Raw genomic sequence first — 57,671 nt, 5'->3', positions numbered from 1 at the left:
GTGTTGATGTGGCGGTGATGGATCGCAATATCTTCAACTGGCTGCGCAGTCAGTTACCGCCACGTTTTCAAAAAGAAGTCATTATGCATGACCTGTTTGAGCGCAATGAATACCGGGCCGCCATTTTAAATACGGAGCTTCGTCAGCAGTTTAATACTCAGCTGCAACGGATGAAGCAGGATGGCAGTTATGACAAGCTGATTAAAAAATACCGGCTTTCATACAGCAATCCACCTACCGGTGAATCCTGACATCTTATCGCATCTGCTGGGATTTTAATCAGCTTCGTGCTGTACTGGTGCTTCTTGTTTTATTACCAAGGATGCCCGGATGCACCGTCTTCAACTTTTTCCTGTTGCGGTTGTACTGTTGTTACAGGCCTGCAGCAATACTTTGTCGTCATCTTCTTCCACTGCTGCATCTGATACCAAGGCCGTGGCGTCGGCTCCACAGAGTCAGGTTGAGCGTTTGCTGGATGCTCCGGCCTATATGCAGCGCCAGGCCATAATGGACAAAAAAATCAGTGTGGAAGCGTTGACGCAGGCCTATATTGAGCGCATCAGGCGCCTGGATGCACGTACCCAGAGTGTGATTGCTATTAATCCGGAAGCCATTACCCAGGCGCAGGCCAAAGATGCGGAGCTGGCCCGGGGGCAGGGGCAGCCAGGTGCCTTGTTCGGCTTACCGGTGTTATTAAAAGATAATATTGAAACGCAACAGCTACCTACCACCGCAGGGTCAATGGCGCTGGCCAACAATGATACTCGTCGCGATGCGCCATTGGTGCATAATCTACGGCAGGCCGGCGCGATTATTTTAGGCAAAACCAACTTATCTGAATGGGCCAATTTTCGCTCAGAAGCCTCGGTAAGCGGCTGGAGCGCGATTGGCGGCCTGACTCGCAATCCTTACAACCTGTCACGAAGCGCCTGTGGTTCCTCCTCTGGTTCAGGCGCGGCGATGGCTGCCGACTTTGCGGCCCTGGCGGTAGGCACCGAAACCAATGGCTCAATTATCTGCCCGGCCTCATTTAATGGCATTGTAGGTTACAAGCCCACGGTGGGGCTGATCTCCCGGCGCTATGTGGTGCCTATTTCCCACAGTCAGGATACAGCCGGCCCCATGGTGAAATCGGTAACCGATGCTATTTTGATGGCCAAAGCCATGGCCGGGGAAGATCCCCGGGATACCGCCACCGTTACTAACGAGCGGGTGGTACTCAAGGCCCCCGAACAGTTGAGCAATGGCCTGAAGGGCGTCAAAGTCGGCGTGGTGCGGTTTGCTCAGGGTGATGATGAACGGGTTCTGCAACAATACAATCAGGCGTTAACAACGCTGGAACAACAAGGGGCGAAGCTGGTTGAGATCACTGCGCACCAGATGCCCGAGGCCTTTTGGGAAAATGCCTATCATGTGCTGCTGGCAGAGTTTAAAACCGGCATCAATGAGTATCTGGCCGAGGTTCCCAACCCATTACCTGCCACTACGTTGAGCGGCCTTATTGCTTACAATGAACAGTCGAGCCGTGAACTGGGGCTGTTTAACCAGGATATTTTTGAGCAGGCCCAGGCCACCGAAGGCGCCCAAGGTACACGTTATCAGCAAGCCAGTAATATGGTAATAACCGCCACCACTGAAAATGGTATAGATAAATTACTGGAACAGCATCAGGTCGATTTGCTGGTGGCACCGTCCAATGCCCCGGCGTTTTTAATTGATACCCTGTACGGCGATCACGCGCCCGGTGGCTTTATTGGTATAGGTTATATGGCGGCTATCGCGGGGTACCCCCATGTAAGTGTGCCGGCGGGGCTGGTTAATGGGATGCCAGTGGGGCTGAGTTTTATTGGCGCCAAATGGCAGGATAATCAGGTACTGGCGGCAGGCCTGGCGTTTGAAAAAGGGCATGCACCCATACCAGCGCCACAATTTTTACACAGCGATGCCGAGCTGGAACAGCACCAACAACTGCTTAAACCCGTCCAGCCATAGCCCTGGCAAGCAACAGCGAGATGTAGGCAGGCGCCAGCTTACCTGGCGCGCGCCAACCCGAACTCGCTTACAGCAGCATTAGCAAAGTGGGCCGCTGTCCGCTTAACCGGGACGTTTAACCCAGGCACTGCACCAGCCTTCTACATCCACCAGCTTACCCGGGAAAATAGCACAGGGTCGCTGCTGTTTACCATCGCTGCCCTGAATGTACATGCAGTTGCCACATTTGGCATCAGGTTTTGTGGAGTTGGCCGTATAGTTTAATGCTTTGGCAGTCGGATCATCGGCACTTAATACCTCCTGAGCATTGGCTCGTAAGGCCACGCCACCCAGGGTCATGCCGATAAGGGTAGTACCAGTCATACGCAAAAAGTCGCGACGATTAACAGAACTCATAGCTTGCTCCCGTTTTGGTAAACGATAATGATTTTCTTTTCTATCGGCCTTAAAACACAAAAACCTGCCTTCTGTGGCAGGTTTATTATCAGCGATTAAGGCTGGCTAATACTTATAGTTTACCCCCAAATAGCGGCTTGTGCAGCGTTTTTAGGTAGGCAGCCGGCAGCAACCCGGGCCGCGCGGGCGCTATTGCGGTTTGGCATAGGCAAAACGCGCGATACGTCGTGGCTGATGATATGTATCCAGCCCACTGATACACGCCACATCCAGCTCGCTTAAATCTATTCGCCCTTGGGTATCAAGCCGGGTTTTATCCAACCAGACCTGTTCAATTCGGCCCACTACAAATTCGGTGTGGTTCACCTCAATGGGGATAATGCTTTCTAGCTTCATCGCCAGTTTTAACGGACTTTGAGCCACAAACGGCGCCTCAATGGTGTTGGCATACCAGGGAGTTAACCCGGTTTCTGAAAATTCACTCACCTGAGACGGGTAACGGGCAGAAGTCTGATGCGCCTGTTCCACCCAGTCACATTGCACCTGATTAAGCGTATACACGCCATTGGCTTTAATATTGCGCAGCGTATCGCGCACCACGGTGTGGGGGCGCATAACCATACCCAGCAGCGGCGGGTTGGCGCCCACATGCACGACTGAACTCACGAGGGCCAGATTTTCCTGATTTTCACGCGCATGGCAGGTACCTACCAGACAGGCCGCCTTAAATCCGGACAGGCAATTTACAAAATTAGCCCGATAGCGGTCCTCCATAGCTTCTATGTCAGCGCCGCTTATACAATGGTCAGTCATTTTCGCACTGAACATCCACCCGCATGTCTTCACCGCGACCCGATACCGTCATCTCTATGGGCTGACAGCACACCTGACAATCCAGCACCTGGGTATGCCCGGTATCGTTTATTTCATCAATTTCGACTTCGTTAGGTTCCATGCAATACGGACAACTGAAGGTTGCCGGGGTCGCCAGACTCATAATTCACCTTTGCTGGATTAAAAAAGTTTACATCGATGGTTACGAACCGACCATGGGGTTGGATTGGTACAAAAAGCATCAAACATTGAGCAGGTGAGGACATGAGTAAAAAACTGGCGGCTGGCATTTGTCCGTTGTGTCATCGTTACACACGACTGACCTTTCATCATCTGATCCCTAAAAAGATGCATCGGCGATCGTTTTTTCGTAAACATTTTAATCGGGAGCAATTAAACGAAGGTATTGCGATTTGCCGGCAATGTCATAATGGTATTCATCGGTTTTATACCGAAATGGAACTGGCTAAGCAGTACCGGACAATAGAAAAACTTCAGCAGGATGAAAAGCTTAATAAATACTTTTCGTGGGTTGGGAAACAGGCAATTCGTCTTTAAGGCAACCTCAACATGGGTTATACCTCAGCAATCACGTGGCATACGGCGCGCATTAGCACAGAGAAATGATAAGCTAAGGGATTGCGATTTAACTGTATAAGTATACACTATGCGCTATGTAGTTATGGGTAGGTATTGATGCGAAAAGAGCTTCCTGAACGATATTATCTTGATCACTTTCACGAATTCTTAAGTTTTTTTGATGCGCAAAGCCAGGCTCTGCTGGATCAGGAAACGCAGCGGTTCATTGATGACTTTCGGGCCCTGGCGATGCCCCAGCAATGCATCGTGGCGCGGGCGGCCAACCGCAAGTATGCCATTATCAACCGCAGTCATTTTGATTATCCTGAAATTCCCGAGCCTCAGCAGCAGCTTGATACCCTGATTGCGCAGGGGTGGTTTGGCCCGGTTACCGGGGTGGATCTGCAGGATTTTGCCGGTACCGTCACCAAAAACGATTTACTGGCGTATCTGGCTGAATATCCCATTACACAAAAGTACACAACCCTCAAAAAGACTGAGTTGGTGAACTTGCTGTTTGCGCAGATTGAAGATTATGGCTGGCCACAAAACCTGCCGCAAACTAATTATTTACTGAAAACTTTCGAGCCTGCGCTTCGGTACCTGTTATTTTTATATTTTGGCCACTCCAAAGGGCGGCTTAATCAGTTTTCTATGCGTGATTTAGGCATCATGCGTACGCGTACTGACGCCACTGTGGTCCAGGCTCGTTTCAGCGATATTGAGCAGGCACGCCTTGGGTTTGAGTACGCGGTGGCACTGGAAAAACTGCCCTATACCACCCAGGCCCAACGATTAAATGCGGCTTCCGCCTCAATCCCCGAACTCTACGATCCGGTCGCCCTGGATTATGCCCAGCGCTATTTACACAAACTGGGAGTGCGGCTGCTGGAAACCGATCGGGCGGCCGGGCTCAGTGTACTGGCGCAGGCGCCGGGCGATGAATCCAAAGAAAAGTGGCTGCGGGAGTGCTACAAGGACGGCGATAAAGAAGCGGTAAAAACCGGGCTGGAACAGATTATCGATAACCCGCCCTCAGATTCACTGCTGGCCTTTGCTGAAGATTTTTATGCGCGCAAATACCATAAAAAACGCACCAGTGAAGTCACGGATATGCTGCGTAATGCCAGTACCACGCTGCAGTTGGACATCAGTCAAAACCAAAGCGTTGAGCAAGGGGTGGTGGCCTGGTACAAACGTCACGACCAATTGGCGTGGCGTACCGAGAACCGGACCTGGCGAACCCTGTTCGGACTTACCTTCTGGCCGGTGTTATTTGAAATGGACACCCTGGTCACCGAATTTGACCGGCGTCCGCAAGCATTAAAATTCAATACATTCTATCAAACCTTTGGGCCGCAGATAGATGCCATACTGGCCCGTTTTGAGTCGCCGCAAGCCTGGATACTGCATCTGACTAAAATGGCCAGCGCCCATTATGGCAAGGTGAACAGTGTGTTTATGTGGCGGCGAAATCAGCTTGATACCGTGCAGGTGCTGCTTGAGCATGCGCCGCTGGAGAGTATTAAGGACATGCTACTGATGATGTGTAAAGATTTTGCCAGCCTCAAAGATGGCTTTCCTGACATCATGGTGTATGACGGTGAGACTCTGCGCTTTGAAGAAATCAAAGCCCCGGGGGATGTGCTGAGGCGCAACCAGCTGATTGCCATCAAACGCTTGCAGGAAGCGGGTTTTACAGTACAAATCACCCAGGTGGAATGGTTTCACGACCCTATGCAGCCGTATGTGGTGGTGGATATAGAAACCACCGGCGGCAATAATGGCTATCATCGCATCACCGAGGTCGGGATGGTTAAGATGGTCGCGGGCGAAATCATTGATACCTGGCAGTCGTTATTTAACCCGCGGCGGCATATCCCCTCCAACATTACCCGGTTAACCGGCATCAGCAACGAGATGGTGGCCGATGCCCCGTTGTTTGGTGAGCGCGCTCAGGAGATTGCCGAGTTCACCGAAGACTGTGTATTTGTGGCCCATAATGTCAATTTTGATTATGGTTTTATCCGTCAGGAATTTGCGCGTTTAGAGCAGTCTTTCCGTCGGCCCAAATTGTGTACTGTGGTACAGATGCGCCGCGCCTGTCCGGGCTTGCGGTCTTATTCGCTGGCAGCGCTTACTGACCACTTCGGCATTGCAATGGAACAGCATCACCGGGCCTTGTCTGATGCCCGCGCCGCTGCTCAATTGTTAACGATTATTCACGAAAAAACCTCGTCAGTCGCGGTAAATTAACCGTTCTTGGATGGTGCTGGAGAAAATATGCAAACTGAGTTGTCGCAAGCAGCCGTGTCGCGGGTAATTGAGATGGCCTGGGAAGATCGTACACCGTTTGAAGCAATTGAACATTTGTACGGTCTGCCCGAAAAGCAGGTGGTGGGACTGATGCGCCGCCAGCTTAAACGACGCGCATTTAATAATTGGCGAGCACGGGTCAGCGGACGTCACACCAAGCATCTTAAATTACGCCCCGCGGGCATTGAGCGGGGCTATTGTCCGTCGCAATACAAACCGCAGGGGCGAATAAACGCTAATTTGATTAAACAAACGTAACTTTGCGCTGCTGAACCGGCGTTGAAGCCTCTGCGTAAAAAGTGTGCACTGTGAAAGTGTGTACGCGTTCTTGCTATTGGCCCACCATTGGTGGGTCTTTTTTATGGGTTGGAAAAAAGTCGGTGAGGTAAAAGTCGCGCATAAAACTGCCGGTAATAATATTACCGGCAACAGGGTTCATACATTACCCAAAAACGGGTACAACAAGGTCGCATCGAAGGGAGAAGTGATTTGACTTGGGTTCCAGCATAGCGGCAAAGGCGGGCCCGGCAAACAAACAAAAAGCGATGAATTCAATCAGCTTTTCTGATGTAGCTGACGGGGATACTAATAGTCGTGATTAGGCGTGGTGCCGTGGCGATGTGAACGTGATAAAAGCCTGAACAATCAATTCCGGCTCAGCTATTTAAGAGGAGCCACCGGCATAAAAAAAGCGTCCGAAGGGACGCTTTTTTGGTGGGTTCAGCAACTAGCTCATGCCGAGTTTCTTTTCAAGATAGTGGATATTGGTGCCACCGGCAGAAAAGTTCTCATCTGCCATAATCATGCGCTGCAACGGCACATTGGTTTTAATGCCATCAATAACCAGCTCATCTAACGCATGCCGCATCCGGGCAATCGCTTCATCCCGGCTTTCGCCATAAGTGATGAGTTTGCCAATCATCGAGTCATAATAGGGTGGTACCGAGTACCCGGCATAAATGTGCGAGTCCCAGCGAACCCCCAGGCCACCCGGAGAATGGAACATATTGATAACGCCGGGGCTAGGGATAAAGGTTTGGGGATCTTCAGCATTAATCCGGCATTCGATAGCATGACCACGAATCTGGATTTGCGACTGGTCGATAGACAACGGCTGCCCACCGGCAATGCGCAACTGTTCTTTAATCAGATCCACGCCGGTAATCATTTCAGATACCGGGTGCTCTACCTGAATCCGGGTGTTCATTTCAATGAAATAAAACTCGCCGTTTTCGTACAAGAACTCAAAGGTACCGGCACCGCGATAGCCAATTTCAACACAGGCCCGGCGACAGCGATCACCAATTTTGTTACGCATCTGTTCTGAGATGCCCGGCGCCGGCGCTTCTTCCACCACCTTTTGATGGCGGCGCTGCATTGAGCAGTCCCGTTCACCAAGATGAATCGCATTACCCTGACCATCAGCCAGCACCTGAATTTCCACATGGCGTGGATTTTCCAGGAACTTTTCCATATACACGGTGGAATTACCAAACGCTGCGCCCGCTTCGCCCTGGGTGGCCTCAATGGCCGATACCAGCTCTGCTTCGCTGCGAACCACGCGCATACCACGACCACCACCGCCACCGGCGGCTTTTACAATGATGGGATAGCCAATACGTTTGGCGATGCTTTTATTTTTTTCTGCATCGTCGGTCAGGGGCCGTCTGAGCCTGGTACGCATGGCACACCGGCTTTTTTCATCGAGTTGATGGCAGACACCTTATCGCCCATCAGGCTGATGGTCTCAGGTTTAGGACCCACAAAAATAAAGCCGCTTTGCTCTACCGCTTCGGCAAACTCAGCATTTTCTGCCAAAAAGCCATACCCTGGATGAATGGCAATGGAGTTGGTAACCTCAGCCGCGGCAATAATCCGTGGAATATTCAGGTAGCTTTCCGTGGCCGATGCCTTGCCGATACAAATAGACTCATCTGCCAACAGAACATGTTTAAGATTTTTATCGGCGGTAGAATGCACCGCTACCGTTTTAATTCCCAGCTCTTTACAAGCACGCAATATACGCAGGGCGATTTCGCCCCGGTTTGCGATAAGTACTTTATCTAGCATAAGCCTCAGCCTGATTATTCGATGATGAATAGCGGTTGGTCGAACTCAACCGGTTCCTGGTTTTCCACTAAGATGGCTTTTACCACGCCGGCTTTGTCAGATTCAATCTGGTTCATCATTTTCATGGCTTCAACGATGCACAGGGTGTCACCCACATTAACCGACTGGCCCACTTCAACAAAAGACTTGGCGGTAGGCGAAGAGGCACGATAAAAGGTGCCAACCATGGGCGACTTGACCTGGTGACCCGTAGGTCCCTGTGCTTCGGGTGGTTCTGCCGGTGCTGCTGGTGCTGCAGGGGCCGCCGGAGCAGGGGCCGCCTGGGCCGGGATATGATAGTTCATCGGTGCCGCATTGGCGCTGGGGCCACGGTGAATGCGTACTGATTCTTCACCTTCTGTAATTTCCAGCTCAGCAACGCCGGATTCTTCTACCAGTTCGATGAGTTTTTTGATTTTTCTGATATCCATTATTCTGTCTCTGCTTGTTGGGTCAAAGGATTGGACGAAATTAACTTTGTAGCTGCGGTCAGGGCCAGCTCATAGCCGGTAGCGCCTAACCCCAAAATAACACCCGCGGCCACATCGCTCAGATAGGAGTGATGCCGAAAAGGCTCGCGTGCATGAATGTTTGACAGATGCACTTCGATAAACGGAATATTCACACTCAGCAAGGCATCCCGCAGGGCGATGCTGGTATGGGTAAAGGCCCCCGGATTAATAATGATGGCATCGATGGTGCCCAGCGCCTGATGAATACGATCGATCAGTGCGTGTTCAGCATTAGACTGAAAATGCTGCAAACGTACCCCGGTTGCATCGGCCAGCGTCGTTAAATCACTGACAATATCGTCCAGCGTCTGATGACCGTAGGTCTCGGGTTCCCGTTTGCCTAACATGTTCAGGTTAGGACCGTTGAGTAATAAAATATCCATTATGTGCTGCTATCTTGCTGACATCTGACGGTTTGAGATCAATCTAAGCAAATTTTGCTTCGGGTTGCACGAAAAAACGTCAGTTTTATTCAGTATGAGTAATCTAACCCGTGATTATAGCTATTCGAGTTTATTTAGCAGCAAAATACTGGTCTAATCACATCATATCGACACAAGTTTCAGTTTGTGAGAGGGGCTTCGGTAAAGCGAATGGGGACGGATTCATAGCCGCCGTCGGGCAGGGCGCGATATACCGCAAAGTGTAAATGGGGCACCGACGAAAAACCGGTATTGCCTGTAAAACCAATATGTTGGCGGGCGCTGACAGACTGGCCAATGGCTACCACCACGCCGTCGGGTTTTAGGTGGTAGTACTCACCCGTGGTGCCATCGGCATGCAGAATGCTGATATAATTGGCGTAGCGAGCCAGGCTGGGATCGGGCCCGCCACGGGTAAAATCTTGTTTAAGATTAAGCACCGTACCGGCACGGGCGGCATACACCAACGTGCCCACCGGCGCCGCAAAATCATAGGCATACCGGGAGGCCCCCTGATGCGAATAACGACCATTCACCCCCTGCACCAGCGGGTATTTTTTGGCCGGTTGCAACGGTATCTGGTAGCTAACATTATCATTGTGGCTGGCATCTAAACGGCCGCCGGTCCAGGTGGTTCGCATGGAGGACCAGAACCGCTGCGCATGGCTGAGCCGGCCCAGGTAATGGGAACGGGTCCCCTCAAGCTGCACGGTTACCGGCGAAGCCTTTAGCTCGTCACTGTGTAAGGTTACCACTACCGGATCAGGTCGCTTTGCTTGCAGGTGAAGCGCACCGCGCGCATCCACCTTAAAGCAAAACCAGTTGTCAAAACAGCCGGTTCTGGCCAGCGCTGGCTGACTGTTTAGCAGCAGTACCGCCAGCCACCAGCCGCACCGCATGACTTAACGCACCAGATGCTGACGCACATGGTCAGCAAACGGTGCGGCGTGTAAAAAGCCGGTGACCCGGGCCCGGGGATCTCCTCACCCTTGGCATTAAAAAATAAAATCGTGGGCAGGCCCAGGACCTCGAAGTGTTCCTGAAAGGCCTGGTCAGACGCCGTATTATCGGTCAAATCAATTTGTATCCAGACCGTATCAGATAAGACCTGAATAACCTGCGGGTCGGTGAAGGTGTACTTCTCAAACTCTTTACAGGCCACACACCAGTCGGCGTACAAGTCCAGCATCACCGTTTTGTTCTGGGCGCTGGCTTTACGTAACTCGACTTGCAGCTGCTGCAGATTATTTACCTGCACAAAAGGTGGGTGCTGTGCCTGAGAGGAACTGGTCGCAGACGTGGGGGCCAGCGTCTGGTAGGCCAACATGGCGCTGACAAACAGGCCGGCAAAAATCGCCACGGTACGCACGCCTTTGGCAAAGCTGGCAGCGGTGTTTTGATTGAGCACACTGAAGTAGCCAAAAACACTTAAGCCCAGGCCGGCCCATAACAAGTTGGTGAAAGGATGTGTATACAAGCGCTCAACAAACACAATGGCCACACTGAGCATCATAAATCCGAAGGTCACCTTAATCACGTTCATCCACGGCCCGGCTTTAGGTAACAGTTTGCCCCCGGTCATCCCAAATAAAATCAGTGGGATGCCCATCCCCAGACTCAATACATACAATGAAATAAAGCCGGTAAACAAATCGCCGCTTTGGGCAATAAACAATAAAATTCCGGTGAGTGGGGCGGTGGTACAGGGGGAGGCGATAAGCCCTGATAACGCACCCATCACGAATACCCCGGCCACGGAACCGGCTTGTTGCCTATTGCTCAACTGACTTAAGCGGTTCTGCCAGGCAGAAGGCAGCTGTAATTCATACGCGCCAAACATCGCCAGGGCCAGCAGCACAAACAGGCCAATAAAGGTAATCAGAATGGTCGGATGCTGCAGTGCTGCCTGAAATTGCATGCCTGCCGAGGCCACCACCAGCCCCAGCAGGGAATAAGTCAGGGCCATGCCCTGGACATAAATAAGACTTAACCAGAATGCCCGCGATACGCTGCTGCGCTGACCCTGTCCCAGCACAATACCCGACAGGATGGGGTACATGGGAAACACACACGGGGTGAAAGCCAGACCAATACCCAGGGCTAAAAACAACAACAGCGTTAGCCACAGGCTTTGTTCTGATAACAAGGTGTCGGCCAGGGCAAACTGGTTGTCAGGACTCTGAGTTGCGGCTGCAGACTCTGCTGCGCTGAGGGTTGCCGCCGAAGCTGTCGCGCTGCTTCCTACCGCTTCCAGATACAGTTTTTTAATTTTGGGCGGGTAACACAAGCCGGCATCAGCGCATCCCTGATACCGCAATTTTATAACCGCATCCTGGGGGCGGTTTCGACCGGCAGCGTCAGGGAAACGCTATCGTAATAAACCTCAGCCAGACCAAAAAATTCATCTTCTTTTGGCTCTCCGTCAGGCAGTTGCAGCGTGCCGGTCACTGCCTGCCTGGCGGCCACTTCAAATTGCTTTTTATACAAATAGTAGCCGTCGGCAATATCAAATGTCAGGGTGAGGGTGTCGCCATGCTGCTGATAATCAAATACAAAAGCTTGTTCAACCGGTAAAAACTCGGACTCCTGGGCAAACGGCTCCTGCCCGAAATCATTATTAAACTCTGGTGTTGAGACCTGCGCGGCGGCAAGTTGTACCCATATCCCCCACAGCATCAGCACGGTAATAATAGGGCGAACGACTACCTGCATTTCACTTTTTCTCCTGCTCTAAGGTGTAAGCGTTTCTTCCAAAATCCACTTTTTATAATTGTCACTGGCCGATACCGGCTCTATCACCATCCATTCGGGAACCTCATAAGGATGCAGGGCGCAGACGGTCTTGTACGCGCTGGCCACATGTTCACGGGCGGTTTTGATCAGCATTTGCGATTCGGTGTCAGATTCTACCGTATCCTGCCAGCGGTAAACCGACATGACCTTTGGGATAATTTTGACACACGCGGCCTGCCGCTTATCGATCAGAGCCCGGGCAATTTGAGCCGCACTATCTTCATCTGGTGTAGTAGTAAGTATAAGGCTTAGTGACATGTTATCTCCTTAGACCTGGTGCAAGGTCTTATTCTTTCAATTTATCGCTGTGTTAGGTTAACAAATGATGACCGGGTTCAGGGAGTTATTCGTATTGATTACTATAAAAGATTGAGATAAACGGGTTTGCCCCAACCTAGAACCAGAGAAGTTCAGAATATTTTGAGGAATGCGATTTGCGTATTTTGTTTTTACTTTTTGCCATCTTACCCATCATTGAAATTGCCCTGCTGGTAAAAGTTGGCGGTATTATCGGTGGCTGGAACACCATCGCGATTGTTATTTTAACCGCGTTCTTGGGCTCGTACCTGGTGCGTCGTGAGGGGCTACAAACCCTACAGACTGCTCAGGACAAGATGCAGCGCAATGAGTTGCCCGGCAATGAAATCGTGCAGGGGCTGATGCTGGTGGTGGCCGGGGTCCTGTTGGTAACACCCGGATTTATGACCGATATCCTGGGGTTATTATTTGTATTTCCCGGTAGTCGTCATGTGATTGCCTCGCACTTAACCAAGCATATGAAAGCGCGGGTGGTCACCAGCGCCGGTTTTGGAGGACAAAGTCCTTTTGACCAGCCACAGAGCCCGTTTACCCAGCAGCCACGGGATGAAAATGGTGATGTGTACGAAGGCCAGTATACGAATAAAACCGACAATGATGAGAACAACCGTCTTCGCTAAGCTTTGAAAAATCAATAGATTTTTATGGATAGTGACTGCCTGAGCAGTCGAATGGAAAAAAATTGTAATTTTTTCAACCAATACCCCTTGAGTTTGTTTCGCGCCTCCCCCATTTATCCTCGCAGTATGGAGTTTGAGGCGGGTCCAACACCCATCTCTTTTAGTAAAAGGCGTACATATTCGATGTACGTCTGAATTAGCTAACATTTATTCGTTGGAATTTTCAGGAGACTTGAAAATGGCAATTCGTCCTTTACACGACCGCGTGATTATTAAGCGCGCAGAACAAGAATCAAAATCGTCAGGCGGAATCGTGCTGACTGGTTCTGCAGCAGAAAAATCGACCCGTGGTGAAGTGATTGCAGTAGGTAACGGTCGCATCCTTGAGAACGGAGACATCAAAGCTCTGGATGTAAAAGTGGGTGACACCGTTATTTTCAACGACGGTTACGGCGTTAAAACAGAAAAGCTGGATGATGAGGAAGTACTTATCCTAAGCGAAAGCGACATCCTGGCAATCGTCGAGTAATTAACCGTTAACCGTATTTAGAGGAATTTAAACATGGCAGCTAAAGAAGTACGTTTTGGAGATGACGCCCGCACAAAAATGCTGAAGGGCGTGAACATCCTGGCAAATGCAGTAAAAGTTACCCTGGGTCCAAAAGGCCGCAACGTGGTACTGGACAAATCATTCGGTGCCCCAACCATCACTAAAGATGGTGTATCTGTAGCCAAAGAAATCGAGCTGGAAGACAAGTTCGAAAATATGGGCGCACAGATGGTCAAAGAAGTTGCGTCTAAAGCCAATGACGAAGCCGGTGACGGTACTACTACCGCCACGGTACTGGCCCAGGCGATTGTAACTGAAGGCCTGAAAGCCGTTGCTGCGGGCATGAACCCAATGGACGTTAAGCGCGGTATCGACAAAGCAGTTATCGCCGCGGTTGAAGAATTGAAAGCCCTGTCTACTGACTGTGCTGATAGCAAGTCTATTGCTCAGGTAGGTACGATTTCTGCGAACGCAGATGAAGTGGTTGGCCAAATCATTGCCGAAGCAATGGAAAAAGTTGGCAAAGAAGGTGTTATCACTGTTGAAGAAGGTCAGGCTCTGCAAAACGAGCTGGAAGTGGTTGAAGGTATGCAGTTTGACCGCGGTTACCTGTCTCCTTACTTCATCAACAACCAGGAAAATGGCACGGTTGAACTAGACAACCCGTTCATCCTGTTGGTAGACAAAAAGATCTCTAACATCCGTGAACTGCTGCCAACCCTTGAAGGCGTGGCCAAAGCAGGTAAGCCACTGCTGATCATCGCTGAAGATGTTGAAGGCGAAGCACTGGCGACACTGGTTGTGAACAACATGCGTGGCATCGTGAAAGTTGCTGCGGTGAAAGCACCGGGCTTTGGCGACCGTCGTAAAGCGATGTTGCAGGATATTGCGATTCTGACTGGCGGCACCGTGATCTCTGAAGAGATCGGTCTGGAGCTGGAAAAAGTACAGCTGGAAGACCTGGGTACCGCCAAGCGTGTGGTTATCAACAAAGACGAAACCACCGTTGTGGATGGCGCCGGCGACGAAACCGCAATTGAAGGTCGTTGCACTCAGATTCGTGGTCAGATTGAAGAGTCTTCTTCAGACTACGACAAAGAAAAACTTCAGGAGCGTTTGGCTAAACTTTCTGGCGGTGTTGCCGTGATCAAAGTTGGCGCCGCCACTGAAATGGAAATGAAAGAGAAGAAAGACCGCGTTGAAGATGCTCTGCACGCCACTCGTGCTGCAGTAGAAGAAGGCGTGGTACCTGGTGGTGGTGTGGCACTGGTACGTGCGGCTGCAAAAGTAGCTTCACTGCAGGGTGACAACGAAGACCAGACCCATGGTATTAACCTGGCTCTGCGTGCGATGGAAGCGCCTCTGCGTCAAATCGCAACTAACGCCGGCGCTGAGTCTTCAGTTGTGGTTAACGCGATTAAAGGCGGCGAAGGTAACTTCGGTTACAACGCAGGTAATGACACTTACGGCGACATGCTGGAAATGGGTATCCTTGATCCAACTAAGGTAACTCGTTCAGCCCTGCAGTTTGCCGCGTCTGTTGCCAGCCTGATGATCACCACCGAAGCCATGGTAGCTGACGTACCACAGGACGACGCACCAGCAGCCCCGGATATGGGCGGCATGGGTGGAATGGGCGGCATGGGCGGCATGATGTAAGCCACCCTAAGCTCACTGCTTGATTTAAAAGGCGCTCCTCGGAGCGCCTTTTTTTGTTTCTATTTATATACTTAAAAGATTTCAAAATTTTCAGAAAAGATCATAATTGTTTGTATTTTTTTTTAGTTGGTATAACAATACGTGTAAATGGACTTTAAAAGAATTGCTATTCGATACAACCAAGTTTGTTCATTTTGAGCGGTTTAGTGTAATTAAGGGAAAAACGTGAAATTTAATATAAGTAGAAAAATAGCAGGTGCAACTGCTTCTTTAATAGTAATTACAGGCATGAACGGATGTGCGACAACTACCTCTAAGGCTGTTGAAACACCAACTGTAAACAGTTATCAAACCCAATTTACCGGTGAAAAACAAAAGTTGGTAGTTGGAAATTTTGTTAATCGGTCGAGCTTTCAAAATGGGATTTTTTCATCTGGAAATGATCGCCTTGGTAACCAGGCCAAAACCACTTTGATGAGTCACCTTCAGCAAACTAATCGATTTCGTGTTTTAGATCGTGACAATATGGAGTTGTTGGCCAGTGAGGCTAATCGTTCCGGTACCACCCAAAGCGTTACTGGCGCTAAGTTTGTTGTTACAGGAGACGTTACCGAATTTGGCCGAAAGGCCGTAGGTGACAGACAACTTTTTGGTTTGCTAGGTAAAGGAAAATCACAAATTGCCTATGCGAAAGTGACTCTGAACGTAGTTGACATTACTTCTTCAGAGATAGTGTATTCGGTGGCAGGAGCTGGTGAATATAGCTTGTCAGAACGTGAAGTTATAGGGTTTGGTAGCACCGCTGGATACGATGCTACTTTAAATGGAAAAGTATTGGACTTAGCGGTACGCGAAGTAGTTAACAAGTTAGTGAGCGGCATCGAATCTGGTGCATGGACAATCTAAATAAATGGATTTTGGTATGAGACTTATTTTAATAGCAGTTTTTTCCCTAACGCTTTGGGGCTGTAAAACAACAGAGCCACTTTATCATTACGGTGAATACAATAATGCGGTATATAGCTACTTCAAAGGTGAAGAGGTCACATTAGAAGAGCAAATTTCAGTGCTTAATCAGGCTATTGAAACTGCTGCGGCCGAAGGTAAAAATATAGCTCCGGGTGTTCACGCACATTTAGGCATGCTTTATTTTGAGGCTGGTAACCCAGAGATGGGAGCTCAACAATTTGCTCAGGAAAAAGCTTTGTTTCCAGAGTCAGAGCAATACATTGATTTCTTATTGAAATCAGCAAAGGGAGCCTAAGATGAAATGTTTCAAGTTACTGTTCCTTCTCACGATTAGTGTTCTTCTAGTGGCCTGTACCAGTATGCCGCCTGCATACGACTACTCCGCTTTTAAAGCCGCAAACCCAAAATCGGTTGTTGTATTGCCCCCTATCAATAATACTCCCGAAGTTATTGCCCCATATAGCATAATGGCCCAAGTTGCCCCCCCAATAGCAGAGTCTGGTTTTTATGTTTTTCCGGTGGCAGTGGTAGATCAAACCTTTAAAAACAATGGTCTTACAGTCGCTCAAGATATACATGCTGTCGAATTCAAGAAGTTGTCTGAAATATTTGGTGCCGATGCTGCGTTGTACATCAACATTGAAGAATATGGCACGAGTTATGTGGTGATTTCTAGTGAAACTCGGGTAACTGTTGCTGCCTCGCTAGTAGACTTAAGCAGCGGCAACTTGCTGTGGAAAAGTACGGCAACGGCCTCCTCTGCTGAAAACCAAAACGCAAATAGTGGTGGCCTGATTGGGATTTTAGTACAGGCAGCGGTCAGTCAGATTTTCGAAACAATAACGGACAGGGGGTTTGATATAGCAGCAATAACCTCCTCTCGCTTGCTTTCAGCCGAAAGCTATAATGGTCTATTATACGGGCCTCGATCTCCCAAATTTGGTCATCCCGTGCCGAGTGAAAAAGCCAACTAGACACTACACTTAATAGAAAAGGCGCTCCTCGGAGCGCCTTTTTTGTGTTTATTGGTCAGCTGTAGTGTTTGGGCCCAAAAACAGCTCCAGAAACTTTCCTACCACCGGATTTTTGTGAACCTCGGCGGTGGTCAGGGTATTGATGTCGGTTCGCAGCCCATCGGTGTTTCCCAGTATCACTAAGGTTAATCCGACCTCAGGTATTTTGACCAGAAAACCGGCATAGGCATCGGGCCACCAGCCGCTGTGCCATACCACTTTATAGCCCTGCCAGTTTTGCACAAACCAGCCATAGGCATAGGGGGCGGGCTCACCGTTTGCCTCGGTAGGGGGCGTCCACATTTTTTGGCGTTGCTCAGAAGATAAAATTAACCCCTGGTCGAGAGCAATGGAATAACGGGCCAGCGATTTTACACTGGCGATGATACCGGAACTGGCATTAAGTTCAGGATTGGGTAAAACAGAAGGGGCGAGGTTATCAGATTGTTCAGGCGCATGACGAAAGGGTGGGGCTAAGTGGGTCAGTGCCACAGACCCTTTTTCATCGCGCCAGCCTGCCGCAATGTTTTCGAGCTTTGCCGGGCCAAGCACATACAGGTGCATCCATTCACGCCAGGATTTATCCGTATTTTCTTCTACCCAATTGGATAACCTGCCAAAAACCACAGGATTATAGAAAAACCCAGAACCTGGGGTACCCTGTACGCGATGCTGAAGCACCTGACGAAGAGTAATAGAAGCATTACAATCCACCGGCGGAATTTGCTGGCCATTATCCAGCGTGCCACCACCAAAAATAATGCCGCTGCTACCCAGCCATTTACAGCGTTTTTGCCAGTCACTTAAGGTGGTGAAAGGGGCATCAAGATCAATTTTGCCATCAGCCTCCATCGCCAGAAGGGTGGCGCCGGTAAAGGTTTTGGTGATGGAGTCGGCCAGATAAGTGGTATCGGCGGTCGTGCGTTCTTCGGCGTCATGATCCTGCCAGCCAAAGCCTTTGGCATAAACAATTTTATCGTCTTTTACGATTGCCACGGACAGGCTCAGCACCGAGTTTTGTTGTCGATACTGTGTCAAATACTGCTCATATTGGTCGAGTGTTGCGCCATCAATTGACGTAGCGCTGATTGATGGCGCAGATAAGGTCAGAAACGCAGCCACCACAGCCTGTCTTTTCATAGTCGTGTCCATTTGCAAGTGGCCGAGGATAAAAGCCCGGTTATCCAGTAAAAGAATAAAATTTAAACAGTATTACCATAACGGGATTGCCGACAAGTGTGTATAAAAAATGTACTTTTGCATGGGGTGAGCTTGAGACATGGCAGCAAAGAAAGGGTGGGGTCGAGAATATGGGAAAAAAGACCCAAAGGTACTCAGCAGTAACGTTACTCTGCAGCCCTTTGGGTTTTATGGCCGCCGCATGGGGCGGCCGGGCTAGGCAATGCGTTTGTTAGTGCTTTTCGCCGCGGCTTTGGAATTTACGTTCTTCGGTATTGATTTTTATCCATTCGCCGGTGCTGATGTATTCTGGTACCTGTACCACCAAGCCGGTCGATAAGGTGGCAGGCTTGGTTCTTGAGGTGGCCGAGGCACCTTTAATAGAAGGGTCGGTTTCAACCACTTCCAGTTCCACACTCATCGGCAGGTCCAGCGCCACCGGCGCATCATCAACGATTAACACCTGGATCCCGTCGGTTTTCTCATTAATAAACAGAGCTTCATCAGCAATGCTTTCCTGATTCATGTGATAAGGGGTGTAGTCTTCTTTATCCATAAAGACAAACTCTTCCCCGTCCATATACGAAAACATCGCCGGACGACGAACCAGATCAGCCATTTCCAGCATATCCGAGTCTTTAAAGGTTTCATCGAATTTGGCGCCGGTGACCACATCGTACATACGCATACGATAAATACTGCCACCAGCCCGCCCTTGCGGTACCGAGCGGTCAATATCTCTGACAATACAGGTTTTCCCATTATAAACGATGGTGTTGTTTTTCTTGATGTCACTTGCCTTTGGCATGGTGTGTCCTTGTTATTAATGACCAGCCACGCTGGCATGGTGCTTCAAATACAAGCCACTATTCTGCGCTATTTAGGTCCAATGCGGAAGCCCGAAACACAATGGTGCTGACGATTTTGTAAAAGCCAGCCTCCCTACGATGGAGCTTTTTATTGAGACGGTAGCCGAACGATTTTTTGCTTCATACCCAACAAGATAAGGTGAACTATTCCTGATCAGGCCAAGTAAAAAAATAGGCTGTAGCCTCCCAGGCGGGCATCGGGCTTATCTGCTAACAAAAGGATCTGATATGAAAGAAAAGGCGCATCGGTCAACCATTCTTCTTCCGGTTTTTGTTCCCGCCGTGGTGATCATCTTGTTGCTGGTAATCGGCACCATTAGTGCGCCGGAGCTCGCGGGTCAGGCATTTGAAGGTATGCTGGCATGGATCACCCAGACCTTTGGCTGGTTCTACATGCTATGTGTTGCGTTATTTTTAATGTTTATTGTGGCGGTGGCCGCTTCTGACTGGGGGCATATAAAGCTGGGACCGGATCACGCCGAGCCGCAGTACAGTTTTCCGGAATGGTTTGCGATGCTTTTTTCTGCCGGCTACGGTGTCGCCTTATTGTATTTTGGTGTAGCAGAGCCGGTTTTACATTATGCCTCGCCCCCCGCCGGCGCTCCCGAAACGGTGGATGCCGCCAAACAAGCCATGCAAATTGCTTTCTTTCACTGGGGTTTCCATATCTGGGCGATTTATGGACTGGTTGGCCTGGTGCTCGCGTATTTTGCGTTTCGACAAGGTCTGCCACTATCTATTCGCTCTGCCCTGTACCCCCTAATCGGTGACAAAATTCACGGTCCAATTGGGCATGCGGTCGATGTCTTTGCCATATTGGGGACCATGTTTGGTATCGCGACCACCCTTGGTCTGTCTGTCACTCAAATCAATGCAGGGCTACACTACTTGTCGGCAGACATTCCTATTAATATTACTGTGCAAATCAGCACCATCGCTATCGTGACCATCGCCGCTACGGTGTCGGTGCTAGCAGGTATGGATAAAGGCATCAAGCGCTTATCGATACTTAATATGGGGCTGGCGGTTGCATTGATGAGTACCGTGTTTGTATTTGGGGAGACGGTGCGCATTCTGGAGTCTTTTTTACAAAACACCGGTAGTTACCTAAGCGGAATTGTTGAACGTACCTTTAATCTGCAAGCCTACAGTCGCAGTGACTGGATAGGCAACTGGACGCTGTTTATCTTTGGCTGGACCATTGCCTGGGCCCCTTTTGTGGGCATGTTCATCGCCAAAATCAGTCGTGGCAGGACTATTCGCCAGTTTGTGTTCGGGGTCATGCTGGTGCCTACCCTGTTTACCTTTTTATGGTTTTCGGTATTTGGGGATACCGCACTCAACGCCATCATGAATCAGGGCGCGGCCAGTTTAATCTCCGATGTTCAGGAAAATGAAGCCATTGCCTTGTTTAAACTTTATGACTTGTTGCCCTGGTCGTCACTGATGTCGGGCTTAACCGTGCTGCTGATCATCACCTTTTTTGTGACCTCTTCTGACTCCGGGTCATTAGTCATTGACTCACTGTCGTCCGGGGCCATGAAAACAGCCCGGTGTGGCAGCGTGTATTCTGGGCGATTCTTGAAGGCACGGTCGCCTCGGTGTTACTGCTGGCTGGTGGTTTAAACGCATTGCAAACGATGACCATCACCAGTGCCTTGCCGTTTGCCGTGATAATGCTGATGGCTGCCGCCGGGCTTTGGCGTGCGTTAATCATTGAAGGCTATCGAAACAATAGCCTGCAGGCTGAGACGCTGAATAAAAACAACCACGGCGAGGACTGGCAAAGCCGATTAGATGCGATGACAAATTATCCTGGCAAAGACAGTGTGCATGACTTTATTGAGCAGACCGTGGCACCTGCGCTGGAAGATGTGCAGTCAGAACTCCAGTCGCGGGAGTGGCAGGCTCAGGTAGAGTTTGATGCAGATCTGAGCCGAGCGTTTTTAATGGTGAAACGTCATGAACATACCGACTTTATCTATGATATCCGCATGACAGAACATCATGTTCCCGGCTACAGTTATGCTGAGCGTCGCACCGACGACGATGAAGCCGAAATGTATTATCGGGCAGAAGTCTTTTTGCGGCGTGGTGGGCAAACCTATGATATCTATGGTTTTGATAAGAAAGCCATTGTGAAGGATATCCTGGATCAGTTTGAACAGTATTTGCACTACCTGGATAACAGCCCGGGCCAGTTGCCGTGGCAGATGGACGATCATGACGAGATGCTGAATAAGCCAAAGACATGAATCAGACACTCTGATGCAGCAAGACGCCGGGGGCCTGAATCGATGGCAGCATTGAAAAAAGTCTGGTCGAGTCATCACGTGGCTGTTTCGATTATGCTGTACAGGGCTCTATACAAGCGCTCTACCACAGCTGCAGATACACCTGGAACCGTGGCGTTTTAAAATCAAAGTAACCTGGTGTGCAACCGATTTAACCCTTCACACCAGCCCGACAGGGTCAGACGCCACGCTTCATCCTAATGGGCGCCAGTTAATCTTTAACGATCCTAACCCCGGGGGTGGGCCGTTTAAAAACCATCTGTTTTCATATCTGGTTATCTTATGCCTTTAGCAAAAACACCATTTCATGCCGCCCGCCTGCTGTTGTTCACATTTCTTTCCTGGGGCTTGTTAGCCGGGTGCTCCTCGAATAAGCCCGATGTGAGTGTTAACGAACAGACCAACTTTGCCGGCATTGACTCCTTTTATGTGCAGCCGCCGTTGAATTCGGTTAACGCCAATCTTGAAAACCATATTGTAACGGCCATTACCTCGGTACTTCAGAGTAAGGGAATTGTCCCTGCCGATAAAAATAGCGCCGATGTTAGAGTGGGTTTTTTCCCGGCCACCAATCGCGATAGCAGCGGTAAGTCCGTGAGTTTTGGTCTGGGGACCAGTGTGTTTGGCAGCGCTACCGGCCTGTCACTAGGAAGCATTTTTAGTGTCCCGCTTGGCGAGCAATCCACTCAGTATCAAACCCTGCAGATTGATGTGGTACAAAATGGCGAGTTTGTTTACAGTGCAAGTGGTCGCACACAGCTGGAGGCGCAGGATAGTATTGCCGTACAACGAGAGCTTACCGAGCTGGTGCGTAAGCTACTGGCGTCCTATCCGGCGAAAAATGCCGGTGCGGTCAATGCTGAATAGGTTTCAGACAGGCGCCCCGGGCGGCTTGTCAGAACCTGCGTCACCAGCCATTCAGTAGAGCTTTCAGCCCGCTAACAGCCCACTAAGGTTTCGCCATACAAGCTGCTATAGGCCATACCCACCTCATGCAATACCCTGAGCCAGGCGGGCCGGGGTCTTGCTACCTTATAATTTACAATGAATAGCCAGACTACTATTGCCGTTTCTGACTATGTCAGCATGCATCAATCCGGATCAGGGCGGCCCGATACGGTATAATCTGGGTATTACAGATTAAGTAGGATAACTTACAAGCCATGAAAGCATCTGCTTTGCATATTCTGGTAAAAACTGAAAAAGAAGCGCTGGCGGTTCTTGCTCAGCTGAAAAAAGGAAAAGACTTTGGAATGCTGGCGAAAAAGCATTCTACCTGTCCGTCGGGCAAGCGTGGCGGCGACCTGGGTGAGTTTCGCCGAGGGCAAATGGTAAAACCATTTGACGATGTGGTATTTAAAAAAGAGCTGCTAAAGGTACATGGGCCGGTTAAAACCCGTTTTGGCTTTCATTTAATCAAGCCGTTATATCGTAGCTAACTCAGCCATTTTTTTCAGTCGGACAACAGCGTACCCGGCACCAGAACATCGGTGCCGGGTGCGCCTTATTACATTTGTATCGGGGTGTTTGTCTCGGAGCGGGTGCCGGGCAGGGCGCCCGGCACAGATGGTCTAAAGCTGGGCCATCACCTTATCCGGGGTGATAGGAAAGGCGCGAATCCGGGCGCCTACCGCATCATAAACCGCATTGGCGATGGCGGCGCCGGAGCCGGTAATGCCAAGTTCACCAATGCCTTTACTGCCAAGTTTGCAGGCTTTGTAGTCAGGCTCTTCAATGATATGCAGCGATACCTCGCCAATATCACGATTGACCGCAAAGTGATATTCAGCAAAATCGCAGTTCACAAAGCTGCCGTCTCTTGAGTCCTGCTGTAGCTCTTCAAACAAGGCATAGCTGGCGCCCCAGACCATACCGCCTTTTAATTGCGAGCCCGCAGTTTTGTGATTAAGAATGCGGCCGGCCGAAAACGCTCCGTGCTGGCGCAGGATTCTGACCTCGCCGGTTACGGTATCAACTTCCACTTCGGCAAAATGCGCCGCACAGCTGTACTGGGCATAGTTGTCGTTGCCTTCATCGGGGGCCACCGAGCCGGTCGCGGTTAATGCATTGTCCGATGCCTTTGCAAACAATGACTCAAGATTATGTTGCTGCTGGGTCTCGCCTTTGCCAAATACTACCTCGTTATCCTGTAGTTTCACCAGTTCATTGCCTTTGGCCAATCCGGCCAGTTCACTGAGTTTCAACGACAACGCTTCGCAGGCATTAAGCACCGCAGTCCCACTGCTGGAGGCCCCAAAGGAGCCGCCGGACCCTGAAGAAGCCGGCGAGTCACTGTTGCCCAGGTCGATGGTGATTCGCTGGGCGTCGACATTGAAGTGCTCGGCCACAATCTGAGTCAGAATGGTGTAGGTACCGGTGCCAATATCGGTCATGTCGGTGCGCACCACCAGCTGCCCATCACGCTGCAAGGTAATACTGGCCGCACTGGGCACAATCATATTCATACGCATTCCCAGCGCCACGCCAAAGCCATTCTTTTTGGTGCCTTTGGTGGTGTACTGGCGCTCCTTCCAGCCAAATTTTTCAGCGCCTTCAATCAGACATTTATCCAGGTTATTTGTAGAAAAGTCGGCGCCGGTAATGGGATGGACCGGCGCGATGTTGTTGCGCCGGAACTCCACCGGATCAATCTTCAGCGCCCGCGCCACTTCATCGACCGCAGCCTCAAACGCCAGCGAACCGATAGCATCGCCAGGGGCGCGCACCGAATCAATCATAGGTGAGTCCACCACTTTTACCCGATGCTTGCTGTCGATGGCCTCGGCCTGGTAATTCACCCGGGCCGCCACGCCGGTGCCTTCAGCAAAGGCATAGTCTTTGGCCATGGGCATGGCACTATGATGCTGAACCCCACCTAGTTTGCCATTGGCATCGGCGCTGAACGCCATTTGCTGAATACTCATGCCGCGATGGGGAGCATTATGGAACACCTGTCTGCGGGTCATCGCCACCTTAACCGGTCGTTGTAAATGCAGTGCGCCAATACTGGCCAGTATCGCATCATTATGCAGACCCAGCTTCGACCCGAAACCGCCACCTACATACGGGCTTTTTACCTGGATATTTTCTTTTGCCAGTTTAAAGGTGGAAGCCAGACAATCCACCGCGCTGGCCAGGATCTGTACGCTGGTATGCACCACCAGGTTGGTGCCATCGAAGGCGGCAATACTGGTGTGTGGCTCCATGGCCGCCGATACCTGATTAGGAGTGGTATAGGTCATATCAAAACGCTGACTGCTGTTGAGCGCGGTGTCAATATTACCCGTCCCGGCATCAGGCTCGTAACCCCCATCCACACTTTCAGGCGTCACCTGAGCTTCGCTGTGTTCGGTTAACAGGCTAATTGGGCCAGGCTCAATCACAAAATCGATAAGCTGACCGGCGTAGCGAGCCTGCTCCAGGGTATCGGCTACCACCAGAGCCACCGGAAAACCGGCGTAGCGAATTTTGTCTTCGTTTAACATGGCCCGGCTCTGACCAAAGCGCTGCGTCTCTTCAGGCTGGCCGAAGGGTCTTTGCTCAACAGAATTTTTATAGGTGATAACCGCGTGTACCCCTTCCTGGGCCTCGGCTGTTTCAGTATTGATCTGCTTTAAGGTACCACTGGCAATATCAGCGCCCACAATCCAGCCAATCAACGGGGCTTTATCAAACAGGTTCTCCCCGGCATAGGTGGCTTTGCCCTGAACTTTCAGCCGGCCATCTACCCGATTTGCCGCAGCACCAATTCCGTAAGGGTTAGACGTTGTATTAGCGGGCATAGATTGCTCCTTCGTGCTCGGGATGTTGTTGCTGCTGCTCGGTAGCCTGAGTTAAAACATGTACCAGCGTGCGTTTTAGCATGGGTATTTTGAAGTCATTGTAGCCCGAGCCTTTGGCGGGGCTTAGCTCCACATCAGCCGCCTGTTTAAACAGCTCGGTTGTGGCAGATTTACCCCGCAGATACTCTTCGGCAGCCTGCGCATGCCAGGGTTTAGGGCCCACGCCACCACAGGCCAGATTAATATCACTGATGATGCCATCTTTAACCTGCAGCGTGCAGGCTACTGACACCAGCGCAAAGGCATAGGAAGAGCGGTCCCGCACTTTTTGGTAGATGTGGGTGCCCCGAGGGGTTTTATCGATACTTACCGCCGTAATGAGCTCATCAGCGGCTAACTGGGTTTCAATATGCGGGGTGTCGCCGGGCAGCTGATACAGTTCGCGGACCGGAATCTGCCGGGTTTCGCCGCTGGCATTCTGGGTATGAACAGTGGCATTTAACGCGGTCATCGCGGTGGCCATATCGGAGGGGTGCGAGGCAATACAATGTTCTGAGGTGCCTAGCACCGCATGAATCCGGTTAAAGCCATTTATGGCCCCACAACCAGAGCCCGGCTGCCGCTTATTACAGGGTTTGGTGGTATCGTAAAAATAATAGCAGCGGGTACGTTGCAACAGATTACCGCCGGTGGTGGCCCGATTACGCAGCTGTACCGTGGCCCCGGCCAGTAACGCTTGAGCTAATAATGATAAGCCCGGCTGCTGGTAGGCAAAGTCAGCCAGCTCGGTATTCGACACCATGGCGCCAATCGTTACCCGATTGTCGTTTTCATTGATTTGGTAGGCCTGCTCAAAGCCGGATAAATCGATGATCTGCTCCGGACTTTCAATCTGGTGCTTCATTAAATCCACCAGATTGGTGCCCCCGGCTAAAAACCGGCTGTGCTCAAATGACTCAACCCGGGCCAGATCCTGTTGTTGATGTAAGGGAAAAACAGCAAAAGGTTTCATCCAACCTCCTTAGCATCATCAGTTTTACTGACCGCATCGATAATATGAGGGTAAGCACCACACCGGCACAAATTGCCGCTAAGACGTTCTTTTAAGTCTTCGGTGTTAGTGTGATGCGGGTCAAACCAGAGGGTTGATGGCCGGTTTTGTTTTATTTCCTGCTGAGCGGCTATACCAGAACAAATCTGACCGCTGGTGCAAAAACCACACTGAAAGGCGTCGTTGTCGATAAACGCCTGTTGCAACGGGTGCAGTTCATCGCCATTGGCTAAGCCTTCGATGGTAACCACCGATTTTCCTGCCAGCTGAAAGGTGAGCAGCAGGCAGGCATTCATACGTTCGCCGTCAATGAGCACCGTACAGGCGCCACACTGACCATGGTCGCAGCCTTTTTTAGCGCCAAATAGTTGTAAATGCTGATGCATAAAGTCGAGCAGGGTCGTGCGCGGGTCCTGGGGGAGCGCATGAGACTGACCGTTAATGGTAATGCTGGACATGCCGGTTTCCTTTTTTAGATCAAGCCGGACGCTGTCTGGTGGTGCCTAAAAATACAGGCAGACAGCGCCAAATGGTTACAGCCATCAGAATGTAAACAGGAGGACTGCATTGCTCTTCTGTAAAGACACGGGCGTTTTTGAAAAACGCTAAGGGACAATGATGATGTTTTTGCTCATACGCACGAGCGGATGATTAGATTACTTGCTGTCCAGCATTAATAAGAATGTTACAACAGCTACCGGCATAGATTAATTTTGTGACAGGCGGTTTTCTTCTGCCAGGGGCCTAGGTAAGCTTGCTTCACAACAGCGATGTGATTTTGTTCGGATTACCGGGCCCGGTAACAACAAAAGCATAGCGTCATGGATGCGCATCGCTATAATACGCGCAATATCATTATCTCATTGGTCGGGTTGTATCAAACCGCCCGCCTTAACCTATTGGAGTGGCAACATTGTCTGAGTGGAGCATCGAAGAAGCTGAGAAGCTATATGGCGTATCTCGCTGGGGTGGTGGCTATTTTGAAATTGGCGAAAATGGCAATGTACAGGTTACCCCGGTACCCGCTGACAAAAGCATTCGCATTGATTTTAAAGCCTTAATTGACGAAATCCGCGAAGAAGGAGTGCAGTTTCCGGTGGTGGTGCGCTTTCATGATGTCCTGCGCTCGCAGGTCGCCAGCCTCAATACCAGTTTTCGCGATACGATTGCCGAAGCCGGCTATCAGGGCGAGTATCAGGGCGTGTATCCGATTAAAGTCAATCAGATGCGCGAGGTTGTTGAAGAAATCGTGGATGCCGGCGAACCGTTTAATTATGGTCTGGAAGCCGGCTCTAAAGCAGAGCTGGTCACGGCGCTGGCACTGAATATCAACGAAAACTCGCTGACCATTCTTAATGGTTACAAAGACGATGAGTTTATGCGTCTGGCGCTGTTAGGCAGAAAGCTGGGCCGCAAAATGGTGGTGGTGGTGGAAAAATACACCGAGCTGTTATTGCTGGTTAAAATTGCCAAAGAGCTGAACATCGATCCCATTGTCGGCGTGCGCGCCAAAATGACCGTGAAAGGCCGCGGAAAATGGGAAGGCTCCGGGGGCGAAAAGGCCAAGTTCGGCCTGACCATTGCCGAAACCATCAAGACCGCCCGCTATCTGCAAGAAAATGGCATGGGTCATTGTCTTAAACTGCTGCATTTTCATATCGGCAGTCAGTTAACCGATATTCGCGCGGTTAAAGAAGCCATCAGTGAAGGCGGCCGTATCTATGCCGATCTATACAAAATGGGCTTTGAGCTGGACTATGTCGATGTTGGCGGGGGCCTGGGGATTGATTACGATGGCAGCGCCTCTACCAACGACTCATCGCGCAATTACAATATGCAGGAATACGTAGCCGATGTGGTCTATGGCATGAAAGAAGTCTGTGACTTAGAAGGGGTGCCACATCCCACTCTGGTCAGCGAAAGTGGCCGGGCGATTACCGCGCATCATAGCTGCGTGGTCACCGAAATTGTAGGCGAAATTCGTTCTAACAGTGCTGAAATTGATACGGCGGCGGCCAGTCAAGAGCATGTGTTTGTAAAAAACATTCGTGAGCTGGAAGATGATTTTGAACAGCAAACCAACATGCAGGAAGTGTTCAACGATGCTTCTCAATACAAGGAACAGGCGCTGGATGCGTTTAAACTAAGAGTATTGAGCTTAGAAGAGCTGGCCAAAATTGAAACCATTTACTGGCGTATTATGGTGCGTCTGAAACAGTGGTGTGCCACCCAGGATTATGTTCCCGAAGAATTGCAGGAGCTGGATCACAGTCTGGCCTCGCAATATCTGTGTAATTTTTCAGTGTTTCAGTCCGCCGCCGATACCTGGGCCATTGATCAGCTGTTGCCGGTGGTGCCGTTAACCCGCATGAATGAAAAACCCGAGGTTAACTGTACCCTGGTGGACATTACCTGTGACAGTGACGGCAAAATTGACCAGTTTGCCGTAGGCCGCGAAATTACCGATGTGTTACCGATGCACAAGCTCAATGCCGGTGAACACTATCATGTCGGCTTGTTTTTGACCGGGGCTTATCAGGATGTAATGGGCGATATGCATAATTTGTTCGGACGCCTGAATGAGGTGCATATCTACAGTCACGATGATGACCCCCAGGACTTTTATATTGAAGAAGTAGTCAAAGGTTCGTCAGTGCAGGATGTGCTTAATATTATGCAGTACAACCCCCGGGCGATGGCTTATGATGTGAAAAAACTGATAGATAAACAGATATCGGCAGGCAATATCATGCCCCGGGAAGGCGTGCGCTGGACCGACTTTTATGAAGATTGCTTAAGCGGCTATACCTATTTAAAAACCAGTTAGACCGTGCTTGTGCGAGGCGGAGGCTAACCCCCTCCGGCTTGCGCGTAATAACGCTTCCAGAATTCTGCGGTGGCAGAATTGATCATATTTGACTCAGCATTCATCAGCATCACATAGCCGGCTTTGGCTTTGGGATCAAATGATACATCGGCCCGGTAGCCTTTTACCCATCCGCCATGATAATTCAGGGTGTGGCCATTAAAATCATACACCCGCCAGCCCAAACCATAATGAGCATTGTTTAAATAACGCCGCCAGCCCCGACGATAAATTTCGCGGGTGGTGCGTACCCTGGGTTCAGTAATATGCGCGACCAGCTCCGGTGGCACCACCGTGGGAAACTCACCCAGCAATGCCTGCAGATAAATGGTCATATCAGCAATACTGGCATTGACGCCGGCCGCCGGGGTAAACCGGTAATAATTGCTTTCTACCATGCTTTGGCGCCATTTGTTACGGGCGATGGCAATATGCGGTTTGGCCCAGCTGGAAGAGGCCATCAGACCACCTTTACCCGCGCTGGCGGTGGTCATGCCCAGCGGGGTAAACAGCTGTTCCTGCAACTGTCGATGATACGAGGTATTCTGACTCACCAAAAAATATTCAATGGCCCCAAACAAGGCATTTTGGTAGGTATAACATTGTCCTGGCGCACAAATTGGCTCCAGCTCGGCCAGCTGCTCCAGCACCCGATCAAGAGGATAATCAGCTTCAATCAGATTGTCGTAGGCATTGGGCATAAACCCGCTCGACTGACCACTGATATGCTGCAATTGCAGCTGATCCATACCCACGCCTTTAAACGGAATTCTGGGTACCAGTTCATTGATATTCATATCCCAGCGCATCACATCACGCTCTACCAGCTTGGCCAGCAATAAGGCAGTGAAGGTCTTAGACACCGAAGCCAGCCGAAAAACAGTATTGCTGGTGACCCGTTCGCCTGAACCGGCAGTACGACCATGCACAAAAACTTTGGGGTCTCACCTTGCTGATAATAAACAAAGGCATAACCGGGAACATTGTATTTATTGGCTTGTTTCTTTACATAACGAGCATAGTCGTCAACCCATTGCTGTGTTTTGGCTTGTGCTGATCCCACACACAAAATAAAACCAAACAACAACAAAAGCCAGCAAAGAGGGCGATTACGCATTTTCAGCAAATGGGCTCCAAAGAGGTTAGATATACCACGATGCAGGCAGTATATGGTCATTTTGTGCAAAGTATTATGCGTATGGGCCGAGGTTTAATCAACCGCTCGCGCTACAGTCAGTTCCGATTTCGTCGCATCCTGGCCGGTAAACTGGTTTACACTGGGGCAGATTTATCGTTACAGGAGCGATAATATGAGCCCACAACAGTTTGCTGGCCACTCGCCACAGCAACTGGCCAGTTTTCGACAGGCCCGCCTAAGCCGTGATCCACGCTTTGACGGCACCTTTTTTGTGGCAGTTACCACCACCGGCATCTTTTGCCGGCCGGTGTGCCCGGCGCGATTACCAGCCGAGCACAATGTTTTGTATTATGCCCATGCACTGCAGGCAATGGCAGCAGGTTTTCGGCCCTGCCTGCGGTGTCGGCCCGACAGTGCGCCGCAATCCAGTGCCTGGCAGGGGATCGATACCACCATTAAACGTGCACAGCAGTTGTTGAGCCGGTTGCCCGCCCAAAATGTTGGTCAGATTGCAACGCGTCTGGGTATAAGCTCACGTTATCTGCATCAGCTAACCACCCGGCATTTAGGTCTGACCCCAAAACAAATACAGATCTACCAACAGCTCTTATTTGCCAAACAACTGTTACAACAATCCGCATTGACGGTGACAGAGGTGGCGCTTGCCTGTGGTTTTCAGTCAAGCCGGCGGTTACAGATCGCGATGCAAAAGCACTGGGGACTGACACCCCGCAATTTAAGGAGAACCACATCAGTGTCCACCGACACCCCTGTAACCCATTTATTTTTAGCATGTCGTACGCCCTATAACTGGGCGCAGGTCCAGGAATTTCTGGCGGTCCATGCCCTGCCGCTGGTCGAGCAGGTAAGCGCCAATAGTTACCAATTAGTCTTTAACTGGGATCAGCATGCCGGCCGTTTGAAGGCCACGTACAATGCCTCAAAAAATGGTTTTGACGTCGAGCTGGAGCTTGCCGACATACGATGTATCCAGCCGGTAATGCAAAATCTGGCACGGGTACTGGACGTGAATGCCGATCCGCAGCTTATAAAAACCGCCTTGCTAAACGCCGGCATCGCCTCCGGGCAACTGGTGGAAGGATTGAGGTTGCCGGGCACCTGGTCCTATTTTGAGGCCGGCTGTCGGGCGGTGCTGGGACAGCAGATCTCCGTCAAAGCGGCCACCAATTATGCCAATCAGCTGGTCGCAAAAGCTGGCCAGAAAAATCAGTTTGGCTGGGTATTTCCTGGCCCTGAAGCGGTGGCCAACATGCCGTTAACGGCGTTACGCTTACCTGCTTCGCGACAAACCACCTTGCACACGCTGGCCTGTGCCTTTGTGCAACACCAGGAGCCTCCCGGCCGGGACCAATTGCTGGCATTAAAGGGTATCGGCCCTGGACCTGCGATTATATGGAAATACGCGGGGCTGCCCACAGTGATATTTATCTGGATAATGATCTGGTGGTAAAAAAAGCAGCCCGGGAACAAACCCTGACGCCGGCTGCGGCAGCGCCCTGGCGAACCTACTTAACCCTGCAATTATGGGATATTGCAGTCAATCAAATATAGGTGATGTATGTTTAGTCAAACTTTGTCTACCCCCTGTGGCTTGTTGGTGGTAAATGCTACCGATGCGGGTTTGTATCAGATTGATTTTACTGATACGCCGGCAGCCGGACAGCCTAACGCCCATACCCAGGCCGCGGTGGCCCAATTAACCGAATATTTTGCCGGTGAACGCCAGCATTTCAGTCTGCCCCTGACCGCCACCGGTACCACGTTTCAACATCAGGTATGGCAGGCGCTGCAGGATATCGCCTATGGTCAGACCGTAAGCTATGGTGATATTGCCCGGCGTATTAACAATCCCAAAGCGGTACGGGCAGTGGGAATGGCGAATGGCCGCAATCCACTGGCGATTGTGGTGCCATGCCACCGGGTAATTGGTAGCAACAAAACCCTCACTGGCTACGCCGGTGGCCTGGAACGTAAAGCCTTTTTACTCAACCATGAAGGAGCGGTGTGGTAATGCCTGCCAAAGAAGTTGCAGCTCTAATTGCCCTGGCGGCTATCTGGGGTGGCTCGTTTATGTTTATGCGGGTGGCCACCCCCGAGTTTGGCATTTTTGCGCTGGTAGAAGTGCGCACAGTGCTGGCCACCCTGGTCTTATTGCCGGTGCTGTGGTGGCGTCGTCAGGCCGCGGATATCCGCCGGTTTTTCTGGCCTATTGTAGCTATCGGCGCAATCAACACCGCAATCCCCTTTGCGCTGTTTAACTTTGCCAGCCTGCATCTTGAAGCCGGGGTGAATGCCATTTTGAATGCCACTGCGCCTATGTTCGGTGCGTTGGTTGCCTATATCTGGCTACAGGAGAAGCTATCCAGAGTGGCGGTATTGGGGCTGGTGCTCGGGTTTGTGGGCGTGGCTATTATCAGCGAGCAAAAGCTGCAGGGGGGCGAGTTGTCAGCGTTGCCGATTCTGGCTGCCTGCGCGGCCACCGCCTGTTACGGCTGGGCGGCCTGCATCATGAAACGTTTTTTACATGGCGTAAAACCGCTGGCGGTCGCCGCCGGGTCCCAGGCTGTGGCCTCGGTTTTACTGTTACCGCTGGCCGTGGCCACCTGGCCCCAGGTCAGCCCTTCTGGCTATGCCTGGTTAAATGCCATCGGGCTGGCGGTTGGGGGAACCGGTATTGCCTATTTGCTGTATTTTCATTTAATTGGCGCAGTAGGGCCTTCCAAGGCCATTACAGTAGCCTATCTGGTGCCTTTATTTGGTTTGTTCTGGGGACTGGTGCTGCTAAACGAAAGTGTGTCGGCCCAGGCGCTGGTTGGCGGCTTATGTATTTTGACCGGAGTGGCTATGACCACCGGGCTTACCCGCCTGTTTGCCAGGCGGGGTTTTGCGCCGGGCAAATAATTCAGCTGATCAGCTGCAACCGCACCAGATTGCGACCATCACGCTGGGCCTGATATAACGCATCCTCTGCATAACTGGCCACTTCGCTCATGGGCCGGCGGGTGGCCGTATACGAAATCCCAAATGACGCCGAAAGTTTTAGTTGCAGGGCTTTATTGATCGGCGGTAGATTCAAAATGCCTTCGCGCAGTTCCTCCGCCTTTTTGCGGGCTTCATGGGGACCCAGTTCAGGCAGTAAGATAATAAACTCTTCGCTGCTCCATAATCCCAGCACCGACTTGGTACCCAGCTGTGATTGCAGATAATGCACAATATGCTGATGGACCTCATCGCCGGTCGAGCGGCCGTAGGTGTCGTTGATGATCGCGAAATTATCAATGTTCACCAGCACAATGCTTAAATACTGATACGCATTTAACAGGCGGTTGTAATCATCTTCAATCGTCATGCGATCGGGCAGGCGGGCCGGCGGTGGAATGACAATGTCGCGATGAATATCACGGCGAAAATACGATAATACATGGTAAACCAGCACAAACAGTGAAAACACCACTATCAGCAAGGCAACCACGGTTAAGATAAATCCCTGTGAAATCTCAGCCTGACGTTTTTCCAGGGGGCTGAGCAAAAAAACCGTCCAGTCAAACTGGTTCAGGCCAACCTCAGCAATCAGGTATTCCTGTTCATCAATGGTAACCAGCCGGTTGTTCAGCGCTCGCTTTTGCCGCACTTCAGCAGGCAGCTGAGCAAACCAGTCAAGCTGCGACAAATTGGTGAATTCTGAATATTCGGCAATCAGGCTGGCATCCGAGGACAACATAATATCGCTGTTTTCATCCACAAAAATAAAATCATAGCCATATTCATTTTTGTATTCGTCAAATAATGTCAGAAAACTCGATAAACTCTGACCTACACCAAAGAAGCCTAAAAATTCGCCTTCTTTATCGAAGATTTTTATGTCGATGTAAAAATGGGTGTCCTCCCATTTTCCAATATCCGCCACGGCGGTTTCTGGCCGGTCTTTATATTTGAAGTACCAGCTCACCTGGCCTTCAATCAGGGGGATAACCATGCCATCAGACATGTACTGCATACGCTCTTTTTCGCTGGCCAGAAAAAACACCAGGTCAAATTGCTGTTCCATGCGCTTAAGCACCCGAAGCACTTCATTGCCATCGAGCTTGTCCTGGTCCAGCAACTGTACCAGCTCCGGTGAATGTCCCAGCGCTTCGGCGGTATGCAGGGGTTTAAGCAACTCATTGACAATCAGATTAATGGCCGGGGAAAGGGATTTTTGCTGGGCACGGCTTTGTTCGGCCACAATTTTGGAAATACTAAAATGCACCAGCGTTACAATGGCCAGCACCACCACAAAAAACAGCAGCAGAATACTGCGATGAAGGGTTCTGAAGGCGGTCATCAATGCATGCTCCTTTGCGTGGGGTTAAGGTCTGGTAGATCCTTGGGCAATATAGCTGATTCAGCCACTAACCACTAGCAACGCCGACAAAATTAAACAAAATCAGAAAATGGTCGTATCTATCGCTGACTCTGACTCCTGGCTTAGATACACTAAGTCTAATATCAATTTATTACTAACAGAAGTTAAGGAATGTGCATGTCGTTTTCTGTTGTTGTGCTGGCGGCGGGTAAAGGGACCCGCATGAAATCTGCCTTACCCAAAGTGCTGCATAAAGTGGGTGGTGTACCCATGGTGCAGCGAATTATCCATACGGTGGAGCAAATGCAGGCCAGCGCAGTTCATCTGGTGTATGGTCACGGTGGTGAATTGCTACAACAGCAGGTTCACGGCGATAATCTTAACTGGTGTTTACAGGCTGAGCAACTGGGCACCGGTCATGCGGTGCAACAGGCCGCGGATGCCATTACCGATGACGAAGACGTGTTGATTCTGGTTGGGGATGCGCCCCTTATTCGCCAACAAACCCTGGAGCGCCTGGTCGCGGTAAAACAGCACTGTGACCTGGCGTTACTGACGGTCAATCTGGACGACCCTACCGGTATGGGCCGGATTGTGCGTGCGCAGGACAATAACATCACCGCCATTGTCGAACATAAAGATGCCACAGAAGCGCAACGGGAAATTACCGAAATCAATACCGGTATGATGATGATGAACGGTGCGGATTTAAAACGCTGGCTGGAAGCACTGAGCAATGACAATGCTCAGGGAGAATATTACCTGACCGATGTTATCGCCATGGCCGCGGCGGAAGGTAAAGTCATTCAGGCGGCTCATCCTGATGAAGTCGTAGAGACCGAGGGCGTCAACAACCGCATTCATCTGGCCAAACTGGAACGGGCGTTACAGCGCTGGAATGCTGAAGAACTGATGACAGCCGGGGCCACTCTGGCGGATCCGGCGCGAATTGATGTTCGCGGCAAGGTGACCACCGGCAATGATGTGTTTATCGATATCAATTGTGTTTTAGAAGGCGAGGTCATCCTGGGCGACAATGTATCTATCGGACCCAACTGTGTGCTTAAAGATTGTCGTATTGGCGATAATACTGTGATTGAAGCCCACACCCTGATTGAGCAGGCGCAAGTCGCGGAATCCTGCTCTATCGGCCCCTTTGCCAGATTACGTCCGGACTCGGTGATGCAAAAAGGCTCGAAAGTCGGCAATTTTGTTGAAATGAAAAAAACCACCCTGGGCGAAGGTGCCAAAGCTAATCACCTGACTTACCTGGGCGATGCCGAGGTTGGCGCCCGGGCCAACATCGGCGCCGGTACCATCACCTGTAACTATGACGGGGTGAATAAATCCAAAACCTTGATTGGCGAGAATGCGTTTATTGGCTCTAACACCGCCTTAGTCGCGCCGGTGGAAATTGGTCAGGGCGCGACGGTGGGGGCCGGCTCGGTGGTCACCAATAAGGTTGAAGACAGCGCCTTAGCCATTGCGCGCGCCAAACAGCGCAATATTGATAACTGGAAGCGTCCCACCAAGAAAAGCTAAACAGCAGGCTTTGCCTTGTTGAGATTCGGCCCGGCTGAAGTATTCAGACCGGGCTTTTTATTTTCACACACAACCATGTCAGCGAATGAAGACGAGGATTGCTGGCTGTTTTTCTAAGCTAAATGACGGCTAACCAACCCTTACTGAATAATGAGGAACATTATGATTAAAACCCTGCTGGTGGGCTTTGGATTTTCCGGCCAGACATTTCATCTGCCCTTTTTGACCCAGTTGTCGGGCTACCACCTTTGCGGGGTGGTCTCGTCAAAGCCGGAGGCAGTCCATGCCGTGTTACCCGACGTGCCGGTCTTTGCCAGTCTGGACGACGCACTGGCCCAGGCTCAGCCCGAGTTAAGCATTATTACCACGCCCAATGATCTGCATTATGCTCAGGCCAGTCAGTGTCTGGCCAGCGATAGCCATGTGCTGGTGGAAAAGCCATTTACCCTTTCCCATGCCGATGCTACGGCCTTGTGTGAACAAGCCGAACGCCAGCAAAAAACACTGCATGTCTTTCATAACCGACGTTTTGACGGGGATTTTCTAACCCTGAAAAAGCTGATGGCAGAGCATCGTTTTGGTGACGTAAAACGCATGATTAGTCGCTTCGACCGGTTTCGGCCGGTACCCAAAAATCGCTGGCGTGAAAATGCCGGGCCTGGTGCCGGTATTTTCTGGGATTTAGGGCCGCATTTGTTGGACCAGTGTGTGCAGTTGTTTGGGCTGCCTGAAGCACTCCAGGCTAATGTGCAAATATTGCGGGACCAGGGCCAGAGTGATGACTTATTTGATGTAACCTTATTCTATACCGACAAAGTGGTGCAGGTGGGCAGTTCGCCGTTTCAAGGCGGTACCACCTTGCGTTTCGATGTACAGGGTACCTCAGGCAATTATCGAAAATATGGCCTGGATCCTCAGGAAAATCAGCTTAAAGCCGGCATGCCGCTAACCGCAAAGGAATTTGGCTATGAAAGTAAAAAATCTTTCGGTAAGTTTTGTTTTGAAACCGGTTGTGATCTTATCGAAACAGAAAAAGGTAACTATAGTCAGTTTTATCAGCAACTGGCAGACAGCATTGAACATCAGCAGCCCTCGCCAGCCGCAGCCGAGAGTGTGGTGCCGGTAATACAACTGATTGAGCTGGCTTTGCAAAGTAGTGCTCAGGGCAAACGGTTGGCAGTGAAATTACCGGCACACAAACATTGCTAAACGTAACTTTTTATAGTTAAATAACTTTCATTGTGAAAATATAAGTTTCGAAATGCAAAAGCGAAATACCCAACAGCGTCGTGAAGCTATTGTAGAGTGGGTGAACCACCGGGGCCATGCACAGGTAGATGTGCTGGCCGGTGAGTTTGGCACCTCAGAGGTGACCATCCGCAAGGATCTGAGCATTTTGGCGCAGCAAGGCGTGCTGGTACGTCAGTTTGGTGGGGCTGCACCCGTTCCAGCCGCCGTTGCGGCTGCTCCGTTATTGCGGCCCGTGTCGGCGCAAAAACAAGCTATTGGCGCGCGCGCAGCCAGTTTACTGCATGACAACGCCCGTATTCTTATCGACAGCGGCAGTACCACCGAAACCATGTTGCCGCATTTGCATGCCTTTTCACGGCTGGTGGTGATGACCAACTCGCTGAAAGCCGCCAGCTATCTGACTGAACAGGATAATGAGCCAACCGTGCTGATGACCGGCGGCACCTGGGATCCTCAGTCGCAATCGTTTCAGGGCCACATGGCAGAAAAAGTGACTCAGGCTTACAGCTTTGACTATGCTTTTATAGGTGCGTCAGGCATCGATGTTGAGCGGGGGACGACCACCTTTAATGAATTAACCGGACTTACAGAAACCATGGCCAGTGCGGCCAGAGAGGTAGCCATTGTGGCCGAGTCGAGCAAATTTGACCACCGCATGCCCAACCTTGAATTACCCTGGAAGTCTATCGCTTACCTGATCACCGACAGCAATATCAGCCCGGCGGTGAAACAGGCAATTACAGATCATGGCGTAGCGGTATTGATAGCCACGCCCAATGGAGTATGAAGTATGTGTGGAATAGTAGGAGCCGTTGCCGAGCGTAACGTTGTAGAGATTCTGTTGGAAGGCCTGAAACGCCTTGAATACCGTGGCTACGATTCTGCCGGGGTCGCCCTGTTGCAAAAAGACGGTACCTTAAACCGGGTTCGTCGTACCGGTAAAGTGCAGGCGCTGGTCGATGCTATCGACGGCGACAATGGCCTGGGAACCACCGGGATCGCGCATACACGCTGGGCCACCCATGGCGGCGTTACCGAAGCCAATGCTCATCCGCATTTTTCAAATGAGCGCATCGCGGTAGTCCATAACGGCATTATCGAAAACTACATGGATTTACGTGAAGCGCTGCAGGGCAAAGGCTATACCTTTACCAGCGATACCGATACTGAAACTATTGCTCATACCGTTAATGAGCAACTCAACGCTGGCTGCGATCTGCTAAAAGCGGTCCAACAGTCAGTCACGCAATTTCATGGTGCCTACGGTACGGTTATCATGGATAAGGAAGACCCCGCCAAAGTGGTGGTGGCCCGTTCAGGCAGTCCATTGGTTATCGGGCTGGGCCTCGGCGAAAACTTTATTGCCTCTGATCAGATGGCCCTGTTGCCGGTTACCCGCAAGTTTATTTTCTTAGAAGAAGGTGATGTGGCCGAGGTAACCCGTCGCGAAGTCAATATCTTTGACAAAGACGGCCAGCCGGTAGAGCGCGAAATCATTGAGTCTAATGTTGAACATGATGCCGGCGACAAAGCGGGATACCGCCACTATATGCTCAAAGAAATTCACGAGCAGCCCACGGTGGTTCGCAATACCTTAAAAGATCGCCTTGGCGATACCGGTTTGGCGGCCAATATCTTTGGCGAAGGTGCTGACGAGATATTATCGCGGGTCAAGCATGTCCAGATTATTGCCTGTGGTACCAGTTATCATGCCGGTATGACCGCCCGTTACTGGCTTGAGCAATACGCAAATGTATCATGCGGTATCGAAATCGCCTCTGAGTTTCGTTACCGCAAGTCGGTGGTTCACGAAAACAGCCTGCTGGTCACGATTTCTCAATCCGGTGAAACCGCCGATACCCTGGCGGCATTACGCCTGGCCAAGGATTTAGGCTACATGTCGAGCCTGACCATCTGTAATGTACCGGGCTCGTCATTGGTGCGTGAATCAGATCTGGCCTTTATGACCAAAGCCGGCGCGGAAATCGGTGTTGCCTCGACCAAAGCCTTTACCACCCAGCTCACCGCCTTTTTGATGCTGACACTGGCCATAGGCAAACATCATGGTTTAACCGAGGCTGACAGCCAAAGCATCGTCAAGGCGCTGCATAGCCTGCCGGCCAAGCTAGAAGAAACCCTGACCATCAGCGAAGGGATTGAAGATCTGGCTGAAGAATTTGCCGATAAAAACCATAGTCTGTTTTTAGGTCGTGGCGATCAGTACCCCATCGCTATGGAAGGGGCGTTAAAGCTTAAGGAAATCTCGTACATTCATGCTGAAGCGTATGCCTCCGGCGAGCTGAAGCACGGCCCACTGGCGCTGATTGATGAGGAAATGCCGGTTATTGTGGTCGCGCCTAACAATCAGTTGCTTGAAAAACTGAAGTCGAATGTAGAAGAGGTTCGCGCCCGCGGCGGCATCATGTATGTGTTTGCTGATAAAAACGCCAAGTTTGTGTCTGATGAGACTATGCGGGTTATCAATGTACCGCATTGTGAACCGGTGATTGCGCCCATTATCTACACCCTGCCATTACAGCTGTTGTCTTACTATGTTGCGCTAATTAAAGGCACTGATGTAGACCAGCCACGAAATCTGGCGAAGTCGGTGACCGTGGAATAATCGAGCGGGTTTTGAATACAAAAAAAGCTGGCTCTGCCCAGCTTTTTTTATGCATAAAGTAATCCGAACAGGTTATGTAGCCCTATATAAAGGTATAAATTTGTAGTGATATATTTATAAGTATTATTTCACTTCGCTGTTTTTATACTCTGTATCTAATAGGCCTATGTCTGAACCCTTACAATTAACCTCCGATCTACTGCTTTCCAGTGGCTCTAACCGTGCGTGTTATTATCACCCTTACGATGCCAACCTGTGTGTAAAGGTGCTGCATAAAGACAGCCCGAGAAAAACGCAGACTCGTGAAATCAACTATTTTCGCTTCTTAAAACGGCGTAATATTGCCTCTCCTATGGTAGCTAACCTAATGGATGTAGTGCCCACCAGTCGTGGCACCGGGGTGGTGTTTGAGCTGGTGCGTGACGCTGATGGGCAGGTCGCTAAAACGGTGGGACACTATTTAAGACAGGATGATCCAGATTTTAATCGCATGGTGGTCGATAAGCTCGATGAGCTGATTAAACATCTGGTTCAACAAAATATTATCTTTCGGGATTTGATTACCGAAAACGTCATGCTACGGCGTACCGGCAATAACGAATACCTACCTGTAGTGGTGGATGGAATCGGTCATAATGACTTTTTGCCATTATGCGATTATTTCAAAGTATTGGGCCGTCGTAAAAATCTGCGCAAGTGGAACCGCGAAAAGTACAACTGGTTCAATGAATTTGCAGTGCGGGAGGAAATCGTAAAAATTCCTAAAATGTAGACCCCGCCTAACTCCCACGTCAGCTTCATAGCAATTACGTAAGTTACTGCTTCTTACATCAAAGCAGACTAGTACATATTTAGCCATATGTGTTTCAGAAGGTTCGCATCACGGTCATACATGGATTACTGGTGAGCAGACCTTTTGCCACCTGAAACGAGATGGCGGTGTAGGCACCGCAGATGCTGCTATTCACCCCCGGTACACCATGATTACTCACTCACATACTCACTTTTCCCCGCCGCTGCATCCACATGAGAAAAAGCGGCCCAACCCCTGACCCTGAACAATGGACCTGAGGTTTATAAAAAGAGTCAGTGGAAGAAGCAGGCTTTGAAATTGTGCCTGATAGGTCACAGGGGCCTGGTAAGTTAGTCAGAACCATCAGCCCACGACGCGTAAGGGTGGTGGGATGCGCTGATATAATCAGAAAACTCTGAGCAGGGCTTGGTAACCGCTTCGGTAAATGCGTGAAACACGGCGGTTCCCCCCGACAGATTAGTCGTCGCGCGTAAGTACCTCGAGTAACTCAACATCGAACAACAGATTGCTGTGGGGTGGAATTTTGTCGCCAATTCGGCGTTCGCCGTACGCCAGTTCGGCGGGGACCCATATTTTTCGCCTGCCTCCCACCTGCATGCCCTGCATACCTAAAAACCAGCCCTGGATAAGTTTATTTTTGGACAGCACGGTTTTAAAGGGCTGGCCTTTGGCAAAGGAAGAATCAAATTCGGTACCATTATCCAGAAAACCGCGGTAATGCACGGTGATAAGTGCGCCTTTAACAGCGGTTTTGCCCTGACCTTCGATAAGATCTTCGATACGGATTTCATTACTCATTGGGGGCCTCATTTCGATAAATACATTTTTTGTAGACAAAAGCCATAGTGTAATCTGCGTATTTGGGTTGTCACTAGCGCTTCGTAATAAGTATTAACGTTTCTGCTTTTTCTTAGTTTAATTATTAATCTGTGTGGCCTTTCCATAGGAAAAGTCGAATCATTCCGGGGTGGGCGGAGAACCAGGATCATTTGCAAAGAAGCAGCACAGGAACAAGTTGCTATTAATCTTATTATCCCTTACTTCCGGTAACGCCCTGGCACGTGCGCGGGGCTATGTGCAGCAAAGCCATATACAAGCTGATGAAAAGAGTCCTCAATTGGCATTGAGCACAAACCTTCCATGCGGTTTTATCAAAGGCATTAACCGACCAGTCTCTGGTGGCGGGCCGATATGTTCACTCGCAAAAATCACTTCAGTGGTGCTGATTTCAAAGTCGACCAGATAACCGCGGGAAGGGGTTACACTGATAGTCTGTTCAGCAATACTGATAGCTTTGGGGTGATAAGCTACGAATTGCCATAGACGCATGTACAGATTGGCGACTTCAGCGCCAGTGTCGAAGAAAAAGGCCGGAATTAATGGCCTGCCACCGGCGCCGGGCGGTGGCTTTTATATCTGGCTGACCCCCTGATGCCAGTGCCCCGTCAGCTGTAGCGAGTCATCCAGACAGACAAAATTGGCATAGCTGCTTTCTCCCAACCGACCAATATTGTTCAGGCCCAGGAATTGCGCCGGGGTGCGGGTGGCCATCATCAGCGCCTGTGCTAATGAGACGCCTTCCAAAGAAGCGGCATTTTTTACTGCCATATCCATGGTCAAGATGGATCCGGCTAACGTGCCATCATCCAGGCGCAGGGTACCGTGCTGTTTCATGACTTTTTTGTCCTGATACACAAAGTGGTCGGTGTCGCTGGCCGCCGGGCCCATTGCATCGGTCACCAGCATGATACGCTGGGCTCCTTTCTGCGCAATGGCCAACGCCGCGCTAATTTTGTGAACATGGGCCAAATCCAGAATCAGACCACAGTATACGTCCGGATGATATAAAGCGGCACCTACCACACCGGGTTCGCGACTGGTGAATGCCGACATGGCATTGAACAGGTGGGTGGCTCCGGTAGCTCCGGCAGCAAAGGCCTCGGCGCACTGTTCAAAGCTGGCATTCGTGTGTCCCACACTGACAATCACTTTGTGGGCTACCAGGGTTCGAATTTGATCCGGGGTGACGGTTTCAGGCGCCACCGTCAACATAACCTGGCCTAAATCCTGTCGGCAAAAAATCGCCATCTCCTCATCACCCAGAATGCGCAGATGCCTGGCACTGTGCATGCCTTTTTTGGCTTCACTTAAGTGCGGACCTTCAAAATGAATTCCCACAAAACGGGAGGGGGCGTGGTGATAAGCTTTGGCCTGCGCATTGGCCGCCTCTTGCATGGTTTCGATATCGTCAGTGATGACCGTGGGTAACAGGCTACTGGTGCCATGCCGGGCATGAGCGGTGGCCATTTGCTGCAGGCAGCCAAAAGTAGGTTGGTCGTTAAACTGTACCCCGCCACCGCCATTTACCTGGGTATCAATAAAGCCCGGACATACCAGACCGGTAAGCACACAAGCGTCACCGGCCGCGCTGTCAGGAGTAAACGCAGCGATCCGGCCTTCATCTACCGTAAAGCGAACATCGCGGTGCAATGTTTGGCCATCGAACAGCGAGGGACAAAAAAAGTCAGTCATAAGGCTCCATTTGATTAGAGTAATAGAACGTTCAGCGTGCAGCTAACCATAAGGCACCGTCTATTGGTTCTTGCAGGGCCGGGGTCAGCAGGTTTACTACGTCGGGGTTGAGCCAGGGGATCCAGCTGGCCGCCAGGCCGCCAATAATCGCGCACCGAGACGGGGCATAGCTGTTTAGTCGATGCACCAGTGAGGCAAGATAGTCCGCTCCTTCTTTTAATAATACCCGGCTCTCCCCGCAGGATGGTGCCTGGGCAAAAACCAGTGGCGCGAGTTGGGCAAAATCCGCCGGACGGTATTTTAAGGTTTGGGTTACAATATCCTGAGAAGCGCTGGATTGCAGTTGGCGGCATACTGCTTCGGTAAGCTGATTTTGAGGATGCAGCCCATCCAGGGTTTCCAGCGTCAGACTTAATGCCCGCCAGCCTAACCAGGCCCCGGAGGCTTTATCTCCCAGTGGAAAGCCATGGCCGCCCAAATACACCGGTTTTTGGTGATGCATCACAACCGCCGAACTGCCGGTGCCGGTAATAATCACTGCCCCCGCTTCGCTGCGGTGCGCTCCGATACAGGCAATGTGCAGGTCGCTTACCACCCGCAAGTTAGCAAAAGGCAAGGGCCAGGATTCCGCCAGCTGCTGATAGGCGGGGATATTCACGCCTGCCAGACCCAGCACCGCAGAGGTGCGACCCCAGATTTCCGGGGTTAAACCGGTGCGCTGCAGCAGCGTGTCGAGGGCCAGCTCAATCTGAGTCAATGCGCTGCCGGCATCCTGCGCCGGGTTAGCCGGGCCGGTCTGGCACTGGGCCAGCAGGTTACCACTGGCATCCTGCAGGCGGGCCAGACACTTAGTGCCGCCCCCGTCTATACCCAGAAAAAAAGCGTTATTGTTCACTGTGAAGTTCCGGTAACCAAAAGTTGGTTTGTTATTAAGCCAGCATCATAGCAAATTCAGCCAGGCTGGGAATGCAGGTAGGCCTATTTTGATGGTTCAATGACAACGACTGAACCTAATCTTATAGCGGAAGTGAGGGTTGAGTTGGTTGGTGTAATGCTCCTGCCCGAAGACGGAATTCTGGGCTGATAAACAGGAGTGTCGCCTGCTAAGTCTGCAACCATACCTCGCAGGCTGATCTCCACCGGTATGGCTCCAGGCTTTTAGTCAGGATGGGCATGCATGTGGTGCTTGCTCTTCACCACATTCAGCCCGTCCTGGGCATTTGCTGATTCGCTTCAGGTCAGGTTAACTACAGCAACTGTTTTGCGAGCCGGTACTGCTGCTTAATCGCGTACTCAGCTTTTGCCAGCCAATACGAAGGATAAGCGCCCCAGAATCATGGCGCACAGCGCGTAGATAACTTCGGTGGTGCCACCGTGTAAAGCGGTATCGCCGGCAGTAACAATTAAGCCCTGCCAGTTAAAGGCGGCTACTGCCCAGTTAAGTAAATACCCAAGGCTGATGGCGGCGGATGTAACGCTAAAGATATACAGCACCAGTGAACGACGGCCCAGCTCTTTTAAAATCATGCCCATGGTCGAAACATTGGTGGCTGGCCCTGCCAGTAAAAATACCAGCACGGCACCTGGCGACAGCCCGGCGGCCAGAAAACCTACGGCAATAGGGGTCGAGGCGGTGGCACAGATGTACATTGGAATACCGATAAAGGCCATTACCATCATGGCCACCAGGCCATCTCCCCACTGGGTCAGAAAGTCGGTAGGTACCCAGGTCTGGATCGCGGCAGCCAAGGCCAGACCCACCAACAACCATACCGCGATATCTTCAAGCAACTGGCCGGTAGCAAAACGCCACATCGCCGTCATTTTGCCGGGTTCGGCAGACTTTTTGACGGTGGCCTTGCTTGCGCAACAACTTTCTTCCACCCTGGCAGGAGCAGGTTCTGATGGCCCACTACTGCAACCGCTGCTGGTGGAAGGCGCCGTCTCAGTGCTGCAGCAGGACGATGCACTGGCGGCGGCCGTTGCGGTTTGGCTGGTGGCAACCGCGGCTTTATCTTCCTGCACAAACAGCTTGACCATAATGCCCGCGTAAAGCGCACTGATTATGGCCGCGACCGGCCGCACAATAGCGAATAACGGCCCTAGCAAGGCATAAGACACCGAGACCGAGTCCACGCCGGTTTCGGGCGTAGAGACCAAAAACGAGACGGTGGCCGGTTTGGATGCACCGCTTCGGCGCAGCCCCACCGCAGCCGGAATCACCCCGCATGAGCACAAGGGCAGTGGGGCGCCAATGACCGCAGCTTTGCTAATGGCGGAGACGCTACTGCTGCCCATATGGCGCTGTAGTAAACTGACAGGCACCAGTTCGTGCATCACCGCGGCCACTGCTAACCCTAATAGCAGCCACGGCGCTGACTCCATAAACAGCGCCAAAAAGTTTTCGGTTAACAGCAAAATATCATTCATAGTAGATCGTCCGACTCCAGCAGCTGCAAAATAGAGCAATGCTGAGCACTTTGGGTGCCCCCACCGCATGCCTCATGTAACTTGGCCAGTGAGCGCCGAATGCGTTCCAGCTCGGCAATTTTCTGGCTGACTTTATCAAGCTTTACCTGAGTCCGTTGTTTGACTTCCTGACAGGTGTGCTCGTCCGGATGCAACTTGAGATCAAGCAACTCGGTAATTTCATCTAAGGTAAAACCAACTTGTTTAGCCCGGGCAATAAACAACAGCCGGGTCACATCGTCTTCGCCAAACAGGCGATAACCGGTGGCCGAACGCTTGGAGGCGCTCAGCAACCCTTTATTTTCGTAAAAGCGAATCGTGTCCACCGACACCCCAGCCTGGCGGGCCAGTTCGCCAATTTTTAATATGGATGGTTTTTTCATGGTTGCCAGTATAAACCCTGGAGTTAACTCAAGAGTCAAGCATAAAAACGAACGCATGCAAAGCAAAAAACCAGGTCGCTGGCAGGAAGATACATACAGAAGTGGGGTGAGCTAGAAACGTTACAACTTTAATCAACGGTATTCGGTGAAGAGTCTAGCCAGGCGCGACAGTTTGTTTGGTGTCATAAGAGGTCATAGGTTAGAGCACGGAGAAGTTTCAAACAACAAACTAAAGCAGGCACTTAAATGTACAGTCAAATGGATGATCGAGCGGTTGAAATTTATCAAACACTAACCCGGATATTACTGAGCCTTTTCAATAATACCCTCTGTGGAAGGTGATTTTGTGTTCAAGGTGCTATCTAACTAATTGTTTATAGAGTAGATTGTGTGCTGAAAGTTTTTTTAATGTTGCATCTTATCTAGTTGATGTTGGTTAATGAGCAGGATTTAGTAATAAATCACTTCATGCAAGGACGCATGGTAAATCATGTATGTCATTGCGCTGAGATAAATTGCGTGGAAATCGCTTAATCATACGAGATAAGCCAGAGGCTGTACTTTCAACACACATCAACTGGCTGCGCGTGCTGCAGTTTGTGATTTTGGTAATGATAAATCGCAATCCATAATTGCTACGCATTCGCCAATTCTTTGTGCATAGCCGAATGCTAAGATTCTAAAATTTAGTGAATCTGATATATTAGAAATCACACATGAAGAAACCGAGCACTACACAGTGACAAAAGATTTCTTCGATAATCATCTCTCTGAGTAATGAGCAGCTGTTGGGTGATGACTAGTTCGCCTGAAAAGTGTGTTAAACACGTTCGTTGCGCTCACTGGACTGCCGCGCAATTGCGCGGCAGTCGTTCTCACTGGCGTTAGGGGTAGGACCAATTGACAAACGAAACACCACATTTTTTGGCTGGCGGCGGGGCGATGGGCGTGCGGTTGCGGGCTTTTGCTTGGGAACAGACGCCCCTGGGTGCATCGACAGCCTGGCCGTCGTCACTCAAGACGTTGGTGGGAATAATGTTAGCGTCAAACCAACCGATGTTTGTAGCGTGGGGGCCCACGCGCACTCTTATCTATAATGACCACTACGCAGAAATCCTCGGCAACAAGCATCCAGATGCGCTTGGTCGGGATTTTTTAGAAGTCTGGTACGAGATCCGGGAGCAACTCCAGCCAATAGTATCTTCTGCTCTTAGCGGCGAGCCCGTGCAGATGCAGGACATCCCGTTGATGGTGCAACGCCACGGCTATCCGGAACAGACTCATTTTTCCTTCTTCTACTCTCCGGTGCGCGGGGAAGGTTTGGAAGTCGAGGGGTTGTTCTGCGCGTGCACGGAGATCACCTCCCAGGTACTGACCGAGCAGCGGTTGGCCGAAAGCGAGGCTCGGCATCGCGGTGTGCTGACCAACATGGACGAGGCATTCCTGCTGCTGGGGCCAGATTTTCGCGTGTTGGAAGCCAATGATGCCGTTTCGCGCCTGATTAAGACGCAGGGCGATATAATTGGAGAGGAGTTCGGGGCCCTATTCTCGGAAGGCGGGCAGGCTTCAGTCTACTCGATGTGCCAACGCGTCAGTGCCAGTGGTAAACCGGAGCGGCACGATTATTCCCACGTATCAGCTGAACAAGGATTGTGCTGGTTTGAAACGCGCGCCTATATGGTCGACGCGGGTCTGGCCGTGTTTGTACGCGATATCACTGAGCATAAGAAAATGGCTGCAGATGCCGCCGACGCGGCCGAACGCGTGCAACTGGCGCTGGACGCGGGCGCCATCGTTGGAACCTGGGTTTGGACGATACCGGACAATCGCTTTATTGCAGACGCCCGCTTCGCCGCCAGCTTTGGACTCGACGAGACGCTGTGTAAGTCGGGCCTGCCACTGGAACTGGTCATGGAATCCATTTTCGCCGATGATCGCCACCGAGTCTCGGCGGCGATCGAGGAGGTAATGGGGGTGGGGGCGCATATAGGTGCGAATATAGGGTCTGGCACAGGGATGGTACCCTCCGCTGGGTCGAAGCCAACGGCCAAGTAGAGCTAGACCCCGAGGGTAAGGCGGTCCGCTTCCCGGGAGTACTGCTAGACATCGAAGACCGCCGACGCATGGAAGCCGAACGTGACCAGGCCGGCATGCTGCTGCGTATGTTTACCGATGCGGTACCCGGGGTGGTTTATGCCAAGGACCGTGCCGGCCGATTCATGGTGGCCAACCACGGAGTCGCGGAACTGCTGGGACTGCCCCCGGAGGCGTTCCTGGGTCGCACGGATGAAGACGTACTCGCAGATAGCACCCAGAGTGCCGCCATCATGGCGACCGACCGCCGCATCATGGATTCCGGGGTGGGCGAGCAAGTCGAGGAAGAGGTCATGTTATCCGATGGGACCCCGGCCATCTGGTTATCGTCCAAGGCACCGTGGCGTGACAAAGACGGGAATATTCTGGGTTTGATCGGCTCGTCCGTCGATATTACCGATCGCAAACGCATGGAAAACGAATTGCGCGTGTCTGAACAGCGCTTTGCACTGGCCATGGACGTGGCCCAATTCGGAACCTGGGTCTGGGACGTGCAAACCGGCGACGTCCGGATGGACCCACGATGCAGGCAGATTGTGGGGGCTGCAACTGATGATGCGGTGGTGACGCTGGACGTGCTGTCCCAGCGCATTCATCCCGAGGACTGGCCGCGAGTTGAGGCTGCCCTCCAACATGCACTCCAACCCGGTTCCGATGGCAGCTATACCGAGGAGTTTCGATGGATCCACGCTGATGGTCAGGTGGTGTGGACGATGTCACGCGGGCAGGTATTGTTCGAAAGCGACGTGCCGAATGCCAGACCATTGTCGATGATCGGGACGGTACTCGATATCACCGAGCGCCGGCGGATGGTCGAGAGCTTAGAGCAGGCGGATCGCCGCAAGGACGAATTCCTCGCCATGCTCGCACACGAGCTGCGCAACCCTCTCGCGCCCATCGGCACCGCGGCTAGCTTGCTGGAGATGGCACCTGTGGATGATGAAGCGCGCGTGCGGCAGATAGGGGGAATCATCACGCGCCAGGTCGCGCACATGACCGAGCTGGTGGACGACCTTCTGGATGTCTCGCGGGTGACACGGGGCCTGGTGAATTTTGCGCGTGAGCCCGTGGACATCCGCGCGGTGATGGACGCTGCAGTGGAGCAGGCCCAGCCCTTGATCGCTGCGCGCGGGCATGCCCTCACTACGCAGGTCTCTGATACGGCGCTGGTCATCGGCGACCGCCACAGGTTGGTTCAGGTGGTGGCGAATCTGCTCAACAACGCTGCTAAGTACACGCCAGCTAACGGTCGGCTGCAAATGTCGATACAGGTCCAGAATGAAAAAGTGCAGTTGCGTGTCACTGACAACGGTATTGGTATGGACGGCGCATTGTTGCCCACGGTGTTTGAGCTGTTCGCGCAAGGTAAGCGTACCCCCGACCGCTCTCAAGGAGGCCTGGGAATTGGCTTGGCTCTGGTGCGCAGTATCGTGGAGCAGCATGGAGGTACGGTTACGGCCACAAGCCCAGGCCTCAATTTGGGCAGCACCTTCATAATGACGTTGCCATTGGCGGCAACTGACGAGGCGCTAGTAAAAGCGCCATCTGCCTCCACTCGTACGAGTACATCGTTGAAAATACTGGTGGTCGACGACAACCGGGATGCGGCGGAGTTGCTCGCTATCCTGCTGGAGGCACAAGGCCATGACCCGGAAATCGCCGTCGATGGTGCTGGCGCCGTGGCCATGGTGCGGGCCGAACCACGTTGGGACGCGTGCATCCTGGACATTGGCTTACCCGACATGACGGGGTATGAACTCGCGCGGCAACTCAAGATGGTATCGGATTGTTCAACTTACATCGCGCTGACAGGCTATGACCAATCCAGCGATCGCCAGAAGTCAAAGGCTGCGGGGTTTGATCACCACCTGGCTAAGCCCGCTGACTTCGGCCAGTTGCAGCAAATCCTGAATGGAATCGATGCCGTAAAGCTTGAGTACAGTTAATAGATACTAATGAGTAGATGCTGGAAACTAAAAAAGAGCCAAAGCCAGATAAAAAATTTAGGCTAAGCCTGAGCGGTCATACCCTGAAGCCGTTCTTTTGCGCGTTTCTGCCTATTGTCTGCTGTTCGCTCACAACTGCCTGTCAAATCGATTCTGGATGGTTGTTCAGCAGACGCGATCTATGTGGGCAAGGGTAGTGATTTGGATAAGCGCGACAAAAACTATCGCGCTTGTCGGTTTGAATTGCACAGAGTTTATTGAGTGAACATTACAATCCCAAACGGCGCCAGGGTTAGCGTATGCTCCTCCGGCCTCATGCCCTCGGTTGCCAGGCCTTCCTGCCAGGCAAAGATGCACTCGGGTTCGGCGGGTAAGCCTTCTAGCTTATATTCCGGCAAAAACTGCGACGACAGGTTCAGATACACCCACACTGGTTTGTCGTTCATTTCATTGGTGCGTCGATAACCCACCACCTTGTTAGTGGTATCGTGGTGAATGATTTCGGTAATGCCACCGGTTAATCCGGCACTGTTGCCCCGGGCATTGGTGCGCAGCGCAATCATATCCTCAAAGGCTTGCAGGTATTCACCAAACTGCTCACGGCGACGCCAGTCAATATCATCGCCATCGGTAAAGTACCCGTGTTGCTTGAATTCCTGGCCCTGAAAGAGCATCGGGATCCCGCAACAGGTCAGTACCAGGGCGCCCGCCAAAATGCCTTTATTTCGAGCAAAATAGTCGGTATCGACACTGCCGGGAGCGACTTCCTCAACGACCCGTGCCTGACCATTTGCCACCTCATCATGAGACTCGGTATACACCACCCGGGCAAAGGGATGGTCAGAATACCGGTGAGTCACGGCCTGCAGTAGCGCGTCGGTATCAAGATGTTCATCGTTGCTGGCCAGCAGCAGGTTGCGTACAGGATGAACAAAAGCCGCATCCCACTGGCAGGTGTAGCCACAGCCGTCATTACTGACGATATCGGTAATAAAATGATGCTGATGCAAATCCTCAGCAATGGTCATCTTGTTATCAAATTCGGTGGCGATGCGCTGATTGATATGCTGAATCAGACTGTATGCCTCGGGAATCTCATCACTACCATCATCCACGCCCGAGACGGTACGCATATAAGGCACCATATCCATCCGAAGCCCATCCACGCGGTACTCCGATAACCACATCAGCGCGTTATCGGTCAGATATTCGCGTACCTCGGCGCGGCCATAGTCTGGTCGGGTATCGCCCCAGGGCGTAGCGCTGCGCGCATCATTGTAAAAATAAATGCCCCCTTTGTCGTTTTCATGCCAGCCATCGAATTGCCATAAATCCAAATCGCTGGGTCCGAAATGGTTATAAACCACATCCATGATCACGGCAATGCCACGCTGATGGGCCGCATCGACAAAGCGCTTTAACCCCTGGGGACCGCCATAAGCCTGTTCTACGGCAAAGGGGTGGGCGGGGTTATAACCCCAGCTCAAATCACCGGCAAATTCATTCACGGGCATAAGCTCAACCGTATTGATGCCCAACTCCGCCAAATCATCCAATCGTTCAATGGCGTTATCAAAGGTACCTACCTGGTCATCTGTTTTACCAAAGGTTCCGATGTGCAATTCGTAAATCACACGTTCGTGCAGTGGGGCCGGAATAAAGTTGTCGGTCTGCCACGCATAATCATCGGCAAAAATAAGGCTATGTCCGGCGCTGTTGGTAAGTTCGCGAGCACGGGGGTCATTTTTCAGAACACGCTGTTGATCGCCGGTAGTCAAAACAAACTTATAGCCGTCGCCGTTGGCCGCGTCGGGGCAGTGGCACCACCACACGCCCTGGTCGGTGCGTGTAAGTGGCAGCTGGCTTTCGTCCCACTGATTAAAGTCGCCGGTAACATGTACCGCACTGGCATTGGGGGCCCACACCGCAAATTGAAAACCTTGGTCCAGGGGCGTCACACCCAGTTTATTGTTGTACGACGACATAGTGTTGTTTCTCCGTAAATAGCCGCCAATCGGCAGTAGCTAGGTTATTAGCTATCCTGATGTAGCAATCCGGGTGCCATAAAATAGGTTAATAAAATCAAACCTTAGCAGCACAAGGCTAAAGTAGGGTGTGCATAAATTACCGATAAGCCACTGGTAAGCGGGAAAAAATTATTTATGAAAACCGATAATCCGGCGTGGTAAAAACAGCCGGATTATCCACCGTGGGAGTATCAAAAGCCGCCTAACACGCTTTACCCAATAATGTTTTGTGGTGGATCTGGCGGCTATGGGTCAACGCATCATTAAGTTTTTCAAATTGAAACACTTTGGCCGGCTCAGCCTGAAGCTGGCCCCCTGCCACCTGTGCCAACAGAGCTTCGCCTTCACGCATCAACATGGTCCAGGCCTGTTGGTCGCCATATCGGTGTAATGCCCCCAATGCCACTTCATGATAGGAAATTGTGCGCGTAAACGCTGCATCCACAGGTTGCTCAATACGCCCCTGAATACACACAACATGGCCGTTGGCAGTCAGCTTTGGTACCAGATTGGCCGCATGCTCAGCATTCACCGCGTCGACTATGGCATAGTATCCCTGAGGGACCTCCGGAATGCCGCGCCACAAGTTATCGATACCCAGCTCCATTGCTTCCTGTTTTGACAAGCTTGCTGATACCGCATCGACTTCAAAGCCGGCTTGTTGTAACAATTGAACGGTAAGCTTATTTACTGCGCCTAACCCCGCGACCACGACTTTCTGATCGGCCGCGTAGGGAATTTTACTTACCGCCTGCCAGGCAGTGAGCAGGGGACAAGGCAGTGCGGCAGCCTGTTCAAAAGACATGCCTGCAGGCAAACGCATAACCCGGTTTGCCTTTACCACGGTATGTCCGGCAAAACTGCCCTGTGCCTGTAACGAACCATGATAAGCGACTTTCTGGCCCAGCCAGCGACTGGGCACTTTGCTGCCACAGGCGACCACTTCCCCGGCGCCGTCAACCCCGGGGGTGTGGCCAGCCGGCCAGTTCAAAGGATTAGATTCGATAAATTTCCAGTCGACCGGGTTAATTCCACTGGCATAATTTTCAATGAGTAGCTCATCTTCGCACAGGTCGGGCAGGTCGCGCACGGTCAGAGTTAGCGGACTGTCCGCCTGATGAAATTGCCATACTCTGCTTACCTTTTCGGTCATAGTTACCTCGTAGTTGGATGACTGGTATTTACACAAGTTGATACCGGGCGCCAATGCGGCTGTTACCGGTGGATGTGTCGTCCTTCTATACGGTTTGGTCAGGCGGTGGGATGAGTCAGAATTTATCCGGGTCGCTCAATAAGCCGGACCGGACTGCCTGCAACGCTCTTAAAAAAAGCAAACCCCCTGCGCAAATGTTCAGCTTCAGTAAATGTGCATTGCTCCCATCGTAAGGTTGGCGATCAAAAGCTACGCGCCAAACAGATTTTATTATTCGTACCAGCACCGCCCGGATGACAGTAGTAAACGGCAGATACTATGTCACCTATATTATTAATATCCGCGAAGGTTAAAGAAAATAAACTGGGTGTTATAAAGTTGCCACTTTATAACACCCATTAAAATATAATAGCGTAGTGCATAAATTGAAGGATTCAATTTTTTAGGTTTGATTTTATATTTTGTAACTTATCTTTATTTTAAATATAAGTGTTCTGGTTTTAATTAAAATTGAATTTTTTATAAAGTGAGAATGAACTTGAAAATCCGATGTGGGCTTTGTCTGCTGGTAATGTGTTTATACTCAGTTTCGGTATCTGCCATCAATATTTCGGGTAATGTCACACTGGTGTCTGACTATGTTTTTCGTGGTGTTAATTTATCCGCAGAAGAGCCGGCAATTCAGGGTGGCTTTGATATTGACCAGAACGGCTTTTATGCTGGCATCTGGGCCAGTTCTGATAGCGGCAGCGGCGAGTTTGATGTATATGGCGGTTATACTTATGCGTTAACCGAGAGTGTGGCGCTTGATGTGGGCGTAACGCGTTACTACTACCCGATAGGCGGAAGTACCACTGAGTTTTACGCGGGTCTCAACTGGCAGGCGCTGGGCCTGACATACTATTATGATGAAACGCTAGAGCAGGATTATCTTGAGCTAAGTGCCGGGCTTGCGCTGACCCCGCAGCTTGCCCTGGACTTACGGACAGGTCTCGCCAGAGGCCGGAGAGCAGATGTATGATGCTTCGGTAACCGTCACTTACGCGTTTGATGATACGTACGCGGCTTTTGCCGGCTTTACCACCCACGAAGCTGATAGCATCGACAACTATTTTATTGTGGGTGTGAGCGGCACTTTCTGATTATTAAAGTGTAAATTGCCTTTAGGCCTGGTGAATAAGAGTTTGACCGAGGTTACTTTAAAGCCAGCAATGAGTGTCTCCAGGCAGAACTGTTTTTTAAAAAATATTGCACAATAAAAAAGCATTTGCTCTTTTATACTTAAGTATAATATTCGCGTTGCCAGTCGGAACCTTTTTTATCTTTAAAGTCAGGAAATTTATAGGGTTTACACACTCTTAAAACTTATTCCCAATGCTATTTGCGTAATTACTTTCTTCTTCTACTATTGGTAAGGGAACCTCATCCTCATAGGGTTCCAGGGATTTGGGGGCAGCTTGCGTTGTACTCAGAATTAAAAAATTGCTATTGGCAGAGAGTGTCTCATGTCTTTTAAAACTCGTTTAATTTTGCTTGTGGGCGCATTGTTGTTGTTGTCGTTAAGTTTAAATTCCTATGTTTCTTATTCAATTACTTCCGAAAATATTCGCTCGGCGGTAGAAGAAAATGCGAAGAAAGGACTCGCCACAAAGTTGTCGCTGGTAAAAGATGAAGTGAGCATGTATTTCGAGTTTATCGCAAAGCAGTTAATTACCATGGCCAGCGATGAGGATACCGTTTCAGCCCTACAGGAATTCGATAATGCCTTTACAATTTATCCCAATGAATTAGCCTCCCAACCTAATGATTTGCAAACCCAGCTTACATCGTATTATTCAGAACAGTTTAATCAGGAGTATCAGCGAAAAAACCAGGTTGGCGCTAATGTGGGGTCGTTGATGGGGGAGCTTTCGCAAACCACCAACTTATTGCAATACGCCTTTATTTCAAACAGTGATTATCCCCTGGGAGAAAAGTTCCGCCAGTTTAGTGTTAACGATGGCTCGACCTACTCAAGGGTTCACAGTCAATTACACGGGAAGTTTCAGTCCTTCTTAGAAGCGTTTGGTTATTACGATATTTTTCTGGTCAACAGCAATGGCGATATTGTTTACAGTGTGTTTAAAGAGCTGGATTTTGCCACCAATATTCGCGATGGGGTCTACGCCGGGTCAGGCATTGGCGAAACCTTTCGGGCCGCCATGCGACTTCCTGAAGGTGAGGTCTACTTGTCTACCTTTAAATCTTATCTGCCATCGTACGATGCCCCGGCCAGTTTTATAGCCACGCCAATGTTTAAAGAGGGTCGGCGGGTGGGGGCGCTTATCTATCAGATGCCCATCGATAAAATCAATGAAATTATGACTCATTCTCAAAGCTGGGAGGACAAAGGCTTTGGTGAAAGTGGTGAAACGTATATCGTTAGCAGCGACAATACACTGGTCAATGAAAGTCGTTTTTTTGTTGAAGATAAAGCTGGCTATTACGCTGCCCTTACCCAGGCAAGTGTCAGTTACATTGATGATATAAAAAGTAAAAATACTTCAATTGGTATACAAACCGTGGACTCGCCGGGGGTGCGTACCGCGTTAGCGGGGCAAAAAGGCTTCGACGTTTTTAATGACTATCGTAATGTTGCTGTATTATCGGCTTTTGAGCCGCTAAATATCAATAATGTGAGCTGGGCGATCCTGGCTGAAGTTGATGTAGAAGAAGCTTATCGCTCAGCCAATACTCTGGAGAGCAGCCTGGTGGCCACCAGCATCGGGAGTGCCGGGATTCTGGTCGCGGTGAGTGTAGGGGTGCTGATCATGGTTTTGAATATTGCTTTTCGGCCGCTTACTCAGGTTAGTGACGCCTTCGAGCAACTTAACTCAAAAGATGCTGACTTAAGCGTGACGCTTAAAACCTCGAAGGTAAAAGAATTTGATAAAATCGTTGTGGGATTCAATGCCTTTATTGGTCAGGTACGTGACATCATTAGCAATGTAAAACAATGTTCAGAAGTGGTGGCTTCGGCCAGTACCCAGTTAAGTGCCACAACGGTGGAGGTCAGTCAGACTGCAAAGTTACAGGAAACCCAGGCCAACAATGTCACCGAAGCCCTGAATCAGTTTAACGAGGCGTTAGGGGAAGTTTCGCAAACCAGCGTGACGGCGGCCTCCAATACCCGGCTGGTCAGAGAAAGCACCAGTGAAAATAAAGCGCGCTCAGGCGCCGCGGCTGAAAATATTGGCAGGCTGGTGGCCGAAGTCACGCAGTCTTCAGAAACCCTGGAAAAGCTGCGTAATGAGGTTAAAAATATTGATGATGTGCTGCAGGTAATCAGCAATATTGCCGACCAAACCAACTTACTGGCATTAAATGCAGCCATAGAAGCAGCGCGAGCCGGCGAGCATGGACGTGGGTTTGCGGTGGTAGCCGACGAAGTACGACAGCTGGCTTCGCATACCCAAAAAAGCACCATAGAAATTCAGAAACAAACGGAACAACTCAAGCTGGTAGCGAATGCTTCGGTACAGTCCATGGAACGCGCTTCGGCCTCGGCGCAAGACGGCATTCAGTTGGTAGAAACCGTCAGCGAGTCTTTTGTCGGCTTAAGTGACAAGATAGATCAGCTTGAAAGTATTAATGAAACGGTGGCGGCTGCCAATGAAGAACAAACCCATACCTGTCAGGATATCAACGCTAATATCAAAGTTGTCTCATCCTCGGCGCTGGGATTAAGTCAGGCCTGTGATGAAATTGCGGCAGCGTCGGAGTCGTTATCGCAAATCTCCAGCGAATTACAAAGCCAGGTGGAAAAATTTAAAACCGGGTAGCCTTAAGGCGGTACCCGTTACTGGCGGTTACCCACCTCTTTTCTGTGATGTTTAAAGACGCTCTGGGCGTCTTTTTCGTGTGTAGTTGATCTTCCGTACAAAAGGTAGACATCCTGTTTCAAAAAAGATATGGTATTTCATATATGTGAAATTTCATATTTGAGAGCTTATGTCACCGTTAATGTTTTACAAATGTCTGGCTGATGACACCCGTCTGAAAATACTAATGCTACTGGTTGGCCGCCCCGAATTGTGTGTGTGCGACTTTATTGATGCATTAGCGTTGAGCCAGCCGAAGATATCCCGGCACCTTGCCGACCTGCGCAAGTGCGATCTGGTTGCCGGTGAACGGCAGGGGAAGTGGGTGTATTACCGTTTGCATCCCAACC

At 50.8% G+C, this 57,671-nt stretch carries 46 protein-coding genes and 6 pseudogenes (2 of these 52 cut by a window edge); 29 read left to right on the top strand and 23 right to left on the bottom strand.

Annotated elements, in window-relative coordinates:
- Positions 1-251 carry the end of a substrate-binding periplasmic protein gene (locus IT774_RS15915; RefSeq protein WP_232365023.1) on the top strand. Its footprint begins 451 nt before the window's first position, so only the last 251 of its 702 coding nucleotides appear in the window; its start codon lies beyond the left edge, outside the window; it ends in the stop codon at positions 249-251.
- 79 nt (positions 252-330) lie between these two features.
- A complete protein-coding gene (locus IT774_RS15910) occupies positions 331-1,992 on the top strand; it encodes an amidase (RefSeq protein ID WP_195810641.1) in 1,662 nt (553 codons plus the stop codon).
- A gap of 102 nt (positions 1,993-2,094) precedes the next feature.
- Here IT774_RS15910 and IT774_RS15905 read toward each other — a convergent pair whose 3' ends face one another.
- From IT774_RS15905 to IT774_RS15895, 3 genes are all read right to left on the bottom strand, one after another.
- Positions 2,095-2,388, bottom strand: coding sequence for a high-potential iron-sulfur protein (locus IT774_RS15905; RefSeq protein WP_195810640.1), 294 nt, complete (start codon positions 2,386-2,388; stop codon positions 2,095-2,097).
- A gap of 189 nt (positions 2,389-2,577) precedes the next feature.
- Positions 2,578-3,162, bottom strand: a complete 585-nt coding sequence (locus IT774_RS15900; protein ID WP_332308896.1) for a flavin reductase family protein — start codon at positions 3,160-3,162, stop codon at positions 2,578-2,580.
- Between the two features lie 31 nt (positions 3,163-3,193).
- Entirely contained in the window at positions 3,194-3,385 is a 192-nt protein-coding gene (locus IT774_RS15895) for a CPXCG motif-containing cysteine-rich protein (RefSeq protein WP_195810638.1), read from the bottom strand.
- 101 nt (positions 3,386-3,486) lie between these two features.
- Here IT774_RS15895 and IT774_RS15890 point away from each other — a divergent pair, with 101 nt between their 5' ends.
- The 3 genes from IT774_RS15890 (at position 3,487) to IT774_RS15880 (ending at position 6,375) form a co-directional block, all read left to right on the top strand.
- On the top strand, positions 3,487-3,780 hold the full coding sequence (locus IT774_RS15890) for a hypothetical protein (protein WP_195810637.1): 294 nt from the start codon (positions 3,487-3,489) through the stop codon (positions 3,778-3,780).
- 138 nt (positions 3,781-3,918) lie between these two features.
- A complete protein-coding gene (locus IT774_RS15885) occupies positions 3,919-6,057 on the top strand; it encodes an exonuclease domain-containing protein (RefSeq protein WP_195810636.1) in 2,139 nt (712 codons plus the stop codon).
- Positions 6,058-6,084: 27 nt separating this feature from the next.
- Entirely contained in the window at positions 6,085-6,375 is a 291-nt protein-coding gene (locus IT774_RS15880) for a TIGR03643 family protein (protein ID WP_195810635.1), read from the top strand.
- A gap of 469 nt (positions 6,376-6,844) precedes the next feature.
- Here IT774_RS15880 and accC read toward each other — a convergent pair.
- From accC to cutA, 6 genes and pseudogenes are all read right to left on the bottom strand, one after another.
- Positions 6,845-8,187, bottom strand: a pseudogene (accC, locus tag IT774_RS15875) (acetyl-CoA carboxylase biotin carboxylase subunit).
- Between the two features lie 14 nt (positions 8,188-8,201).
- Complete coding sequence (gene accB, locus IT774_RS15870) at positions 8,202-8,657, bottom strand: acetyl-CoA carboxylase biotin carboxyl carrier protein (protein ID WP_195810634.1); 456 nt, start codon at positions 8,655-8,657, stop codon at positions 8,202-8,204.
- Positions 8,657-9,121 (bottom strand): type II 3-dehydroquinate dehydratase, encoded by a 465-nt coding sequence (gene aroQ, locus IT774_RS15865; protein ID WP_195810633.1) that lies wholly within the window; start codon positions 9,119-9,121, stop codon positions 8,657-8,659. Before aroQ ends, accB begins: the two co-directional genes overlap by 1 nt.
- Before the next feature lie 179 nt (positions 9,122-9,300).
- Positions 9,301-10,059, bottom strand: coding sequence for a M23 family metallopeptidase (locus IT774_RS15860; protein ID WP_195810632.1), 759 nt, complete (start codon positions 10,057-10,059; stop codon positions 9,301-9,303).
- A gap of 3 nt (positions 10,060-10,062) precedes the next feature.
- Positions 10,063-11,872, bottom strand: a pseudogene (locus IT774_RS15855) (protein-disulfide reductase DsbD).
- An 18-nt stretch (positions 11,873-11,890) separates the two neighbouring features.
- A complete protein-coding gene (cutA, locus tag IT774_RS15850; protein ID WP_195810631.1) occupies positions 11,891-12,211 on the bottom strand; it encodes a divalent-cation tolerance protein CutA in 321 nt (106 codons plus the stop codon).
- Positions 12,212-12,387: 176 nt separating this feature from the next.
- On the opposite strand from cutA, the gene IT774_RS15845 reads away from it, so the two are divergent.
- The 6 genes from IT774_RS15845 (at position 12,388) to IT774_RS15820 (ending at position 17,043) form a co-directional block, all read left to right on the top strand.
- Positions 12,388-12,891 (top strand): FxsA family protein, encoded by a 504-nt coding sequence (locus IT774_RS15845; RefSeq protein WP_195810630.1) that lies wholly within the window; start codon positions 12,388-12,390, stop codon positions 12,889-12,891.
- Between the two features lie 238 nt (positions 12,892-13,129).
- Positions 13,130-13,420, top strand: a complete 291-nt coding sequence (locus tag IT774_RS15840; RefSeq protein ID WP_195810629.1) for a co-chaperone GroES — start codon at positions 13,130-13,132, stop codon at positions 13,418-13,420.
- Between the two features lie 33 nt (positions 13,421-13,453).
- Positions 13,454-15,100 (top strand): chaperonin GroEL, encoded by a 1,647-nt coding sequence (gene groL, locus IT774_RS15835; RefSeq protein WP_195810628.1) that lies wholly within the window; start codon positions 13,454-13,456, stop codon positions 15,098-15,100.
- 288 nt (positions 15,101-15,388) lie between these two features.
- Positions 15,389-16,006: a CsgG/HfaB family protein gene (locus IT774_RS15830; protein ID WP_195812330.1), complete on the top strand. Its 618-nt coding sequence runs from the start codon at positions 15,389-15,391 to the stop codon at positions 16,004-16,006.
- Positions 16,007-16,022: 16 nt separating this feature from the next.
- Positions 16,023-16,364, top strand: a complete 342-nt coding sequence (locus IT774_RS15825; protein WP_195810627.1) for a DUF4810 domain-containing protein — start codon at positions 16,023-16,025, stop codon at positions 16,362-16,364.
- A 1-nt stretch (position 16,365) separates the two neighbouring features.
- Entirely contained in the window at positions 16,366-17,043 is a 678-nt protein-coding gene (locus IT774_RS15820) for a DUF799 domain-containing protein (RefSeq protein WP_195810626.1), read from the top strand.
- Positions 17,044-17,091: 48 nt separating this feature from the next.
- Here the strand turns inward: IT774_RS15820 and IT774_RS15815 are convergent, their stop codons facing one another.
- Positions 17,092-18,222 carry a serine hydrolase domain-containing protein gene (locus IT774_RS15815; RefSeq protein ID WP_195810625.1) on the bottom strand — a complete coding sequence of 377 codons (1,131 nt, stop codon included), beginning with the start codon at positions 18,220-18,222 and terminating at the stop codon, positions 17,092-17,094.
- Between the two features lie 271 nt (positions 18,223-18,493).
- Positions 18,494-19,069 (bottom strand): elongation factor P-like protein EfpL, encoded by a 576-nt coding sequence (gene efpL / locus IT774_RS15810; protein WP_195810624.1) that lies wholly within the window; start codon positions 19,067-19,069, stop codon positions 18,494-18,496.
- A 289-nt stretch (positions 19,070-19,358) separates the two neighbouring features.
- Between efpL and IT774_RS15805 the strand changes: the two are divergent.
- The 3 genes and pseudogenes from IT774_RS15805 (at position 19,359) to ppiC (ending at position 22,863) form a co-directional block, all read left to right on the top strand.
- A pseudogene (locus IT774_RS15805) lies at positions 19,359-21,385 on the top strand (BCCT family transporter).
- Positions 21,386-21,706: 321 nt separating this feature from the next.
- The gene (locus IT774_RS15800) at positions 21,707-22,291 is read left to right on the top strand and encodes a DUF4136 domain-containing protein (RefSeq protein ID WP_195810623.1); all 585 of its coding nucleotides are present in this window, start codon (positions 21,707-21,709) and stop codon (positions 22,289-22,291) included.
- A 296-nt stretch (positions 22,292-22,587) separates the two neighbouring features.
- Positions 22,588-22,863, top strand: coding sequence for a peptidylprolyl isomerase PpiC (ppiC, locus tag IT774_RS15795; protein ID WP_195810622.1), 276 nt, complete (start codon positions 22,588-22,590; stop codon positions 22,861-22,863).
- A gap of 132 nt (positions 22,864-22,995) precedes the next feature.
- Here the strand turns inward: ppiC and IT774_RS15790 are convergent, their stop codons facing one another.
- Genes IT774_RS15790 through IT774_RS15780 form a run of 3 tightly spaced genes read right to left on the bottom strand, consistent with a single transcriptional unit; the run spans position 22,996 to position 26,715 of the window.
- Positions 22,996-25,206 carry a xanthine dehydrogenase family protein molybdopterin-binding subunit gene (locus IT774_RS15790; protein ID WP_195810621.1) on the bottom strand — a complete coding sequence of 737 codons (2,211 nt, stop codon included), beginning with the start codon at positions 25,204-25,206 and terminating at the stop codon, positions 22,996-22,998.
- Positions 25,196-26,218, bottom strand: coding sequence for an FAD binding domain-containing protein (locus IT774_RS15785; protein ID WP_195810620.1), 1,023 nt, complete (start codon positions 26,216-26,218; stop codon positions 25,196-25,198). The genes IT774_RS15790 and IT774_RS15785 overlap by 11 nt, the downstream gene beginning before the upstream one ends.
- Entirely contained in the window at positions 26,215-26,715 is a 501-nt protein-coding gene (locus IT774_RS15780) for a (2Fe-2S)-binding protein (protein WP_195810619.1), read from the bottom strand. Before IT774_RS15780 ends, IT774_RS15785 begins: the two co-directional genes overlap by 4 nt.
- Before the next feature lie 455 nt (positions 26,716-27,170).
- Here IT774_RS15780 and speA point away from each other — a divergent pair, with 455 nt between their 5' ends.
- Positions 27,171-29,084, top strand: coding sequence for a biosynthetic arginine decarboxylase (gene speA, locus IT774_RS15775; protein ID WP_195810618.1), 1,914 nt, complete (start codon positions 27,171-27,173; stop codon positions 29,082-29,084).
- A gap of 23 nt (positions 29,085-29,107) precedes the next feature.
- On the opposite strand, the pseudogene IT774_RS15770 reads toward speA, so the two are convergent.
- Positions 29,108-30,240, bottom strand: a pseudogene (locus IT774_RS15770) (serine hydrolase domain-containing protein).
- 193 nt (positions 30,241-30,433) lie between these two features.
- Here IT774_RS15770 and IT774_RS15765 point away from each other — a divergent pair.
- The 3 genes from IT774_RS15765 (at position 30,434) to IT774_RS15755 (ending at position 33,183) form a co-directional block, all read left to right on the top strand.
- Positions 30,434-31,732 (top strand): Ada metal-binding domain-containing protein, encoded by a 1,299-nt coding sequence (locus tag IT774_RS15765; RefSeq protein ID WP_195810617.1) that lies wholly within the window; start codon positions 30,434-30,436, stop codon positions 31,730-31,732.
- Positions 31,733-31,840: 108 nt separating this feature from the next.
- The gene (locus IT774_RS15760) at positions 31,841-32,293 is read left to right on the top strand and encodes a methylated-DNA--[protein]-cysteine S-methyltransferase (RefSeq protein ID WP_195810616.1); all 453 of its coding nucleotides are present in this window, start codon (positions 31,841-31,843) and stop codon (positions 32,291-32,293) included.
- Positions 32,293-33,183: a DMT family transporter gene (locus IT774_RS15755; RefSeq protein ID WP_195810615.1), complete on the top strand. Its 891-nt coding sequence runs from the start codon at positions 32,293-32,295 to the stop codon at positions 33,181-33,183. Before IT774_RS15760 ends, IT774_RS15755 begins: the two co-directional genes overlap by 1 nt.
- Before the next feature lies 1 nt (position 33,184).
- On the opposite strand, the gene IT774_RS15750 is transcribed toward IT774_RS15755, so the two are convergent.
- Positions 33,185-34,606 (bottom strand): sensor domain-containing diguanylate cyclase, encoded by a 1,422-nt coding sequence (locus IT774_RS15750; protein WP_195810614.1) that lies wholly within the window; start codon positions 34,604-34,606, stop codon positions 33,185-33,187.
- A 198-nt stretch (positions 34,607-34,804) separates the two neighbouring features.
- Between IT774_RS15750 and glmU the strand changes: the two genes are divergently transcribed.
- The 5 genes from glmU to IT774_RS15725 all read left to right on the top strand — a co-directional run bounded on the left by glmU (position 34,805) and on the right by IT774_RS15725 (position 40,815).
- Positions 34,805-36,169, top strand: coding sequence for a bifunctional UDP-N-acetylglucosamine diphosphorylase/glucosamine-1-phosphate N-acetyltransferase GlmU (glmU, locus tag IT774_RS15745; RefSeq protein WP_195810613.1), 1,365 nt, complete (start codon positions 34,805-34,807; stop codon positions 36,167-36,169).
- A 162-nt stretch (positions 36,170-36,331) separates the two neighbouring features.
- Complete coding sequence (locus tag IT774_RS15740) at positions 36,332-37,378, top strand: Gfo/Idh/MocA family oxidoreductase (protein WP_195810612.1); 1,047 nt, start codon at positions 36,332-36,334, stop codon at positions 37,376-37,378.
- A 52-nt stretch (positions 37,379-37,430) separates the two neighbouring features.
- Positions 37,431-38,207, top strand: coding sequence for a DeoR/GlpR family DNA-binding transcription regulator (locus IT774_RS15735; protein WP_195810611.1), 777 nt, complete (start codon positions 37,431-37,433; stop codon positions 38,205-38,207).
- Positions 38,208-38,210: 3 nt separating this feature from the next.
- Positions 38,211-40,043, top strand: a complete 1,833-nt coding sequence (gene glmS / locus IT774_RS15730) for a glutamine--fructose-6-phosphate transaminase (isomerizing) (RefSeq protein ID WP_195810610.1) — start codon at positions 38,211-38,213, stop codon at positions 40,041-40,043.
- 166 nt (positions 40,044-40,209) lie between these two features.
- On the top strand, positions 40,210-40,815 hold the full coding sequence (locus IT774_RS15725) for a YrbL family protein (RefSeq protein ID WP_195810609.1): 606 nt from the start codon (positions 40,210-40,212) through the stop codon (positions 40,813-40,815).
- A 498-nt stretch (positions 40,816-41,313) separates the two neighbouring features.
- Here IT774_RS15725 and IT774_RS15720 read toward each other — a convergent pair whose 3' ends face one another.
- The 5 genes and pseudogenes from IT774_RS15720 to zntR form a co-directional block, all read right to left on the bottom strand.
- Positions 41,314-41,655, bottom strand: a complete 342-nt coding sequence (locus tag IT774_RS15720; RefSeq protein ID WP_195810608.1) for an FKBP-type peptidyl-prolyl cis-trans isomerase — start codon at positions 41,653-41,655, stop codon at positions 41,314-41,316.
- A gap of 612 nt (positions 41,656-42,267) precedes the next feature.
- Positions 42,268-43,389, bottom strand: a complete 1,122-nt coding sequence (nagA, locus tag IT774_RS15715; protein WP_195810607.1) for an N-acetylglucosamine-6-phosphate deacetylase — start codon at positions 43,387-43,389, stop codon at positions 42,268-42,270.
- 31 nt (positions 43,390-43,420) lie between these two features.
- A complete protein-coding gene (locus IT774_RS15710) occupies positions 43,421-44,284 on the bottom strand; it encodes a BadF/BadG/BcrA/BcrD ATPase family protein (RefSeq protein ID WP_195810606.1) in 864 nt (287 codons plus the stop codon).
- A 348-nt stretch (positions 44,285-44,632) separates the two neighbouring features.
- A pseudogene (locus tag IT774_RS15705) lies at positions 44,633-45,819 on the bottom strand (SO_0444 family Cu/Zn efflux transporter).
- On the bottom strand, positions 45,816-46,241 hold the full coding sequence (gene zntR / locus IT774_RS15700; protein ID WP_195810604.1) for a Zn(2+)-responsive transcriptional regulator: 426 nt from the start codon (positions 46,239-46,241) through the stop codon (positions 45,816-45,818). The pseudogene IT774_RS15705 and the gene zntR overlap by 4 nt, the downstream one beginning before the upstream one ends.
- Before the next feature lie 942 nt (positions 46,242-47,183).
- On the opposite strand from zntR, the pseudogene IT774_RS15695 reads away from it, so the two are divergent.
- A pseudogene (locus IT774_RS15695) lies at positions 47,184-47,966 on the top strand (PAS domain-containing protein); the annotation flags it as partial.
- 398 nt (positions 47,967-48,364) lie between these two features.
- A complete protein-coding gene (locus tag IT774_RS15690; protein WP_195810602.1) occupies positions 48,365-50,281 on the top strand; it encodes a hybrid sensor histidine kinase/response regulator in 1,917 nt (638 codons plus the stop codon).
- 254 nt (positions 50,282-50,535) lie between these two features.
- Here IT774_RS15690 and IT774_RS15685 read toward each other — a convergent pair whose 3' ends face one another.
- Together IT774_RS15685 and IT774_RS15680 are read right to left on the bottom strand one after the other, a co-directional pair.
- A complete protein-coding gene (locus tag IT774_RS15685; protein WP_195810601.1) occupies positions 50,536-52,266 on the bottom strand; it encodes an alpha-amylase family glycosyl hydrolase in 1,731 nt (576 codons plus the stop codon).
- A 244-nt stretch (positions 52,267-52,510) separates the two neighbouring features.
- Positions 52,511-53,461 (bottom strand): alcohol dehydrogenase catalytic domain-containing protein, encoded by a 951-nt coding sequence (locus IT774_RS15680; RefSeq protein WP_195810600.1) that lies wholly within the window; start codon positions 53,459-53,461, stop codon positions 52,511-52,513.
- Between the two features lie 571 nt (positions 53,462-54,032).
- Here IT774_RS15680 and IT774_RS15675 point away from each other — a divergent pair.
- From IT774_RS15675 to IT774_RS15665, 4 genes are all read left to right on the top strand, one after another.
- On the top strand, positions 54,033-54,482 hold the full coding sequence (locus IT774_RS15675) for a TorF family putative porin (protein ID WP_195810599.1): 450 nt from the start codon (positions 54,033-54,035) through the stop codon (positions 54,480-54,482).
- A complete protein-coding gene (locus IT774_RS17830) occupies positions 54,475-54,603 on the top strand; it encodes a hypothetical protein (protein WP_269749774.1) in 129 nt (42 codons plus the stop codon). The genes IT774_RS15675 and IT774_RS17830 overlap by 8 nt, the downstream gene beginning before the upstream one ends.
- Positions 54,604-54,966: 363 nt before the next feature.
- Positions 54,967-57,282 carry a methyl-accepting chemotaxis protein gene (locus IT774_RS15670; protein WP_195810598.1) on the top strand — a complete coding sequence of 772 codons (2,316 nt, stop codon included), beginning with the start codon at positions 54,967-54,969 and terminating at the stop codon, positions 57,280-57,282.
- A 169-nt stretch (positions 57,283-57,451) separates the two neighbouring features.
- Positions 57,452-57,671, top strand: partial view of a metalloregulator ArsR/SmtB family transcription factor gene (locus IT774_RS15665; protein ID WP_195810597.1) — the 5' portion only. It continues 125 nt past the right edge of the window; the window shows 220 of its 345 coding nt (coding positions 1-220); it begins with the start codon at positions 57,452-57,454; its stop codon lies beyond the right edge, outside the window.

This window comes from Salinimonas marina (assembly GCF_015644725.1).
Classification (GTDB): Bacteria; Pseudomonadota; Gammaproteobacteria; order Enterobacterales; family Alteromonadaceae; genus Alteromonas.
Note: the sequence above shows the minus strand (reverse complement) of the source record. Positions and strands in the feature narration are given on the sequence as shown.

Coding starts and splice junctions, on each gene's coding strand:
- IT774_RS15900 (WP_332308896.1), bottom strand. CDS start 3,162: ATGGAGGACCGCTATCGGGCTAATTTTGTAAATTGCCTGTCCGGATTT.
- IT774_RS15815 (WP_195810625.1), bottom strand. CDS start 18,222: ATGAAAAGACAGGCTGTGGTGGCTGCGTTTCTGACCTTATCTGCGCCA.
- cutA (WP_195810631.1), bottom strand. CDS start 12,211: ATGTCACTAAGCCTTATACTTACTACTACACCAGATGAAGATAGTGCG.
- IT774_RS15825 (WP_195810627.1), top strand. CDS start 16,023: ATGAGACTTATTTTAATAGCAGTTTTTTCCCTAACGCTTTGGGGCTGT.
- IT774_RS15680 (WP_195810600.1), bottom strand. CDS start 53,461: ATGACCGAAAAGGTAAGCAGAGTATGGCAATTTCATCAGGCGGACAGT.
- IT774_RS17830 (WP_269749774.1), top strand. CDS start 54,475: ATGTATGATGCTTCGGTAACCGTCACTTACGCGTTTGATGATACGTAC.
- glmU (WP_195810613.1), top strand. CDS start 34,805: ATGTCGTTTTCTGTTGTTGTGCTGGCGGCGGGTAAAGGGACCCGCATG.
- IT774_RS15690 (WP_195810602.1), top strand. CDS start 48,365: ATGGAAGCCGAACGTGACCAGGCCGGCATGCTGCTGCGTATGTTTACC.
- IT774_RS15910 (WP_195810641.1), top strand. CDS start 331: ATGCACCGTCTTCAACTTTTTCCTGTTGCGGTTGTACTGTTGTTACAG.
- glmS (WP_195810610.1), top strand. CDS start 38,211: ATGTGTGGAATAGTAGGAGCCGTTGCCGAGCGTAACGTTGTAGAGATT.
- IT774_RS15840 (WP_195810629.1), top strand. CDS start 13,130: ATGGCAATTCGTCCTTTACACGACCGCGTGATTATTAAGCGCGCAGAA.
- nagA (WP_195810607.1), bottom strand. CDS start 43,389: ATGACTGACTTTTTTTGTCCCTCGCTGTTCGATGGCCAAACATTGCAC.
- IT774_RS15760 (WP_195810616.1), top strand. CDS start 31,841: ATGTTTAGTCAAACTTTGTCTACCCCCTGTGGCTTGTTGGTGGTAAAT.
- IT774_RS15675 (WP_195810599.1), top strand. CDS start 54,033: ATGTGTTTATACTCAGTTTCGGTATCTGCCATCAATATTTCGGGTAAT.
- efpL (WP_195810624.1), bottom strand. CDS start 19,069: ATGCCAAAGGCAAGTGACATCAAGAAAAACAACACCATCGTTTATAAT.
- IT774_RS15720 (WP_195810608.1), bottom strand. CDS start 41,655: ATGAGTAATGAAATCCGTATCGAAGATCTTATCGAAGGTCAGGGCAAA.
- IT774_RS15905 (WP_195810640.1), bottom strand. CDS start 2,388: ATGAGTTCTGTTAATCGTCGCGACTTTTTGCGTATGACTGGTACTACC.
- IT774_RS15780 (WP_195810619.1), bottom strand. CDS start 26,715: ATGTCCAGCATTACCATTAACGGTCAGTCTCATGCGCTCCCCCAGGAC.
- groL (WP_195810628.1), top strand. CDS start 13,454: ATGGCAGCTAAAGAAGTACGTTTTGGAGATGACGCCCGCACAAAAATG.
- IT774_RS15800 (WP_195810623.1), top strand. CDS start 21,707: ATGCCTTTAGCAAAAACACCATTTCATGCCGCCCGCCTGCTGTTGTTC.
- IT774_RS15785 (WP_195810620.1), bottom strand. CDS start 26,218: ATGAAACCTTTTGCTGTTTTTCCCTTACATCAACAACAGGATCTGGCC.
- IT774_RS15685 (WP_195810601.1), bottom strand. CDS start 52,266: ATGTCGTCGTACAACAATAAACTGGGTGTGACGCCCCTGGACCAAGGT.
- IT774_RS15890 (WP_195810637.1), top strand. CDS start 3,487: ATGAGTAAAAAACTGGCGGCTGGCATTTGTCCGTTGTGTCATCGTTAC.
- IT774_RS15860 (WP_195810632.1), bottom strand. CDS start 10,059: ATGCGGTGCGGCTGGTGGCTGGCGGTACTGCTGCTAAACAGTCAGCCA.
- IT774_RS15790 (WP_195810621.1), bottom strand. CDS start 25,206: ATGCCCGCTAATACAACGTCTAACCCTTACGGAATTGGTGCTGCGGCA.
- accB (WP_195810634.1), bottom strand. CDS start 8,657: ATGGATATCAGAAAAATCAAAAAACTCATCGAACTGGTAGAAGAATCC.
- IT774_RS15885 (WP_195810636.1), top strand. CDS start 3,919: ATGCGAAAAGAGCTTCCTGAACGATATTATCTTGATCACTTTCACGAA.
- aroQ (WP_195810633.1), bottom strand. CDS start 9,121: ATGGATATTTTATTACTCAACGGTCCTAACCTGAACATGTTAGGCAAA.
- IT774_RS15750 (WP_195810614.1), bottom strand. CDS start 34,606: ATGACCGCCTTCAGAACCCTTCATCGCAGTATTCTGCTGCTGTTTTTT.
- IT774_RS15735 (WP_195810611.1), top strand. CDS start 37,431: ATGCAAAAGCGAAATACCCAACAGCGTCGTGAAGCTATTGTAGAGTGG.
- ppiC (WP_195810622.1), top strand. CDS start 22,588: ATGAAAGCATCTGCTTTGCATATTCTGGTAAAAACTGAAAAAGAAGCG.
- IT774_RS15725 (WP_195810609.1), top strand. CDS start 40,210: ATGTCTGAACCCTTACAATTAACCTCCGATCTACTGCTTTCCAGTGGC.
- IT774_RS15765 (WP_195810617.1), top strand. CDS start 30,434: ATGAGCCCACAACAGTTTGCTGGCCACTCGCCACAGCAACTGGCCAGT.
- IT774_RS15830 (WP_195812330.1), top strand. CDS start 15,389: ATGAACGGATGTGCGACAACTACCTCTAAGGCTGTTGAAACACCAACT.
- IT774_RS15740 (WP_195810612.1), top strand. CDS start 36,332: ATGATTAAAACCCTGCTGGTGGGCTTTGGATTTTCCGGCCAGACATTT.
- IT774_RS15670 (WP_195810598.1), top strand. CDS start 54,967: ATGTCTTTTAAAACTCGTTTAATTTTGCTTGTGGGCGCATTGTTGTTG.
- zntR (WP_195810604.1), bottom strand. CDS start 46,241: ATGAAAAAACCATCCATATTAAAAATTGGCGAACTGGCCCGCCAGGCT.
- IT774_RS15820 (WP_195810626.1), top strand. CDS start 16,366: ATGAAATGTTTCAAGTTACTGTTCCTTCTCACGATTAGTGTTCTTCTA.
- IT774_RS15895 (WP_195810638.1), bottom strand. CDS start 3,385: ATGAGTCTGGCGACCCCGGCAACCTTCAGTTGTCCGTATTGCATGGAA.
- IT774_RS15880 (WP_195810635.1), top strand. CDS start 6,085: ATGCAAACTGAGTTGTCGCAAGCAGCCGTGTCGCGGGTAATTGAGATG.
- IT774_RS15755 (WP_195810615.1), top strand. CDS start 32,293: ATGCCTGCCAAAGAAGTTGCAGCTCTAATTGCCCTGGCGGCTATCTGG.